At 72.5% G+C, this 55,709-nt stretch carries 52 protein-coding genes and 1 riboswitch (1 of these 53 only partly in view); of the genes, 16 read left to right on the top strand and 36 right to left on the bottom strand.

From position 1 onward, the window contains the following. From ACIBG6_RS34100 to ACIBG6_RS34090, 3 genes are all read right to left on the bottom strand, one after another. Positions 1-1,016, bottom strand: partial view of a glycosyltransferase family 4 protein gene (locus ACIBG6_RS34100; RefSeq protein WP_399226571.1) — the 5' portion only. 106 nt of this gene lie to the left of the window's left edge; the window shows 1,016 of its 1,122 coding nt (coding positions 1-1,016); it begins with the start codon at positions 1,014-1,016; its stop codon lies off the left edge, out of view. Between the two features lie 236 nt (positions 1,017-1,252). Continuing rightward, entirely contained in the window at positions 1,253-2,668 is a 1,416-nt protein-coding gene (locus ACIBG6_RS34095; protein ID WP_399226570.1) for a HEAT repeat domain-containing protein, read from the bottom strand. Positions 2,669-2,922: 254 nt separating this feature from the next. Continuing rightward, the gene (locus ACIBG6_RS34090; protein ID WP_399226569.1) at positions 2,923-3,315 is read right to left on the bottom strand and encodes an ankyrin repeat domain-containing protein; all 393 of its coding nucleotides are present in this window, start codon (positions 3,313-3,315) and stop codon (positions 2,923-2,925) included. Between the two features lie 307 nt (positions 3,316-3,622). On the opposite strand from ACIBG6_RS34090, the gene ACIBG6_RS34085 reads away from it, so the two are divergent. Together ACIBG6_RS34085 and ACIBG6_RS34080 are read left to right on the top strand one after the other, a co-directional pair. Then, complete coding sequence (locus tag ACIBG6_RS34085; RefSeq protein WP_015032212.1) at positions 3,623-3,817, top strand: hypothetical protein; 195 nt, start codon at positions 3,623-3,625, stop codon at positions 3,815-3,817. Between the two features lie 60 nt (positions 3,818-3,877). Then, positions 3,878-5,650: a hypothetical protein gene (locus ACIBG6_RS34080; protein WP_399226568.1), complete on the top strand. Its 1,773-nt coding sequence runs from the start codon at positions 3,878-3,880 to the stop codon at positions 5,648-5,650. Between the two features lie 82 nt (positions 5,651-5,732). Here the strand turns inward: ACIBG6_RS34080 and ACIBG6_RS34075 are convergent, their stop codons facing one another. Beyond that, positions 5,733-7,232 (bottom strand): PLP-dependent aminotransferase family protein, encoded by a 1,500-nt coding sequence (locus tag ACIBG6_RS34075; RefSeq protein WP_399226567.1) that lies wholly within the window; start codon positions 7,230-7,232, stop codon positions 5,733-5,735. A gap of 64 nt (positions 7,233-7,296) precedes the next feature. Between ACIBG6_RS34075 and ACIBG6_RS34070 the strand changes: the two genes are divergently transcribed. The 4 genes from ACIBG6_RS34070 to ACIBG6_RS34055 all read left to right on the top strand — a co-directional run bounded on the left by ACIBG6_RS34070 (position 7,297) and on the right by ACIBG6_RS34055 (position 10,886). Beyond that, complete coding sequence (locus tag ACIBG6_RS34070) at positions 7,297-8,061, top strand: YitT family protein (protein ID WP_399226566.1); 765 nt, start codon at positions 7,297-7,299, stop codon at positions 8,059-8,061. After that, on the top strand, positions 8,058-8,822 hold the full coding sequence (locus tag ACIBG6_RS34065; RefSeq protein ID WP_399226565.1) for a glycerophosphodiester phosphodiesterase: 765 nt from the start codon (positions 8,058-8,060) through the stop codon (positions 8,820-8,822). Before ACIBG6_RS34070 ends, ACIBG6_RS34065 begins: the two co-directional genes overlap by 4 nt. Before the next feature lie 56 nt (positions 8,823-8,878). Next, positions 8,879-10,243, top strand: a complete 1,365-nt coding sequence (locus ACIBG6_RS34060) for an MFS transporter (RefSeq protein ID WP_399226564.1) — start codon at positions 8,879-8,881, stop codon at positions 10,241-10,243. A gap of 268 nt (positions 10,244-10,511) precedes the next feature. Continuing rightward, positions 10,512-10,886 carry an RNA polymerase-binding protein RbpA gene (locus ACIBG6_RS34055; protein WP_015032218.1) on the top strand — a complete coding sequence of 125 codons (375 nt, stop codon included), beginning with the start codon at positions 10,512-10,514 and terminating at the stop codon, positions 10,884-10,886. 161 nt (positions 10,887-11,047) lie between these two features. Here the strand turns inward: ACIBG6_RS34055 and fxsA are convergent, their stop codons facing one another. The 4 genes from fxsA to ACIBG6_RS34035 all read right to left on the bottom strand — a co-directional run bounded on the left by fxsA (position 11,048) and on the right by ACIBG6_RS34035 (position 15,114). Next, positions 11,048-11,641, bottom strand: a complete 594-nt coding sequence (gene fxsA, locus ACIBG6_RS34050) for an FxsA family membrane protein (RefSeq protein ID WP_399226563.1) — start codon at positions 11,639-11,641, stop codon at positions 11,048-11,050. An 85-nt stretch (positions 11,642-11,726) separates the two neighbouring features. Continuing rightward, entirely contained in the window at positions 11,727-12,503 is a 777-nt protein-coding gene (locus tag ACIBG6_RS34045; protein ID WP_399226562.1) for a polyprenol monophosphomannose synthase, read from the bottom strand. A gap of 449 nt (positions 12,504-12,952) precedes the next feature. Next, on the bottom strand, positions 12,953-14,605 hold the full coding sequence (locus ACIBG6_RS34040; protein WP_399226561.1) for an amidohydrolase: 1,653 nt from the start codon (positions 14,603-14,605) through the stop codon (positions 12,953-12,955). Positions 14,606-14,673: 68 nt separating this feature from the next. Continuing rightward, positions 14,674-15,114, bottom strand: a complete 441-nt coding sequence (locus tag ACIBG6_RS34035; RefSeq protein ID WP_017242178.1) for an Lrp/AsnC family transcriptional regulator — start codon at positions 15,112-15,114, stop codon at positions 14,674-14,676. 226 nt (positions 15,115-15,340) lie between these two features. On the opposite strand from ACIBG6_RS34035, the gene ACIBG6_RS34030 reads away from it, so the two are divergent. Then, positions 15,341-15,709 (top strand): hypothetical protein, encoded by a 369-nt coding sequence (locus ACIBG6_RS34030; protein WP_317593735.1) that lies wholly within the window; start codon positions 15,341-15,343, stop codon positions 15,707-15,709. A gap of 35 nt (positions 15,710-15,744) precedes the next feature. On the opposite strand, the gene ACIBG6_RS34025 is transcribed toward ACIBG6_RS34030, so the two are convergent. Both ACIBG6_RS34025 and ACIBG6_RS34020 read right to left on the bottom strand, forming a co-directional pair. Further along, a complete protein-coding gene (locus ACIBG6_RS34025) occupies positions 15,745-16,836 on the bottom strand; it encodes a phosphotransferase family protein (RefSeq protein WP_399226560.1) in 1,092 nt (363 codons plus the stop codon). 10 nt (positions 16,837-16,846) lie between these two features. Next, positions 16,847-17,983, bottom strand: coding sequence for a hypothetical protein (locus ACIBG6_RS34020; protein ID WP_399226559.1), 1,137 nt, complete (start codon positions 17,981-17,983; stop codon positions 16,847-16,849). Positions 17,984-18,157: 174 nt separating this feature from the next. On the opposite strand from ACIBG6_RS34020, the gene ACIBG6_RS34015 reads away from it, so the two are divergent. Next, entirely contained in the window at positions 18,158-18,505 is a 348-nt protein-coding gene (locus ACIBG6_RS34015; protein WP_399226558.1) for a hypothetical protein, read from the top strand. Here ACIBG6_RS34015 and ACIBG6_RS34010 read toward each other — a convergent pair. The 3 genes from ACIBG6_RS34010 to ACIBG6_RS34000 form a co-directional block, all read right to left on the bottom strand. Beyond that, the gene (locus ACIBG6_RS34010) at positions 18,468-19,640 is read right to left on the bottom strand and encodes an acyl-CoA dehydrogenase family protein (RefSeq protein ID WP_399226556.1); all 1,173 of its coding nucleotides are present in this window, start codon (positions 19,638-19,640) and stop codon (positions 18,468-18,470) included. The two genes, ACIBG6_RS34015 and ACIBG6_RS34010, sit on opposite strands and share 38 nt — an antisense overlap. A 95-nt stretch (positions 19,641-19,735) precedes the next feature. Beyond that, a complete protein-coding gene (locus tag ACIBG6_RS34005) occupies positions 19,736-19,885 on the bottom strand; it encodes an SCO1431 family membrane protein (protein WP_399226555.1) in 150 nt (49 codons plus the stop codon). A 75-nt stretch (positions 19,886-19,960) separates the two neighbouring features. Next, positions 19,961-21,358: a peptidase C39 family protein gene (locus ACIBG6_RS34000; protein ID WP_399226554.1), complete on the bottom strand. Its 1,398-nt coding sequence runs from the start codon at positions 21,356-21,358 to the stop codon at positions 19,961-19,963. Positions 21,359-21,541: 183 nt separating this feature from the next. Here ACIBG6_RS34000 and ACIBG6_RS33995 point away from each other — a divergent pair, with 183 nt between their 5' ends. Continuing rightward, positions 21,542-22,171, top strand: coding sequence for a uridine kinase (locus tag ACIBG6_RS33995; protein ID WP_399226553.1), 630 nt, complete (start codon positions 21,542-21,544; stop codon positions 22,169-22,171). A 308-nt stretch (positions 22,172-22,479) separates the two neighbouring features. Beyond that, positions 22,480-24,399, top strand: a complete 1,920-nt coding sequence (locus ACIBG6_RS33990) for an AAA family ATPase (protein ID WP_399226552.1) — start codon at positions 22,480-22,482, stop codon at positions 24,397-24,399. Here the strand turns inward: ACIBG6_RS33990 and ACIBG6_RS33985 are convergent. The 10 genes from ACIBG6_RS33985 to ribD form a co-directional block, all read right to left on the bottom strand. Next, positions 24,396-25,454, bottom strand: a complete 1,059-nt coding sequence (locus tag ACIBG6_RS33985; RefSeq protein ID WP_399226551.1) for a hemolysin family protein — start codon at positions 25,452-25,454, stop codon at positions 24,396-24,398. The two genes, ACIBG6_RS33990 and ACIBG6_RS33985, sit on opposite strands and share 4 nt — an antisense overlap. After that, positions 25,451-26,914 carry a hemolysin family protein gene (locus ACIBG6_RS33980; RefSeq protein WP_399226550.1) on the bottom strand — a complete coding sequence of 488 codons (1,464 nt, stop codon included), beginning with the start codon at positions 26,912-26,914 and terminating at the stop codon, positions 25,451-25,453. Before ACIBG6_RS33980 ends, ACIBG6_RS33985 begins: the two co-directional genes overlap by 4 nt. A gap of 289 nt (positions 26,915-27,203) precedes the next feature. Beyond that, the gene (locus tag ACIBG6_RS33975) at positions 27,204-27,656 is read right to left on the bottom strand and encodes a PH domain-containing protein (protein WP_399226549.1); all 453 of its coding nucleotides are present in this window, start codon (positions 27,654-27,656) and stop codon (positions 27,204-27,206) included. Positions 27,657-27,701: 45 nt separating this feature from the next. Beyond that, positions 27,702-28,550, bottom strand: a complete 849-nt coding sequence (gene hisG, locus ACIBG6_RS33970) for an ATP phosphoribosyltransferase (RefSeq protein ID WP_189804354.1) — start codon at positions 28,548-28,550, stop codon at positions 27,702-27,704. Positions 28,551-28,640: 90 nt separating this feature from the next. Continuing rightward, on the bottom strand, positions 28,641-28,922 hold the full coding sequence (locus ACIBG6_RS33965; protein ID WP_055644610.1) for a phosphoribosyl-ATP diphosphatase: 282 nt from the start codon (positions 28,920-28,922) through the stop codon (positions 28,641-28,643). Between the two features lie 35 nt (positions 28,923-28,957). Next, positions 28,958-29,443 carry a 6,7-dimethyl-8-ribityllumazine synthase gene (ribH, locus tag ACIBG6_RS33960; RefSeq protein ID WP_024760819.1) on the bottom strand — a complete coding sequence of 162 codons (486 nt, stop codon included), beginning with the start codon at positions 29,441-29,443 and terminating at the stop codon, positions 28,958-28,960. 51 nt (positions 29,444-29,494) lie between these two features. Then, entirely contained in the window at positions 29,495-30,775 is a 1,281-nt protein-coding gene (locus ACIBG6_RS33955; protein WP_399226548.1) for a bifunctional 3,4-dihydroxy-2-butanone-4-phosphate synthase/GTP cyclohydrolase II, read from the bottom strand. Next, the gene (locus ACIBG6_RS33950; protein WP_329625764.1) at positions 30,772-31,365 is read right to left on the bottom strand and encodes a nicotinamide mononucleotide transporter family protein; all 594 of its coding nucleotides are present in this window, start codon (positions 31,363-31,365) and stop codon (positions 30,772-30,774) included. The genes ACIBG6_RS33955 and ACIBG6_RS33950 overlap by 4 nt, the downstream gene beginning before the upstream one ends. Positions 31,366-31,409: 44 nt before the next feature. Continuing rightward, positions 31,410-32,018: a riboflavin synthase gene (locus ACIBG6_RS33945; RefSeq protein ID WP_399226547.1), complete on the bottom strand. Its 609-nt coding sequence runs from the start codon at positions 32,016-32,018 to the stop codon at positions 31,410-31,412. A 2-nt stretch (positions 32,019-32,020) separates the two neighbouring features. Next, positions 32,021-33,103, bottom strand: a complete 1,083-nt coding sequence (ribD, locus tag ACIBG6_RS33940; protein WP_399226546.1) for a bifunctional diaminohydroxyphosphoribosylaminopyrimidine deaminase/5-amino-6-(5-phosphoribosylamino)uracil reductase RibD — start codon at positions 33,101-33,103, stop codon at positions 32,021-32,023. Between the two features lie 175 nt (positions 33,104-33,278). Further along, a riboswitch (FMN riboswitch) is annotated at positions 33,279-33,408 on the bottom strand. Between the two features lie 274 nt (positions 33,409-33,682). Between ribD and ACIBG6_RS33935 the strand changes: the two genes are divergently transcribed. Next, positions 33,683-36,064 carry a chitinase C-terminal domain-containing protein gene (locus ACIBG6_RS33935; protein ID WP_399226545.1) on the top strand — a complete coding sequence of 794 codons (2,382 nt, stop codon included), beginning with the start codon at positions 33,683-33,685 and terminating at the stop codon, positions 36,062-36,064. Positions 36,065-36,215: 151 nt separating this feature from the next. Here ACIBG6_RS33935 and ACIBG6_RS33930 read toward each other — a convergent pair whose 3' ends face one another. After that, positions 36,216-37,340 (bottom strand): ROK family transcriptional regulator, encoded by a 1,125-nt coding sequence (locus ACIBG6_RS33930; RefSeq protein ID WP_399226544.1) that lies wholly within the window; start codon positions 37,338-37,340, stop codon positions 36,216-36,218. Positions 37,341-37,446: 106 nt separating this feature from the next. Here ACIBG6_RS33930 and ACIBG6_RS33925 point away from each other — a divergent pair, with 106 nt between their 5' ends. The 3 genes from ACIBG6_RS33925 (at position 37,447) to ACIBG6_RS33915 (ending at position 41,006) form a co-directional block, all read left to right on the top strand. After that, positions 37,447-38,670 (top strand): MFS transporter, encoded by a 1,224-nt coding sequence (locus tag ACIBG6_RS33925; RefSeq protein ID WP_399226543.1) that lies wholly within the window; start codon positions 37,447-37,449, stop codon positions 38,668-38,670. Positions 38,671-38,813: 143 nt separating this feature from the next. Next, positions 38,814-40,214, top strand: coding sequence for a uracil-xanthine permease family protein (locus tag ACIBG6_RS33920; RefSeq protein ID WP_399226542.1), 1,401 nt, complete (start codon positions 38,814-38,816; stop codon positions 40,212-40,214). Positions 40,215-40,286: 72 nt separating this feature from the next. Continuing rightward, on the top strand, positions 40,287-41,006 hold the full coding sequence (locus tag ACIBG6_RS33915; protein ID WP_399226541.1) for a DUF5995 family protein: 720 nt from the start codon (positions 40,287-40,289) through the stop codon (positions 41,004-41,006). A gap of 31 nt (positions 41,007-41,037) precedes the next feature. On the opposite strand, the gene ACIBG6_RS33910 is transcribed toward ACIBG6_RS33915, so the two are convergent. Both ACIBG6_RS33910 and ACIBG6_RS33905 read right to left on the bottom strand, forming a co-directional pair. Continuing rightward, positions 41,038-42,735 (bottom strand): flavin monoamine oxidase family protein, encoded by a 1,698-nt coding sequence (locus ACIBG6_RS33910; protein WP_399226539.1) that lies wholly within the window; start codon positions 42,733-42,735, stop codon positions 41,038-41,040. Positions 42,736-42,794: 59 nt separating this feature from the next. Continuing rightward, positions 42,795-43,601 (bottom strand): carbon-nitrogen hydrolase family protein, encoded by an 807-nt coding sequence (locus tag ACIBG6_RS33905; RefSeq protein WP_399226538.1) that lies wholly within the window; start codon positions 43,599-43,601, stop codon positions 42,795-42,797. Positions 43,602-43,894: 293 nt separating this feature from the next. On the opposite strand from ACIBG6_RS33905, the gene ACIBG6_RS33900 reads away from it, so the two are divergent. Then, positions 43,895-44,455 (top strand): Repetin, encoded by a 561-nt coding sequence (locus tag ACIBG6_RS33900; protein WP_399226536.1) that lies wholly within the window; start codon positions 43,895-43,897, stop codon positions 44,453-44,455. Positions 44,456-44,546: 91 nt separating this feature from the next. Here the strand turns inward: ACIBG6_RS33900 and ACIBG6_RS33895 are convergent, their stop codons facing one another. Continuing rightward, complete coding sequence (locus tag ACIBG6_RS33895) at positions 44,547-45,002, bottom strand: Lrp/AsnC family transcriptional regulator (protein ID WP_030204433.1); 456 nt, start codon at positions 45,000-45,002, stop codon at positions 44,547-44,549. Positions 45,003-45,012: 10 nt separating this feature from the next. After that, a complete protein-coding gene (locus ACIBG6_RS33890) occupies positions 45,013-46,503 on the bottom strand; it encodes an amino acid permease (protein WP_399226535.1) in 1,491 nt (496 codons plus the stop codon). A gap of 387 nt (positions 46,504-46,890) precedes the next feature. On the opposite strand from ACIBG6_RS33890, the gene ACIBG6_RS33885 reads away from it, so the two are divergent. Beyond that, entirely contained in the window at positions 46,891-47,904 is a 1,014-nt protein-coding gene (locus tag ACIBG6_RS33885) for a GDSL-type esterase/lipase family protein (protein WP_399226534.1), read from the top strand. Here the strand turns inward: ACIBG6_RS33885 and ACIBG6_RS33880 are convergent. The 8 genes from ACIBG6_RS33880 to fmt all read right to left on the bottom strand — a co-directional run bounded on the left by ACIBG6_RS33880 (position 47,876) and on the right by fmt (position 55,279). Then, positions 47,876-48,385, bottom strand: a complete 510-nt coding sequence (locus ACIBG6_RS33880; RefSeq protein WP_399226533.1) for a GNAT family N-acetyltransferase — start codon at positions 48,383-48,385, stop codon at positions 47,876-47,878. The genes ACIBG6_RS33885 and ACIBG6_RS33880 overlap by 29 nt on opposite strands. A gap of 76 nt (positions 48,386-48,461) precedes the next feature. Continuing rightward, positions 48,462-49,904, bottom strand: a complete 1,443-nt coding sequence (locus tag ACIBG6_RS33875) for a GuaB1 family IMP dehydrogenase-related protein (RefSeq protein ID WP_399226532.1) — start codon at positions 49,902-49,904, stop codon at positions 48,462-48,464. Between the two features lie 105 nt (positions 49,905-50,009). Continuing rightward, a complete protein-coding gene (locus tag ACIBG6_RS33870; RefSeq protein ID WP_399226531.1) occupies positions 50,010-50,342 on the bottom strand; it encodes a barstar family protein in 333 nt (110 codons plus the stop codon). Continuing rightward, a complete protein-coding gene (locus ACIBG6_RS33865; protein WP_399226530.1) occupies positions 50,339-50,746 on the bottom strand; it encodes a ribonuclease domain-containing protein in 408 nt (135 codons plus the stop codon). The genes ACIBG6_RS33870 and ACIBG6_RS33865 overlap by 4 nt, the downstream gene beginning before the upstream one ends. A 56-nt stretch (positions 50,747-50,802) precedes the next feature. Then, on the bottom strand, positions 50,803-51,852 hold the full coding sequence (locus ACIBG6_RS33860; RefSeq protein WP_399226614.1) for a sugar-binding transcriptional regulator: 1,050 nt from the start codon (positions 51,850-51,852) through the stop codon (positions 50,803-50,805). 135 nt (positions 51,853-51,987) lie between these two features. Continuing rightward, positions 51,988-52,671, bottom strand: a complete 684-nt coding sequence (gene rpe / locus ACIBG6_RS33855) for a ribulose-phosphate 3-epimerase (RefSeq protein ID WP_399226529.1) — start codon at positions 52,669-52,671, stop codon at positions 51,988-51,990. Positions 52,672-52,831: 160 nt separating this feature from the next. Beyond that, positions 52,832-54,244, bottom strand: coding sequence for an RsmB/NOP family class I SAM-dependent RNA methyltransferase (locus tag ACIBG6_RS33850; RefSeq protein WP_399226528.1), 1,413 nt, complete (start codon positions 54,242-54,244; stop codon positions 52,832-52,834). A 102-nt stretch (positions 54,245-54,346) separates the two neighbouring features. Then, positions 54,347-55,279, bottom strand: a complete 933-nt coding sequence (fmt, locus tag ACIBG6_RS33845) for a methionyl-tRNA formyltransferase (RefSeq protein WP_399226527.1) — start codon at positions 55,277-55,279, stop codon at positions 54,347-54,349. Positions 55,280-55,709 lie beyond the last annotated feature (430 nt).

The following is a 55,709-nucleotide window of genomic DNA, read 5'->3' as shown; positions in this document are numbered from 1 at the left end:
AGGCCGTAGGCGGCGCGCACGTCCGGGGCGGCGGCGAGCGAGGTGACGGCCTCCCGCAGCGCGTCCGGGTCGCCGGGCGGTACGAGGAGCCCGGTGTGCCCGTGGTCGACCAGGTCCAGGGGCCCGCCGGCGGCCGGGGCGATCACCGGAACCCCGCTCGCCATGGCCTCCTGGACGGTCTGGCAGAACGTCTCGTACGGGCCGGTGTGGGCGAAGACGTCCAGCGAGGCGAAGATCCGGGCGAGGTCGTCGCCGGTGCGGCGGCCCAGGAACCGGGCGTCCGGCAGGGCGGCACGCAGCCCGGGCCCGCTGGGCCCGTCGCCGACGACCACGGTCCGGACGTCCGGTATGCCGCGGATCCCGGCGAGCAGGTCCACGCGCTTCTCGGGCGCGAGGCGGCCTACGTAGCCGACGAGGAGTTCGCCGCGGGGGGCGAGTTCGCGGCGCAGGCCGGCGTCGCGCAGACCGGGCCGGAAGCGGTCGGTGTCCACGCCGCGCCCCCACAGCCGGATGCGGCGGATGCCGTGGGACTCCAGGTCGCGTACGGCGGCGGACGACGGGGCGAGGGTGCGGTCGGCGGCGCCGTGGACGGCGCGCAGCCGGCGCCAGGCGGCGCCCTCGCCGGCGCCCACGTACGTACGGGCGTAGCCGGCGAGGTCGGTCTGGTAGACGGCGACGGCGGGGATGCCGAGCCGGGCGGCGGCCGTCATTCCGCGCACCCCGAGGACGAAGGGTCCCGCGAGGTGGACGAGGTCGGCGCGGTGCGCGGCGATGGCGGCGGCGACCCGGCGGCTGGGCAGGGCGACCCGGACCTGGGGATAGCCGGGCAGGGGCAGCGACGGCACCCGGACGACGGCGCAGGGTGCGTCGGCGTCCGCCGCCGGATCGGCGACGGCGGGGGCGATGACGAGCGGGACGTGGCCCCGTCGGACGAGGTGGCGCGCGGTCTGAAGGGCGCAGTGCGCCACACCGTTGACATCGGGAGGGAAGGATTCTGTGACGATGACGACACGCATACGGGTGTTGTCGTCCCGCTTGGCGTGTACCCGCCGACGTCGATCTGGACGGCGGGGGAACGTCCCATGAGCGTTTCGCCGCGGGGTCCGACGCGCTCGCCGGGCGTCCGGTCACCGGACGCCCGGGGCGGGGCCACGATCGGCGGGATCTCCGCCGCAGGCCGCGCCGCCCCGGGGTCCGGGAATCGGTCGGAACGGGCCTTCAGACCTGGGGAGGGGTCAGATCTGGGGCCGGGTCAGACCTGGAGATCCGGTCCTATCCGGTTGCGCACCGCGGTCTGGACCTCGGCTTCCTCGGCCGGGTCCGCGGCGAGGCGGCGGAGCCGGTCGGCGACCCGTACGTCGCCGGTCTCGGCGTGCTGGGCGGCCACCTCGCGGGTGGTCTCCTCGCAGTCCCAGAGGCACTCGACGGCGAAGCCGGTCGCGAAGGTGGGGTCGGTGGCGGCGAGGGATCGGGCCACTCGTCCGCGCAACTGGGAGGAGGACGTCTCGCGGTAGACGTGCCGGAGCACGGGTGCGGCGCAGGCGATGTCGAGCCGGCCCGCCCCGTCGACGAGGACGGCGAGTTCGGGTGCGTCGGGTCCGGCAGCACGGATGGTCCCGCGCAGCGCCCCGAGGACGAGGCCGGCGTCCTGCGCCGTGCCTCGGCAGGCGAGGACCTCGGCGGCTGCGGTGCCGAGCTCGTCGGTGCGCCGGACCCACGCGCGGGCACGGGCGACCGCGTCCTCCCCGCACATGCGCCGGTAGGCGGCGACGGCCGCGTCGGCGACCGGGCGGGATCCGCCGTCGACGGCGGCCTCCACGAGGTCGAGGACGGCGGGGTCCCGCGATGCGGCGAGGTGGTGGAGCGCGGCTCCGCGCGCCCCCGTCGAGCCGTCGCGGGCGGCGGCGAGGAGTTCGGCGCGGTCCTCGGGGCCGGCGACGGCGGCGAGGCAGCGGGCGGCGGGGCCGTACAGCTCGGCGCCTCGCTCGTAGCCCTCCTGCGCCCAGTCGAGGACGGCGCGCACGCTCCAGCCGGGGCGGGGGCCCGCGGGGCGCATCTGGCGCTGCCAGCGGTCGAAGGAGCCCTGTTCCTGCGCGGCCCTGACCCGGGCGCCGACGGCGTCCCGCTGGTCCTCGGCCCACAGCCGCCAGGGCCGGGGCTCGAAGGCGTCGCGCACGACGGTCGCCAGCTCGGCGTCGCCCGCCGGGTCGGCCGGGAAGCGGGCGAGCACGGGAAGGGCGAGCCCGCGGAGCCCGGCGTCGTCGTCGCGCAGGGCCAGCTCGTCCAGGGCCCAGGCCCAGTTCGAGCCGGTCGCCGCGTAGCTCCGGAGCAGGAGCAGGGCGTCCTGGCGTCCGTAGGAGGCGAGGTGCCCCAGGACGGCGAGCGCGAGCCCGGTCCTGGACTCCTCGGGGTCGAGGTGGTCCTCGGCACCGAAGAGGTGCGCCTCGATCTCGTCGAGACCGCCGTGGAGGTCCAGGTAGAGACGGGCGTAGTAGAGGGAGCGGTTCTCGACCTGCCAGTCGTGGCGGGGGTCGGAGAGAACGCAGTGGTTGAGGGCCGCGAGGGCCTCGGCCCGTGGCGCGGCGAGCGCGTGCAGGGTGCCGTCGCCGCGGCCCCTCTGCAGCAGGCCGAGCAGGGTGCCGCTCGGCGCTATGACTGGATCGAACATGGAAGACGCCTCACATCAAGCTGTCGACACGACCGGGGGAGACCGGGATGACCCGGGTCAGGCGATACATCTCTGTACGCCTAGGCCGTGCGGCAACATGTCGGGCCGCTCGTCGTCCATCGCTTGCCAGTGACCATCTTCCTCTGCCTCTCGTCGGTGGCCCGGTCTGCCGGGCCCGACGTCATGATGACCCACCCATTTCGCCACCGCGACCACATTTACGACGCTGCTCTCACCTGGGGTTCAGTACCCGTTCACCGGGCTCCGAAGAGCTCCAGGAGATCGGCCTTGCCGAACATGCGGGCGGTGTCGACGGCGGACGGAGTCCCGGACTCCGGATTTGCGCCGCCGGCGAGCAGGGCGCGGATGACGGCGTCCTCGCCCTTGAAGACGGCGCCCGCGAGCGGGGTCTGGCCGCGGTCGTTGGCGCGGTCCGCGTCGGCGCCGCGCTCCAGGAGGGCCGAGACCGCGGCGGCGTGGCCGTGGTAGGCGGCGAGCATGACGAGGGAGTCACCCTTGTCGTTGGTGAGGTTCGCCGGGACGCCCGCGTCGACGTAGGCGGCCAGGGCGGCGGTGTCTCCCGTGCGCGCGAGGTCGAAGACCTTGGACGCCAGCTCGATGACCTCGGGGTCCGGAGTCTCGCTCATCGGGTGGAACCGCCTCTCTCCTGCAGTGTCGACCTGGGCACGGCAAGCGCGGCCGTACGAGTGAATCGACAGGGTACTGCCCGTCGGGCGACATGACCGCGCTCCACTGAGGCAAAGATCACCGCGATCCGGCCTCGACGCGCCTCTAACTCACCGCAGGGTTTTCGCCACCCGGCGAGGCATCCCGTGTGAGCCGGTCAAGTGAAATCAGGCGGATTTCACTCTAATGCACCTTTAGTCACATAGATACTTGCTGTGAACCTGGAAGGACTCATGGTGACTGTCCCCTCAACCAGGAGAACACCAAATGATCCTGTCCATCTCAGGCGTGGTCCTGCTCGGCATCATCTGCTTCCTGTTCTTCAAGAAGGACGGGATGAAGGCCTCCCACGCCCTCGTCAGCGCGCTGTTCGGCTTCTACCTCGCGGGCACCGCCATCGCCCCCAGCATCACGGCGGGCGGGCAGAGCCTCGCCGGTCTCCTGGGCGGAATCAAGTTCTGACGCCCCGAGGGGGCTTCCCGCCCCTTCACCCAGCCCCTTCCACGAAACCAGGAGTACGACGTGGCCCGGCGACCACTCCCCCGCATTCTGAACAGCGGCAGCGCGCAGATCGCTCGTAGCCGAGAGATCGCGCGCACGGCCGCCGACAGCGCCACCGACGTGCTCCAGCCGCTGATCACGGTCTCCCGTGGTCTGCGGAAGCTGGCCGCGACCGCGCGCGCCAAGTGGGCCGCGACCCCCAAGGAGCGGCGCGGTCCCACGCTGCTCCTGGTCGCGGCCTGCGTCCTGGTCGTCGCCCTCGTGCCGTACGGGCCGCTGCTCGCGCTCGTCACGCTCATGGGCGCCGCCGCGTGGAAGGGGCGCGAACGCCCGGTCGTCAAGACCGGACCCGACGACGCGGAGATCGCCCGGCTCAAGGGCATGTACGAGGCCCTCGTGCCGTACTTCTCCGTTCCCGACGACCCCTCCCCGCTCTTCGCCCACGGCGGCGACTGGAGCGGCGCCTTCGCGGAGTACGCCTTCGACGAGGACGGGCGGCCGACCCGGCTGCGGATCGCTTACCCCCCGTACTTCACCGACGGCGAACCGGCCGCGCGCGCCCGCGTCGAGCAGCTGCTGCACGCCAAGTCGGGCCGCGGCCGCGAGTACCACTTCGACTGGGACCAGGAGGGCAACCGGCTCGTCATGAGCGTGCTGCCCGCCCTGCCCACCACCATCGCCGCCCAGCGTTTCGTCACGGTGCCGGGCGAGACCGTGCTCGGCTTCACCGACGAGGACGCCGTGCAGCGGACCGTGCCCGTGGTCACGGCGGACGACACGGAGGACGCCCCGGCCGTCGTCTGGCGCACCGGCCCCCGCTCCACCGAGCCGCACCTGCTCGCCGTGGGCCAGCCGGGCAGCGGCACCACCTCCCTGCTGCGCTCGATCGCGCTCCAGGCCCTCCCGCACGGGGACGTGCTGATCGTCGAGGGCGGCGGCACCGGCGAGTACGCCTGCCTGACCGGCCGCGACGGCGTCCTCGCCGTCGAGTGCGGACTCTCCGGCGCCCTGGCCAGCCTGGAGTGGGCGGCCCACGAGACGGAGCGGCGGCTGATCGCCGCCAACCGCGCCCGGCAGGCGGGGCATCCCGCGCCGGAGGACACCCGGCGGCCGCTGTGGATCCTCCTCGACCGGCCGGGCGTCCTCGGCCACCTGGCCGCCGCCGACGGCCGCCCCGACCCGCAGGAGCTGCTCCAGGTGCCGCTGCGGCACGGGCGCGCGGCGCAGGTCACGGTGGTGGTGGCCGAGCAGTTCGACAGCACGGACACGCTGAGCGAGACGGTACGGAGCCACACCCGGGCGCGGATCGTGCTCGGTCCCGCCTCCCCCGAGCAGATCGAGTCCGTCCTCGGCGTCGCACCGCACACCACGCCGACGCCCCAGGTGCCGCCGGGCCGTGGCTACGCCCGGCTCGGTACGGGCCCGGTCCTGCGGCTCCAGGTGCCGGCGACGCCCGACCCGTACGACGACGCCACGAGCGAGGCGCACCGCCAGGCGGTCCTCGCGCTCCTCCCGGAACGCCGCACGGCGGCGGACACGGTGGCCGTCGAGACCGTGGGAGGCGGCACCGTGACGATCGGGACGGTGGCACTCGAGACGGTGCCGGTCGCGGCGGTGTCGGCAGTCGAGACGATCCCGGCCTCGGCCCCCGACCCGGTTCCCGCCCGGCCGCTCCACCAGCCCGACGCCGCCCCGGTCGCCCCCGTCGCCCGCTACGAGGACGAACCCGCCCCGCGCCTCGCGGCGGACCCGGGCCCGGCGCCCCGCCACGCCCCGGTCGCGGCCGAGGGCTGAGCACGCCGCGGACATGCCGAAGGCCGGTACGGACCCCCATCCGTACCGGCCTCTCGGCATACGCCGTTACGCCGTTACGCCTCTACGCCACGAACGAGCGAGGCGGTTCCACTCCCCCGCCCGCGCCCGACTCCACCAGGCGCGCAGCGGCGGCCAGCCGGGCGGCCGCCTCGTCGGCGACCGGGCCGCCCACCGTGAAGGGCAGCCGGATGAAGCCCTCGAAGGCGCCGTCCACGCCGAACCGCGGGCCCGAGGGGACCCGGACGCCGACGCGTTCGCCCGCCTCGGCGAGCCGTGAGCCGGAGAGCCCGCCGGTGCGGACCCAGAGCGTCAGCCCGCCGCGCGGCACCGAGAACTCCCACTCCGGCAGCTCCCTGCGGACCGCGGTGACGATCGCGTCCCGGTTCTCGCGCGCCTGTGCGCGCCGGAGGCTCACGGCCTTCTCCCAGCCGCCGGTCCCCATCAGCCAGTTCACGCCGAGCTGTTCCAGTACGGGGGTGCCGAGGTCCGCGTACGCGCGCGCGGCCACGAGGGAGCGGATGACGTCGGGGGCGGCCCGGACCCAGCCGATCCGCATGCCCGCCCAGAAGGCCTTGCTGGCCGAGCCGACCGTCAGGACCGTCGAGCCGGCCGGGTCGAAGGCGCAGACCGGCCGGGGCATCTCCAGGTCGTCGTCGAGGTGCAGCTCGGTCATGGTCTCGTCGACGACGAGGACCGTGCCGGCCGAGCGGGCCGCGTCCACGAGCTGCCGTCGCTGGTCCTCGTCGGCCAGCGCGCCGGTCGGGTTGTGGAAGTCGGCGACGACGTACGCGAGGCGGGGCGCCGCGTCCCGCAGCACCTGGCGCCAGCGGCCCATGTCCCAGCTGCCGAGCCCCTCGGACATGGCGACGGGGACGAGCCGGGCTCCGGCCTCCCGCATGAGCTGGAGGATGTTGGCGTACGAGGGCGACTCGACGGCGATGCGCTCGCCGCGCCCCGCGAAGAGGTGGCAGATGGCGTCGATGGCGCCCATGGCCCCGGTCGTCACCATGATCTGCTCGGGCATGGTCGGAATGCCGCGCGCCGTGTAGCGGTCGGCGAGCGTCTGGCGCAGCGCGGGCAGCCCGGCCGGGTAGTCGCCGTGTGTGTGGGCGTAGGGCGGCAGCTCCTCCAGGGCGCCCTGGACGCCCCGGGTGAGCCAGGGCTCGGGCGCGGGCAGGGCCGCGCAGCCGAGGTCGATCAAGGAGCCGAGGGCCTCCGGGGGCAGCGGTTCGAGGCCGCGCGCGGGCAGCGGGTTCCCGGCCGGCACGGCCGTCCAGCTGCCGGCCCCGCGGCGGGACTCCAGGAAGCCCTCGGAGCGCAGCGCCTCGTAGGCGGCGGCCACCGTCGTCCGGCTGACGGTCAGGGCGACGGCGAGTTCCCGTTCGGCGGGCAGGCGGGCGGCGACGGGGACACGGCCTTCCAGGACGAGGAGGCGGATGCCGTCGGCGAGGGCCCGGTAGGCGGGCGGCTTGCGGGCGCCGGGTCCCAAGGGCCGGGCCTGCTGCGCCTGGAGCTGCCGGGCGAGCTGTGCGGGCCCCACTGCCGAAGTCCACTGAGCCATCGAAATCAGTCCACCTTCATCGAATTGGCCATGGTTGGCACCCGATACCCCGCCACAGAGTGTCATGAGCCAGTCCACTACCACCACCCTGGGGGGAAGTCCCTTGTCCATCGCCTCCGGCCTCCACGGCCGGCACCTCACCCGTCGGCTCGTCCAGCTGTACGTCGGTCTGACGCTGTACGGGGTGAGCTCGGCGCTCCTGGTGCGCAGCGGGCTCGGCCTGGAGCCCTGGGGCGTCCTCCACCAGGGTCTCGCCGAGAAGACCGGGCTGACCATCGGGGTGGTGTCGATCATCGTCGGGGCGGCCGTGCTGCTCCTGTGGATCCCGATCCGGCAGAAGCCGGGTCTGGGCACCGTCTCCAACGTCTTCGCGATCGGCATCGCGATGGACGGCACGCTGGCGCTCGTCCCCGACGTCCACGGCCCGGCCGGGCAGGTGCCGCTCCTCGCGCTCGGCATCGTCCTGAACGGGGTGGCCACCGGCCTGTACATCGCGGCGCGGTTCGGCCCCGGCCCGCGCGACGGGCTGATGACCGGGCTGCACCGGCTCACCGGCCGGTCGATCCGGCTGGTGCGGACGGCGATCGAGGTGGCCGTCGTCGCGACCGGCTTCGCGCTCGGCGGTTCGGTCGGCGTCGGGACGGTCCTGTACGCGCTGGCGATCGGCCCGCTCGCCCAGTACTTCCTGCGCTGGTTCGCCGTACCCGAGGGCGTGACCCAGGCCGCGCCCGAGCCGGGGTCCGGCGGCCCGGAAGCCTCGCCGGAAGAGGCGTCCGTCCTCCCGGCGGTCGCCCCCGGGACACCGGGACAGGCCATACTGCGCCCGTGACTCGCGTACGCCACCCCTATCTCGACCACCCCTCCCCCCTCGCGTTCGCCCACCGCGGCGGCACGGCGAACGGCCTGGAGAACACCGCGGCCGCCTTCCGCCGGGCCTCCGCGGCGGGCTACCGCTACTTCGAGACCGATGTGCACACGACGGCGGACGGCGCGCTCGTCGCCTTCCACGACGCGACCCTCGACCGCGTCACGGACGCCTCGGGCCGGATCCGCGACCTGCCGTGGGCGGCGGTCAGCGAGGCCCGCGTGGCGGGCAGGGAACCGCTGCCGCTCTTCGCCGACCTCCTGGAGGAGTTCCCGGAGGCCCGCTGGAACGTGGACCTCAAGGCCGAGTCCGCGCTGTACCCGCTGGTGAACCTCATCCGCAAGAAGCGCGCCTGGGACCGGGTCTGCGTGGGCTCCTTCACCGAGGCTCGGGTGGCGCGGGCCCAGCAGATGGCCGGGCCCAGGCTGGCCACCTCGTACGGCGTGCGCGGGGTGATCGGGCTGCGGCTGCGCTCCTTCGGCATCCCGGCGGCGGTACGGGCGGGGGCGATCGCCGCACAGGTCCCGGAGCGCCAGGCGGGCGTCCCCGTGGTCGACCGCCGTTTCGTGCGGGAGGCGCACGCGCGCGGGCTCCAGGTCCACGTCTGGACGGTGAACGATCCGGACCGGATGAACTCTCTCCTCGACCTGGGCGTGGATGGCATCATGACCGATCATCTGGAGACGCTGCGCTCGGTGCTGACCGAGCGGGGGGTGTGGGTCTGAGAGCGCGTCGAGCCGGCGCGGGCACGGATCACGGGGACGAGCGAGGGGGCGCGGCCTTGACCGCAGACACCACCGAACCGGAGGAGTACGCCACCGGTCCCGCCGAACGGCGGCGCGAGCAGCACGGCTGGTACTTCTACGACTTCGCGTGCTCGGTGTACTCGACGAGCGTGCTGACCGTGTTCCTCGGCCCGTACCTGACCTCAGTGGCGCGGGCGGCGTCCGACGCCGAGGGCTTCGTGCACCCGCTCGGGATACCCGTGCGGGCCGGCTCGCTCTTCGCGTACGCCGTGTCCGCCTCGATCGTGGTCGCCGTCCTGGTGATGCCGCTGGTGGGCGCGGTGGCGGACCGTACGGGCCGGAAGAAGCCGCTGCTCGCGGCGGCGGCGTACCTGGGGGCCACGGCCACGGCGGGGATGTTCTTCCTCGCGGGCGAGCGCTACCTCCTGGGCGCGTTCCTGCTGATCGTGGCGAACGCCTCGCTCGCGGTGTCGATGGTGCTCTACAACGCCTATCTGCCGCAGATCGCGGAGCCGGACGAGCGGGACAAGGTCTCCTCGCGCGGCTGGGCCTTCGGCTACACGTCCGGCGCGCTGGTCCTCGTGGTGAACCTGGTCCTGTACTCGGGTCACGACTCGTTCGGCCTCACCGAGGGCGAGGCGATCCGGATCTGTCTCGCCTCGGCCGGTGTGTGGTGGGGCGCCTTCACCCTCGTACCGCTGCGGCGGCTGCGCGACCGGCACGTCCGCGCGGACGGGGACGAGCGGGCCGGCGCGGTCGGCAGCGGCTGGCGGCAGCTGCGGGCGACCCTCAAGGACATGCGCCGGTATCCGCTGACGCTCTCCTTCCTGCTGGCCTATCTGGTCTACAACGACGGCGTGCAGACGGTGATCTCGCAGGCATCCGTGTACGGCTCGGAGGAGCTGGGCCTCGACCAGACGACCCTGATCACGGCGGTGCTGCTGGTCCAGGTGCTCGCGGTGGCGGGCGCCCTGGGGATGGGGCGACTCGCCCGGTCGCACGGTGCCAAGCGGACGATTCTCGGCTCGCTCGCGGTCTGGACCCTGATCCTGGCGGCGGCCTACTTCCTGCCGGCCGACGCGCCCGTGTTCTTCTACTCTCTGGCGGCCGCGATCGGCCTGGTCCTGGGCGGCAGCCAGGCCCTGTCGCGCTCGCTGTTCTCTCATCTGGTGCCGCGCGGCAAGGAGGCGGAGTACTTCTCGGCGTACGAGATGAGCGATCGGGGACTGAGCTGGCTGGGTCCACTCGTGTTCGGTCTCGCGTATCAGCTGACCGGAAGCTATCGGGATGCCATCATCTCTCTCGTGATCTTCTTCGCCGTCGGATTCGCCCTGCTCGCCAGGGTCCCGGTGCGGCGCGCGGTGGAGGAGGCGGGCAACCCGCTGCCGGAGCGAATTTAGAGAGCGAATTTAGACGCGGAAGTGAAAGGCCGGTAGTGTACGCCTTTGGCCTGCCAGGCGGACCGTTACTGCGTGCTGCTTTGGTGAAGACAGTGAGTCACATCTGATGTCAGATGTGACAAAACGGGCACTGGTGGGTACAACAAGGGGCGGCACGACGGGCGACGCATGACCCGGCACGGGAATCTTTACCGCCGACCGGACGTTGACCGGATAACGACGACAGCGACACCTGTCCTGTGGGCGACAAGCCCGGGAGGCACGATTCATGAGTGAGCGAGCTCTTCGCGGCACGCGCCTCGTGGTGACGAGCTACGAGACCGACCGCGGCATCGATCTGGCCCCGCGCCAGGCCGTGGAGTACGCATGCGAGAAGGGCCATCGTTTCGAGATGCCCTTCTCGGTGGAAGCGGAAATTCCGCCGGAGTGGGAGTGCAAGGTCTGCGGAATCCAGGCACTCCTGGTGGACGGGGACGGACCTGAGGAGAAGAAGGGCAAGCCTGCGCGTACGCACTGGGACATGCTCATGGAGCGCCGCACCCGCGAGGAGCTGGAGGAGGTCCTTGCCGAAAGGCTGGCCGTCCTGCGCTCCGGCGCCATGAACATCGCCGTGCATCCGCGCGACAGCCGTAAGTCCGCGTAGCGGACCGCCGGACGAACAACGCCGAGGGGCCCGGTACACGAAGTGTGTACCGGGCCCCTCGGCGTTTCCGCGTGCCCGGGAGCTGGACAAAACCCGGCACAGCGGAACTCCGCGCACCCCGGAGGGATACGCGGAGCGGAGTGAGTATGACGTCGGTCGCGTCAGGGCATCAGGGGCGAGCGGGGCTCGTCGGGCCGACGGGGGCCCTGGCTCGCGTCCTCGCGGACGACCTCACCCTGGACGACCTTTCCGTCCGGGCGACGCATGCGCGCCTGCTGGAAGGCGTCCTGGAGGCTGCCGGGAGGCGCGGCGGTCATACGGCGCTCCACGGCCTTCTCCGCGTACCGCCCGAGGAACGAGCGGACCTGCGGGATCAGCAGCAGGAGTCCGGCCGCGTCCGAGACGAGGCCGGGGATCATCAGGAGCAGGCCGCCGAGCATCAGGAAGCCGTTGCGGTCCTCCGCGCCGGTCTTCCCGGCCGCCGAGGGCACCTCGCCCGTCTGGGCGGCCGCCTGCGCCTGCTGGAAGGTCGTGGTGAGGTTCTGGAAGGCGCGTCGGCCCGCCCGCTTCATGACGGTGGCGCCGAGTACGGCGCCGCCGACGAGCAGGGCGAGCACGGTCAGCGCGCCGGTCGCGTTCGCCACCACCGTGAGCAGCCAGATCTCCAGGACCAGCCAGACGGCGATGCCGAGCGGAAGGAACGTGCGCGCGCGGGAGCGCTTCGGGGCGAGAGGAGGCGTTGCGCCGGTCGTCATGGTCCCCAGTGTGCCTGGCACCCCGCCGGAACGTCGTAAAGGAAGGATCAGTACGCGCGACGGCGGAAGGCCTGCCTCGGAGGCGTCAGGAGGACTTGCGGCCGAGCATGCGGCCGACCTTCTCCGCACGTGCCGTCACACCCCAGCCGGTGACCCGCCACAGCGCCTCGACGACGATGTTCCGGCTCATCTTGGAGTCGCCGATCTCACGCTCCACGAAGGTGATCGGGACCTCGACGACATGGAAGCCGGCGGCGACCGCGCGACGGGCCAGGTCGACCTGGAAGCAGTAGCCCGCGGAGGCCACGTCCTCCAGACCCAGGCCCTCCAGGGTCTCCTTGCGGAAGGCCCGGTAGCCGCCCGTCACGTCGCGGATCGGCACGTCGAGCATCACGCGGGAGTAGAGGCTGCCGCCGCGGGAGATGAACTCGCGGGACTTCGGCCAGTTCACGATCCGGCCGCCGGGCACCCAGCGGGAGCCGAGGACCAGGTCCGCGCCCTTGAGCGCGGTGAGCAGCCGGGGCAGCTCCTCGGGCTGGTGCGAGCCGTCCGCGTCCATCTCGACGAGGACGCCGTACCCCTGCTCGATGCCCCAGCGGAAGCCGGCGAGGTAGGCGGCGCCGAGCCCCTCCTTGCCCTTCCGGTGCAGCACGTGGACGTGATCGTCCTCGGAGGAGATCTCGTCCGCGAACTTGCCCGTGCCGTCGGGGCTGTTGTCGTCGGCGACGAGAACGTGCGCCTCGGGTACGGCCTCCCGCACCCGCGCGACGATCGGCTTGATGTTCTCCGCCTCGTTGTAGGTCGGAATGATCACCAAGGCCTTGCCGAGCGGGCCGTAACGCCTCTGGCCACCGTCGTTCACTACTGCCCCTTCGGATACAAACGCAGGACCCCACCATAGCGAGGTCCTCGGAGTGCTCCGGCGCGGCGGTCGCGCGGTGAAGGGACATATGGGGGCGGTTGCCGTGCGGTGCGGGGCCCGTCGTCCTTCGGTCCGACCTGGGATCCGCTGGCTGCGGGTCGACCGAGAGCCGTTGTCTACTGAACGTCCGGGCCCCACCCGGGTCGCACCTTCCGCCGGAGAAACCTTCCCTCGCGGCCGAGGCGCGGGCGGCGGTCGGCGACTGCGGGGCGGTTTCAAACGGTCGGACGTCCTGTGGTGGACGCGGAGAACCTACCCGCCCCCGACCGTCGACTGTCAACACCCGCTTGACCTGCGCAGACTCCCTGAAAGCCCAGGCCGGAGGCGAAGATCCGCAGGTCGGGGACAAGCGTGCGGAGCGGCGCTCCAGGGTCGGAAATATCCCTACATCACTCGTTCGGCCGTACGAACACCGTCTGTCCGTACACCACCGTGCGCAGGCAGACGGGGAGCTCCGCGCCGGGCGAAAGATCGGGCAGACCCGGCGTGCCGGAGCGGGGGTCGGTGGACCAGCGGGCGACCCGGTCGTCGGGCGCCTGGACGAGAAGTTCGCCCGTGCGCCAGACCGCGTAGTCGGCGGGGGCGCCGGGGACGAGCGTCCCTGCGTCGTCCCGGCCCACGGCCCGCCAGCCGCCCCGGGTGTGGGCGGTGAAGGCCGCCCGGACGGAGATCCGGTGCTCGGGGGTGCGGTGGAAGGCGGCGGCCCGGACGGCGCCCCAGGGGTCGAGCGGGGTGACCGGGCTGTCGGAGCCGAAGGCCAGCGGCACACCGGCGCGGAGCAGCGCTGCGTACGGGTTGAGGGTCCTGGCCCGCTCGACGCCGAGCCGGTCGGCGTACATGCCGTCCTCGCCGCCCCAGAGCGCGTCGAAGGCGGGCTGGACCGAGGCGGTGAGGCCCAGCTCGGCGAAGGCGGCGACGGTCTCGGGGGTGAGCATCTCGGCGTGCTCGACGCGGTGCCGGGCGGCCCGGATCCGGGCGAGGCCGAGCTTCTCGGCGGCGGCGCGGACGCCCTCGACCACGGCGGTGACGGCGGCGTCCCCGATGGCGTGGAAGCCGGCCTGGAGCCCGGCCTCGGTGCAGGCCACGACATGGAGGGCGACGGCCGCCGCGTCCAGGTGGGCGGCGCCCGTGTGCCCGGCGTCGGCGTGGTCCGCGTACGGCTCGTGGAGGCAGGCGGTGTGCGAGCCGAGGGAGCCGTCGGCGAACAGGTCGCCGGCCGCGCCGAGGGCGCCCAGCGCCCGTGCCCGCTCGATGTCGAGGTCCGCCCAGTAGCCGACGACCCGGGGCCCGGCCTCGGCGCGGGCCAGGTCCAGGAGGCCGGTGAAGTCCTCCTCGGAGGAGATCTGCGGGCCGCCGCACTCGTGCAGGGTGCCGATGCCGAGGGAGGCGGCGTGGCTCAGGGCGGCGCGCTGCGCCTCCGTGCGCTGCGCCGGGGAGACGGCGGCGAAGGCGGCGGCACGTACGGCGTGATGTGCGTCACCGGTGAGCGGCCGCTGCCCGTCGTGGAAGCCGTCCAGGTCGCGGACGCCGGGGACGAGGTCGAGGAGGGCGGTCGTGACGACGGCCGAGTGGACGTCGATCCGGGTCAGGTAGAGCGGGCGGCCGCCGGTGAGCCCGTCGAGCTCGGCGCGGGTGAGCGGGCGGCGTTCGGGCCAGCGGGCGGCGTCCCAGCCGTGGCCGATGAGGATGCGGTCCCCGGGGCGGGCGTCGGCGTGGGCCCGGATCAGCTCCGCCGCCTCGGCGAGCGAGGCGGCGGAGGACAGGTCGAGGCCGGTGAGGGCGAAGCCGGTGGCCGTGGTGTGCACGTGCGCGTCGACGAACGCCGGGGTGACGAGCGCGCCCTCCAGGTCGACGACCTCGTCCACGCCGGAGGCGAAGGCGTCGGCCGCGCCCTCCGAGCCCACCCAGGCGACGTGCCCGCGCTCCACCACCATGGCGGTGGCGAAGGGATCGGCGGGGCTGTGGACTTCGCCGCCGCGCAGCAGCACGGTGCGGTGCTCGGCGGCGGAGGCGGCGGACGCCGCGGACATGGGCTCACTCATGCGCCCAGGCTATGACCTGCCGGGACCCGGTTTGTCCGGCAGGTCCCCCATCGCGACCGGAGGCGCGGTCAGATGCGCGGCGGCCGGGCCTCGTACGGGGTGGACAGGACGACGGTCGTCCGGCTGGAGACCCCGGCCTGCGAGCGGATGCGGCTGAGCAGGTGTTCCAGCTCCAGCGGCGTGGCGACCCGGACCTTGAGGATGTAGTTCTCGTCGCCCGCGACGCTGTGGCAGGCCTCGATCTCCGGGATGTCGGCGAGCCGGTCGGGGGTGTCGTCGGGGGCGCTCGGGTCGAAGGGTTTGACCGAGATGAAGGCGGTGAGCGGCAGACCCACGGCCTCCGGGTCGACGACGGCGGCATAGCCGCGGATGACTCCGCGCTGCTCGAGACGGCGGACGCGCTGATGCACTGCCGAGGTGGACAGGCCGGTGGCCTTGCCCAGGTCGGTGTAGCTCATGCGCCCGTCCTTGACGAGCAACTCGACGATCTGACGATCCAGCTCCTCCATGCGGTGACCCTAGTGCGCCGCGAGCGCCCCAGGACAACCGGGGCCGACCCGTATAGGGCGCTATGGGCGGTCACGGGGCACCTGCGACAGGCATGTGACGAACGCCACAGGTTTGCACCCGGCCCGGGATCCCGGCTCACGGTTATGCGGAGTTCCGTATGGGAAGTGCTTGCTGTGGTCGAGGCCGTCACAGACCCGGCCGACGCACCCGAGGGGGAGATTCTCCATGCAGGATCCTGTTGAATCCGTCGACACGTTCGACGAGCTCGACGCGTACGACACCTTTGAGATGTTCCGGGTCGTCTGCCCGGAGTGCGTGCAGCCGATCGCGCTGCTCGCCGACGAGGACGTGCTGCCCGAGCACGCCCTCTGCCCCACGCCGTGGAACCCCTTCGTCCTGACGGTGTGCCCGGGGACGGGCCTCGCGGCCTCCGCGGCCCGCCCGGCGGACGACACCCTGGAGGTCCAGGAGCAGGACACCGCGCTGCTCCTGACGCTCCCCCAGAGCCTCGACTGGCGGACGCAGCCCTTCTCGCACGTCGGCGGTCCGGGCTCACGTCCGCTCCGGGTGCCCCAGATGCGGCGCGCCGCCTAGGGCCTGTCCTGCGGTGCCCGCTCAGGGCACCCGTCTCACCAGTAGCTTCCCCGTACCATCGCCGCGAGCGTGGCGTGGTGCAGGATGAGGGCGTCCGGGTCGCCGGGCACCTCGACCTCTCCGAAGTACGCCTGCCGGTACGCGATCCTGAGCATCACGATCGCGTGCCGCAGGGCCGCGTAGAGGGTGTGGAACTCCATGTCGCGCGGGGTGTGCCCGGTCAGTTCCGCGTACCGCCGCTCGATCGCGTCGCGGCGCAGGAAGTCGGGCAGGCCGGGCTGGCCGAAGGAGACCGTCAGGTCCTGGAAGAAGCGGTGGAGGTAGACCGTCCAGCCGAGGTCGACCTCGCGCGGGACGCAGGACGCCATCTCCCAGTCGAGGACGGCGGCGGGTGTGAACCCGTCGTAGACGATGTTCCCGATCCGGGCGTCACCCCAGCCGAGCACGGCCGGCCCCTCGTCGGCGGGCCAGTGCGCCTCCAGCCAGTCGAAGGCGGACTCGATGAGCGGTGAAGGGGCCAGACCCTCCACCACCCAGGCGTAGTAGGCGCGTTGGGCGTCGACGTGACGGCGCAGGGGCGAGCCGGCGCCGTCCGGCAACAGGAACTCGGCTTCCTTCGCGGGGAACTGGTCGTGCAGCCGGGCCAGGACGGACACGGACTCGTCCTCCAGAAGGGCGCGTTCGGCGTCGGTGGCGGCGTGCAGCCAGTTCCCCTCGTACGTATAGGGCATGACGTCCGGCGGCACCCGGCCCTCGGCGCGGGCCATCACGAAGAAGGGGGCGCCGAGCGGCCCCGGGTCCTCCTCCAGCCAGAGCACGCGCGGTACGGGTACGTCGGTGTGCTCGCCGACCAGGCGCATCACGCGGTGCTGGCGCGCCATGTCGTAGACGGGGAACACGCTGTACGCGGCGGGGTCGGCGGCCAGCCGGAGGGCGCAGCCGCGCACGGGGGCGTCGGGGTGGTCCAGGTCGAAGAGCAGGGTCTCGCTGGACATGCCGTTGGTGCCGGGCACGGCGAGGCCGGTGACACGGGCTCCGGGCAGGTGCCGGTCCAGCCAGGCGGTGAGCCGCCGGCCGAGCTCCTCGGGGTCGCGGGTGGTGGTGCGGGGACGGGGTGCGGTCGCCATGCGAGCCTCCTCAGCCGGCCGTCGACGTGTGGTCGGCGAAGCCGCTGGGGTCGTGGCGGCCGAAGGAGCCGTGTTCGAAGATGCCGTAGCCGGTGTGTCCGTCGAGGGTGAAGCGGGCGGCGTGGTCGGTGACGCCGTAGGCGGCCATGGGGTGCGCGGACGGGTCGGAGAGGTCGTAGACGCGTCGGTCGGTCCAGCCGCGGCCCTGCCAGGTGCCGTGCTGCCAGTCGTTGGCGGGCGGGTATCCGGCGCCGACGGCCAGAGGCGAGGAGGCGAGGATCTCGACGCCGATCTCCAGGGGTTTCCCGGCCGGGTCGGCGAGGTGGACGACGGCCCGCTCGGGGTGGCGGGTGCCCGGGCGGTAGGTGATGTCGGTGCGGGGCCAGCCGAGTTGGGTGTCGCGGTGCCCGTTCCGTACGAGCAGGGCTTCGTTGAGGGTGCGATAGCCGTCGGCGTCCTCCTGGGCGATGACCATGAGGAAGCGGTCCTCGAAGCGCATCGGGATCCAGAGCCAGTGGAAGCCCTCGGGTCGGAACTCGGCGGCGCGGCCGGGCTCTTCGCCGGGTATCGGGCGGACGCCCCAGCTGCGGTCGCGGGTGCCGGTCCACTCCCCCGCGGTGACCGTGAACTCCTCGCCGCCCGCCCTGATCGTGCCCGTGCAGTGCCCGGCCTGGACGAAGCGGCGGCCTTCGAGGGTGAGGCGGCCACCGTGGCGCTGGGTGTGGTGGGGCTCCCAGACGGTGGGGAAGTCGCCGGTCCAGGTGAGGTCGAAGGAGAGCCCTTCGGGGTCGTCCGGATCGGCCTCGCAGCGCAGGGAGAGCCGCTTGAGGGGTTCGTCGACCGTGATGACGAGGGGGCCGACGGACAGGTTCGTACGGTCGTCGCCGAGGGCGTCGGAAGCGCGCACGGCGTGCAGCCGGTCGCCCGTGCGGAGGGTCGCGTAGGCGTCGATGACACCGGTGTTCGGGTAGACGCCGAGGCCGGCGATGAGCAGGGCCCGGCCCTGGTGGTCGAAGACGTGGAAGATGCAGCGGTCATAGGCGTTGCGGTCGCTGCTCACGTGGTGCTTCATCGAGAGCGGGGCCTGGTGCACGGGGTATTCGTCGAGCGCGACGGGCCGGTCGTCGACGTGCCGCTTCACCGACATGGCTGACCTCCTGATCGGCGGGTGGTTCCGCGTCGGCGGGTGCTTCCGCGATGAAAGCTGACGGTACGTCAGATAAATGCCGGGGGGCCAGAGTCGCGCACCGGGTACCGGGCGAACTGCCGCTCGAATCCGTTCAGGGGTGACCCCGGCAGCCGGAGGCGCGTTGGTCCGGGCATGACCACGCTGTACACGACTCCCAGCAGTTACGGTCGGCACCGGCAGGCCGAACCGCATGGCGAAGAATCGGTTCCTCATAAGGCGCCGGTGCTGCCGCAGGCACCCGCTCCGGCGCCCCTCCCCGCCCCCAACCCCCTCCCCACGCCCGTCCCGGTCCCCGTTCCGGTCCAGGTCGCCCCGGACCCGCCCATCTACCAGGACGTCCTCAGCCTCTGGGCCAGCCAGGGCCGCACCCTCCCGGGCCACCGCGACCAGGAGTGGAGCCGGCTCGCCGCCGGCCCCGTCTGGGCGGACCGCACCGTACGCGTCAGCGGGACTCTGGTCCGACGAGGTGACGCGCGATGACCACCCGCTGGATCTGATTGGTCCCCTCGACGATCTGCAGCATCTTCGCCTCGCGGAGATACCGCTCCACCGGGAAGTCCGCGGTGTAGCCGTACCCACCGAGCACCTGCACCGCGTCCGTCGTGACCCGCATGGCGGCGTCCGTGCAGAAGAGCTTCGCCATCGCCGCCGACCGCCCGAACTCCCGCCCCTCGTCCCGGAGCCGTGCCGCCTCCAGGTAGAGCGCCCGGCCCGCCTCCACCAGGGTCGCCATGTCGGCGAGCAGGAAGCGGAGCCCCTGGAAGTCGGCGATCGGCCGCCCGAACTGCCGGCGCTCGCGCGCGTACGCCACGGCCTCGTCCAGCGCCGCTCGGCCGAGCCCGACCGCGCAGGCCGCGATGCCGAGCCGGCCCGAGTCCAGGGCGGCGAGGGCGATCGCGAAGCCCTGCCCCTCGGCGCCGAGGCGCCGTGCGTCGGGGACCCGTACGCCGTCGAAGTGCAGCTGGGCGGTGGGCGAGCCTTTCATGCCCATCTTCCGCTCGGGCGGGGCCGCGCTCAGCCCCTGGGCGTCCCCCGGCACCAGGAAGGCGGTGATGCCGCGCGCCCCCGGACCGCCGGTGCGGGCCATGACCGTGCAGAAGTCCGCGATCCCGCCGTGGGTGATCCAGGCCTTGGTGCCGTCGACGACCCACTCGTCGCCGTCCCGGACCGCCCGGGTCCGCAGCGCCGCCGCGTCCGAGCCGGCGGAGGGTTCGGAGAGGCAGTACGCGCCGAGGAGGCCGCCGCCCAGCATCGCGGGCAGGTGCTCGGCCCGCTGCTCCTCGGTACCGAAGCCGGCGAGGGCGTGACAGGAGAGCGTGTGGACGCTGACGCCGAGGCCCACGGTGAGCCGGGCCGCGGCGAGCTCCTCCAGGACCTGGAGGTAGACCTCGTACGGCTGCCCTCCCCCGCCGTACGCCGGGTCGTAGGGGAGCCCGAGCAGTCCCGACCGGGAGAGCAGCGCGAACAGCTCACGGGGGAACACCCCGGCCGCCTCCTCCTCCGCGGCGCGCGGGGCGATCTCCCGCCGGGCGATGTCGCCGACCAGGGCGAGCAGCTCCCGGGCCTCATCGGTGGGCAGCCGGCGTTCCACGCCGTCCGCGGGGCTTTCGGACATGGCCGGGTGCTCCTCCCTGCGGGGCGGCGCGAGTGGGCGCGCACGCGGTCGCGGGGAGTATGCCCGTTCCGTCCGGGGGGATCACACGGCCGTGGTCACATGAGGCCCGCCCGGGTGACGAACACGGCGAGCACGACGACCAGGGTCCAGCCGAGCACGTGCTCCAGGATCTTGGGTCCGTCGCCGTCCCGGGGACCGCCCGTGCGGGCGCGGGAGAGGAGACGGGTGTGGGTGGTTGCGGTCATGGCCACCACAGTGCGGCACGGGGGCGGCCCCGGGGTAGAGACGTCGGTCACGTCCCCTGGAGCCGCCCGGCCCGGTCAGCCGATGCCGAGGGCCGCGAGGGCCTTGCGCTGCGCGGGCGAAGGACGGTCGGGGAAGTAGAGGTAGCAGACCCCGCCTGTGCCGGAGAGCACTTTCCCGCTCGCGTTGTACCGCTTGGTGCGGAGCCAGATGTTCTCCCACTCGCGCCGCCGGTAGATCCGGCGGACGGCCTCGTTGCTGGGCGAGGCGGGGTCGTTGGCGATGACGTCGCCGTCCGCGGTGAAGCCGATGACGGTCATGAGGTGGCCTGAGGTGCCGTACCCGGCCCCGGTCAGCTCCTCCTTGCGGAAGGACTGGGACGTTATGGCCGGGATGCCCGCCCGGACCAGGGATTCGAGCTCGGTGAGCGAGCGGAGCCGGGTCACCACCGCGTTCATGTCGGGGTACGTGGCCGCGTAGGCGGCGTTGAAGGGCCAGTTGCCGCAGCCCTCGTACTGGTGGTCGTAGGTGAAGCGGGCCGCGTGGCAGACCTGGGGGTCGGCGAAGTCCGGGTTCACCCAGGCCAGCTCCTCGGCCGAGGGGCGGCGCCCCCAGTACTCGACGATCATCTGGGAGGAGGTCGGGCTGCACCAGGCCTCGCCGCCGTTGTCGTACTCGGGGTACTGCCCCACGTGGGTGTTCTGGGAGTAGCGCGGCACGGTCAGCTCGTGGGCGGGGCCGGGCTCCGAGGCCGGGACGGTGAAGCGGTCCGGGACGTCCGAGGCCATCGCGCCGAGCCGCCAGACCGTCGGGGTGAGGCCGCTCCCCGGGGTGCGGTAGAGGGTGAGACGGAGCCGGTACGAGCGCAGCCGGAGGCCGCTCGCCGCGTCGTCGATCGCGAAGGTGTCGGTCCAGACGGAGCTCTTGCCGTCGGTCTGGTCGTCGACCGAGGTGCGCCGGATGTCGGCGTCGCCGGAGGCCCAGCGCCCCAGCACGTACCAGGGGGTGTCGGTGGCGTCGGAGTACGTGCCGGAGAGCTCGACCTGGAGCCAGGTGCCGGGCGGCGTGTGGGCGTTCCAGGAGGCGATGACCTCGGTGGCGGGCACGGTCGGGGTGTGCACGGGCGAGGTCCAGCTCGCGTACTCCCAGGCCGAGGTCCGGCCCGTGTGCGGGTCGGCGTACTCGGTACGGCCCGCGGGGATGGCGAGGACCAGGCCGGGGCGGTGGCCGGCGACCGCCTTCGTCCCGGCCGCGCTGCCGCACCTCCAGTCGGTGTACGAGGACCAGAAGCGGTTGTCGACGACACCGCGCGCCGGTGCGTGTCCCCGGGCGGCGGCGCAGTCGTCCGACGCGTCCGGGACGCAGTCGGGGGAGGCAGGGGCAGCGGTGGCCGGGGCGGTGGTGGCCGCGGCCGTTCCCGCGGCGGCCGCGAGAGCCGCGGCGAGGACGGTTCTGCGCGGGGTGGAGTTGGTCATGGGCGGTGACCCCCAGTCGAGAACGGCGGGCGTACGGACAGGGCTGCGCTGGCCCACTATCCCGGCTCGCGCGGGGCCTCCGCCAGCACTTCGCCCCGCGTCGCCGCACCAATATTGGTCTCGACCACTGGCGATGGCACCTCCCTGACCTGCGACGGTCCCCCACTCCCCTACCCTGGGCCCATGAACGACCTCGACCGTGCGGCACACGCCCTGCTCCGGCTCCCGCCCTCCTGCGGACCGGTCCGGCTGGTCGCGGTCGACGGCCACGCGGGCTCCGGGAAGTCCACCCTCGCTGCCCGCCTCTCCACCGCCCTCGGCGGCGCCCCCGTCCTGCACCTCGACGACCTCGCCACCCACGAGGAGCTCTTCGCGTGGACCGAGCGGCTTCGGCGGCAGGTCCTGGAGCCGCTCTCCCGGGGCGAGACCGCGCTCTACCGGCCGTACGACTGGCACCGCCGGAGCTTCGGCGAGGCCCGCGCGCTGCCGCCGGCCCCGGTCGTCCTCGTCGAGGGTGTCGGCGCGGGCCGGGCGGTGGTGCGGCCGTTCCTGGCGTGGCTGCTGTGGATGGAGCGGGAGCCCGAGGAGTCCTGGGTCCGAGGGCGGCACCGGGACGGCCCGGAGCAGGCCGAGTTCTGGGACGCGTGGACGCTGGCGGAGACTCGCCACTTCGCCGAGGATCCTTCCCGGCCCTTCGCCGACACGCTGGTACGGGAGGGTCGAGAGGGGTACGACTGGCTTCCCGGGCCCTCCGTGACAGCGGGCCCGGACCAGATCATCACGTACCGTGACGGCTCTCTGTCCGTGAATTGAGGGTCCGAAAGTCCGCTTCCGCAAGTGCCTGAACACCGCTTGACCCAAGGGGCGTACAGGTCTTACGTTCTCAATGTGCGGCTTTTCGGAGCCGCCGCAGACACGAAGCCCCCGGTTGTTCCCCCGTGATCGGGGGCTTCGTTCTGCCCCATCACCCCCTCGGGGGCCCTTGCGCGACCTCTGATGCTCACCCAGGGTCACTGCTTCCGGATCATGCGCTTCTCCTTAATCGCGCAGCCCCTGCGCAGGTACGATGCCCGCAGGTGCGGTCAAATCCCGTCCATGCGAAGACGGTTGTGGGGGACCCGATGGACATCGGCACGCAGGGCTCGCTGGCCCCCGCCGAGCTCGCCTGGCTGCGCGGAGTCGACGCCTACACGATGGGCGCCTATCCGCAGGCGGAGGACGAGTTCCGGACGGCGGTACGGATCGACCCCGGGATGGCGGACGCCTGGCTCGGGCTGCACGCGCTCCGGGTCGACACGACGACCGCGTTACTGCGCATGTACCGCCATCGAGAACGCTTCGGCGAGCAGCGCACCCGGCACCGCCGCACGCTGAACTCCTGGTACTGGCTGGGCTGGTGGGTCCAGCCCGTCCTGGAGAGCCCGCGCGACCTCCTGCTCGCGCACGCCTCCCACTGGCTCGACGGACGCCACGTACCGGAGCTGGACCGGGCCCTCGCCGGGCTCCCCCCGGTCGACACCGACCCGCAGGTCCGCTTCCTGCACGCCTGCCGCGCCTATCTCGTCAAGGACTGGGACCAGCTCGTCCGCCATACGGAGACCCTCGTCGACGACCCGCTGCTCGGCATCGAGGCGGGGCTCTTCGGCGGCATGGCCCGGGTCCGCCTGGAGATGTACGGCCAGGCCGAGCCGCTGCTCTCGGCCTCACTGATGCGCTGCCGCAGCGAGCAGCCGCAGCGCAAGGAGCTCCGCTACTGGCTGGCCCGCGCCCACGAGGGCACCGGGCGCAGCGCCGCGGCCCTGCCCCTCTACCGGGCCGTGCACCGGATCGACCCGGCGTTCATGGACACGGCCGCCCGGCTCGCGGCCATCGCCGAGTACGACGGCTTCGAGGGGTACGACGGCGTGGACGACCCGTCCGGGCTCGCCACGGTCGCGCTCGGCACCGTCGGCGGCGGCCTCGGCCAGGAGACGGTGGACACCGCCCCGGCCGCCGACCCCGACGCCGGGACGCTGGGCGACGGGCTGCGGCTCGCGCCCGAACCCGTACCGCCGCTCGCTCCCGTCACCCCGCCCGAGACCGTACGGCAGAAGACGCCGGTGCCCTCGCAGCCGGGGCCGCCGCGCTTCCCCGCCGGGCCCACCGATCCCGTCCTGCTCGCGGAGGCGCTCGCCGAGCTGGAGGGCATGGTCGGGCTCGACCCGGTGAAGCGCCAGGTCAAGGCGCTCTCCGCGCAGCTGGAGATGGCGCGGCTGCGCGCCGGCCAGGGGCTCCCGGTCCAGCCGCCCAAGCGCCACTTCGTCTTCTCCGGCCCCTCCGGCACCGGGAAGACCACGGTCGCCCGGATCCTGGGCCGGGTCTTCTACGCCCTCGGGCTGCTCGGCGGCGACCACCTCGTGGAGGCCCAGCGGGCCGACCTCGTCGGCGAGTTCCTCGGCCAGACGGCGGTCAAGGCCAATGAGCTCATCGACTCGGCGCTCGGCGGGGTGCTCTTCGTCGACGAGGCGTACGCGCTCTCCAACACGGGCTACAGCAAGGGCGACGCGTACGGCGACGAGGCCCTCCAGGTCCTCCTGAAGCGGGCCGAGGACAACCGCGATCACCTGGTGGTCATCCTCGCGGGCTACCCCGAGGGCATGGACCGGCTGCTCAACACCAACCCCGGCCTGTCCTCGCGCTTCACCACACGGGTCGACTTCCCCTCGTACCGGCCGCTCGAACTGACCGCGATCGGCGAGGTCCTGGCGGCGGCGAACGGCGACGGCTGGGACGACGAGGCCCGGGAGGAGCTCCGCTCGATCAGCGGGCACGTGGTCGAGCAGGGCTGGATCGACGAGCTGGGCAACGGCCGCTTCCTGCGCACCCTGTACGAGAAATCCTGCGCCTACCGGGACCTGCGGCTCTCCGGCTACTCCGGCGCGCTGACCCGGGACGACCTCGCCACGCTCCGGCTCGCCGACCTGATGCAGGCGTACGGCGAGGTCCTGTCGGGCCGCGGTCCGATCGACCGCGGCCCCCAGCAGGATCCCCCCGCGTACTAGGCGGGGGCGCGCGCCGGCGCGGGGGCCGGTTTCATGCGGTGGGCGGGGTCCCGGACCTCGCCCACGAGCATCTCCAGGACGTCTTCCAGCGCGACCAGGCCGAGGACCCGGCCCGAGCCGTCCGCGACCTGCGCCAGATGGGTGGCGGCGCGGCGCATCACGGTGAGGGCGTCGTCGAGCGGCAGCTCGGCGCGGAGCGTCGCCATCGGCCGCCACAGCTGGTGCGGCACGGCCCGCTCCCGCTCCTCCAGGTCGAGGACGTCCTTCACGTGCACGAAGCCCATGAAGGTGCCGCGCGCCTCGGCGCGGACCGGGAAGCGCGAGTAGCCGGTCCGTACGGTCAGCTCCTCGATCTCGCGTGGGGTGACGGACGGCGGGACCGTCACCAGGGAGCCGGGGCCGATGAGGACGTCCGTCACCGGGCGGCTGCCCAGTTCGAGGGCGTCCTCCAGACGTTCCTGCTCGGCCGGGTCGAGCAGCCCGGCCTGGCCGGCGTCCTCGACGAGCCGGCCGAGCTGCGTCCGGGTGAAGACCGCCTCCACCTCGTCCTTCGGCTCGACCTTGAACGCCCGCAGGACGAGCCGGGCGCAGGCGCCCAGCGCGGCCGTCACCGGCCGGCAGAGCCGGGCGAAGCCGACCAGTGCCGGGGCGAGCCAGAGCGCGGTCCGCTCGGGCGCGGCCATCGCCAGGTTCTTCGGGACCATCTCGCCGATGACGAGGTGGAGGAAGACGACCGCGGCGAGGGCGATGACGTAGCCGAGCGGGTGGATCAGGCCCTCCGGGACCCCGACCGTGTGGAAGACCGGTTCGAGGAGACGGGCCACGGTCGGTTCGGCGACGGCGCCGAGGGTCAGCGAGCAGACGGTGATGCCGAACTGCGCGGCCGCCATCATCTGCGGCAGGTTCTCCAGACCGTGGAGGACCTTCTGGGCGCGGACGCCGCCGAGCGGTTCGATCTGGCTGCGGCGGACGGAGACGAGCGCGAACTCGGCCCCGACGAAGAAGCCGTTGGCCAGGACCAGGACGACGGCGAACAGCAGCTGGAGCGTGCTCATCGGACGCCCTCCGCGACGAGCGGGGCGGCGGCGTCCGCCGCGACCGGGTCGGCGTACGGCTCCGAGCCCAGGCGGCCGGGGTCCAGGCCCGCTTCCAGGCCCGCTTCGAGGCCCGGTCCCGATGCGCGGCCCGAGCCCGGGTCCGGGACCGGTCCGGTCCGCACGAGCCGGACGCGCCCGGCCCGGTAGCGGTCGACCTGGCGCACCGAGAGCCGCCAGCCGGGGAGCTCGGCGTGGTCGCCGGGCGCGGGGATGCGCCCGAGGAGGTCGGCGACGAGCCCGGCCACGGTCTCGTACGGCCCGTCGGGCACGTCGAGGCCTATCCGGCGCAGGGTGTGGACCCGGCAGGAGCCGTCGGCCTCCCAGGCGGGCCGGCCGTCCTCGGCGGGGGCGGCGGCCAGCTCGGGGCGTCCGTCGGCGAGGGTGTCGTGCTCGTCGCGCACCTCGCCGACGAGCTCCTCGACGATGTCCTCCAGGGTGACGACGCCGGCCGTACCGCCGTACTCGTCCACGACCACCGCGATCGGCTGCTCCCTGCGCAGCCGCTCCAGGAGGGCCTGGGCGGGCAGCGTCTCGGGGACGAGGAGCGGCGGGACCGCGATCCGGCCGACGAGGGTGCGCAGCCGGGCGTGCGGGGCGACGGCGAGCGCGTCCTTGAGGTGGACCATGCCGACGATCTCGTCGATGCGGTCGCGGTAGACGGGGAAGCGCGAGAGGCCGGTGGCCCGGGTGAGGTTGAGGACGTCGGCCGCGGTGGCGTCCCACTGGAGGGCGCTCACCTTCACCCGCGGGGTCATGACCTGCCCGGCGGTGAGGCCGCCGAGGGAGAGAGTCCGGACGAAGAGGTCGGCCGTGTCCTGTTCGAGCGCGCCGGCCAGGGCGGAGTGCCGGGCGAGCGAGACGAGCTCGCCGGGGGTGCGGACGGAGTCCAGCTCCTCGGTGGGCTCGACGCCCAGGAGCCGGACCAGCCGGTTGGCGACCCGGTTGAGCAGGGCGATCACCGGCCGGAAGAGCGCGGAGAAGCGGCGCTGCGGGGTGGCGACGAAACGGGCCACCTGGAGCGGCCGGGAGACCGCCCAGTTCTTGGGCACGAGCTCGCCGACCACCATCTGGACGGCGGAGGCGAGCAGCATCCCGATCACCACCGCGACCCCGGAGACGGCCCCTTCGGGCAGTCCCGTCGCGGTGAGCGGCCCGTTCAGCAGCCCGGCGAGCGCGGGCTGCGCGAGCATGCCGACGACGAGCGAGGTGATCGTGATGCCGAGCTGGGTGCCGGAGAGCTGGAAGGACAGCTCGCGCAGCGCGGTGACGACGGTACGGGCACGCCGGTCGCCGGCGGCCGCGGCCCGCTCGGCCTCGGCGCGCTCGACGGTCACGAGACCGAACTCGGCGGCCACGAAGAAGCCGTTGGCGAGGATCAGGAGAAAGGCCGCGGCGAGCAGCAGGAGGGAGACGATCATGCCGCCGCCTCCTGGGAGGGGGCGGCGCAGGTACTACCGGACGATCCGTCCATTGCTGGAGGGAGTCACTCCTCGGGTCGAAGGGTGGCCCCGCGGGCCGCGGCTGCGGCCCTGCACACGCGAGGCGGTGGTGCCGCTCGGCACCACCGCCTCCAGAGTAGTCACGCGAACGCCCCGCGGGGCAGGGGGTCGGCCCCGGATGGGGGACGGATCCGGGTTCTCCCGCCCGGGATCCGTTCGGCGTCCGTTCGGCCGTACGATCGACCGTCCGTTCGCCGGGGGTCGGGTCTCAGACCCGCTCCGCGACCGTCCCGTGGTTCTCGGCCAGGGCCCGCAGGGCGCGGGCGTCCCGGATCGCCGCCTCCTTGGCGATGCCGGGCTGGATGCCGAGCACGGGCATGCTGGTGCCGTCGCTCAGGTCCAGGAAGACCCACGGGTCGCCGGGGCGGAGGTTGACCTTGAGGATCTCCGCCCAGGCGAGCCGCCGGGTCCGGGTGATGTTGACGACCGTGACGCCCTCGTCGTCGGCGACGACCTTCGGGCGGCTCAGCATGATGAGGACCCCGAAGAGCAGCGCGGCCGTGAAGACGAAGCTGACGCGCTCCCCCGGTCCCAGCCGCTCCAGCATCAGGGCGACGGCCGTGATGACCACGAACATCACGGTTCCCACGGTCAGCAGGACGGCCCGGGTGCGTCCCGGCCGGAAGGTGACCGGGAGGGCGGGCAGCGGTGACTCGGACATCGGGGTCTCCTCCGTGCCTCGGGGGACGTACGGGCCGGGCCGCCGTCAGAGGCGGCAGGCGTGGATGGCGGTGGTGAGGATGGCGCGCGCGCCGATCTCGTACAGGTCGTCCATGATCCGCTGCGCCTCCTTGGCGGGGACCATCGCGCGGACGGCGACCCAGCCCTCGTTGTGCAGCGGGGAGACGGTCGGCGACTCGAGGCCCGGGGTGAGGGCGACGGCCTGCTCCAGGTGCTCGGCGCGGCAGTCGTAGTCCATCATCACGTACGAGCGCGCGACCAGGACGCCCTGGAGGCGGCGCAGGAACTGCTGCACCTGCGGGTGGTCGTCCGTGGCGCCGTGGCGGCGGACGACGACGGCCTCGGAGGTGAGGATCGGCTCGCCGATGACCTCGAGTCCGGCGTTGCGCAGGCTGGTGCCGGTCTCCACGACGTCCGCGATGACCTGGGCGACGCCCAGCTGGATCGCGGTCTCGACCGCGCCGTCCAGGTGGACGACGGAGGCGTCGATCCCCTGGTCGGCGAGGTGCTTGGCGACGATGCCCTCGTAGGAGGTCGCGATGGTCATGCCACCGAAGTCCTCCGGGCCGTTCGCGGTGCCGGGCCGGGTGGCGTAGCGGAAGGTGGAGCGGCCGAAGTTCAGCGCGAGGATCTCCTCGGCGCTGGCTCCGGAGTCCAGGAGCAGGTCACGGCCGGTGATGCCGATGTCCAGCTTCCCGGAGGCGACGTAGATCGCGATGTCCTTCGGCCGCAGGTAGAAGAACTCGACCTCGTTGTCGGGGTCGATGACGACGAGCTCCTTGGACTCCTTGCGCTGCCGGTAGCCGGCCTCATGGAGCATTGCCGACGCAGGTCCGGAGAGGGAACCCTTGTTGGGAACGGCGATGCGCAGCATGGGGTGAGCTTCCTTTGCCTGGGAGTGGTGGGGAGACCGAACCGACCGAACTAGTTAGTCGTGCTCAGGGATCGTGCTCAGGGATCGTGCTCAGAGGTGGGCGTAGACGTCGTCCAGCGAGATCCCGCGGGCGACCATCATCACCTGGACGTGGTACAGCAGCTGCGAGATCTCCTCGGCGGCCGCTTCCTTGCCCTCGTACTCGGCGGCCATCCAGACCTCGGCGGCCTCCTCGACGACCTTCTTGCCGATGGCATGGACGCCCTTGTCCACCAGTTCCGCGGTGCGGGAGGTGGCCGGGTCGCCGGTCTCGGCCTTGAGCTTGAGCTCGGCGAAGAGCTCTTCGAAGCTTTTACGGGTTCCGTTCGCCATGATGGTCCTAAGGGTACGGGGTAAGGGTCGCGTACTTAGCGCCAGGGTTCGCTGACCGTGCGCAGCGTGGTGGCGGTGGCGACGGCGGCGGTGACCGCTTCGTGGCCCTTGTCCTCGGAGGAGCCTTCGAGGCCGGCCCGGTCGAGGGCCTGCTCTTCGTTGTCGACGGTGAGGACGCCGAATCCGACGGGTACGCCGGTGTCGATCGAGACCTGGGTGAGGCCGTGGGTCACGCCCTGGCACACGTACTCGAAGTGCGGGGTTCCGCCGCGGATGACGACTCCGAGCGCGACGATGGCATCGTAGCCGCGCCCGGCGAGGACCTTCGCCACGACCGGGAGCTCGAAGCTGCCGGGGACGCGCAGCAGCGTCGGCTCGTCGATGCCGAGCTCGCTGAGGGCGCGCAGGGCACCGTCGACGAGGCCGTCCATGATCTTCTCGTGCCACTGCGCCGCGATGACCGCGACCCGCAGGTCGCCGCAGTTCTTCACGCTGAGGACGGGTGCGCCCTTGCCGCTCATGTCTCTCCTTGAACCTTGAACCGTGAACCGTGAACGTACGAAAGGTGGGGATTACTGGTTGCCGCAGGTGGAGGCCGGGGAGCCGTCCAGCCAGGGCAGGTCGTGGCCCATCCGGTCCCGCTTGGTGCGCAGGTAGCGGAGGTTGTGCTCGCCGGCCTGGACCGGCATCGGCTCGCGGCCCTCGACCCTGAGGCCGTACCGGGTGAGGGCCTCGATCTTGTCGGGGTTGTTGGTCATCAGGCGCAGGCCGCGGACGCCGAGGTCGACGAGGATCTGGGCGCCGGCGGCGTAGTCGCGGGCGTCGGCGGGCAGCCCGAGCTCCAGGTTGGCGTCGAGGGTGTCGCGGCCCTGCTCCTGGAGCTCGTACGCGCGGAGCTTGGAGAGCAGGCCGATCCCGCGGCCCTCGTGGCCCCGCAGATAGACGACGACGCCGCGGCCGGCCTCCTGGATGCGGTCCATGGAGGCCTGGAGCTGGGGGCCGCAGTCGCAGCGCAGCGAGTGGAAGATGTCGCCGGTCAGGCACTCGGAGTGGACCCGCACGAGCAGGTCCTCGCCGTCGCCGATCTCGCCGTGGACGAGGGCGACGTGCTCGACGCCGTCGACGGTGGAGCGGTAGCCGTACGCGGTGAAGTCCCCGTGCGCGGTGGGCAGCTGGACCTCGGCCTCGCGGCGGACGGTCGGCTCGGCGGAGCGCCGGTAGGCGATCAGGTCCTCGATGGAGATGATCGTGAGGCCGTGCTTGCGGGCGAAGGGGACCAGCTCGGGCAGGCGCAGCATGACGCCGTCCTCGCCGGCGATCTCGACGATCGCGCCGGCCGGGCGGAGGCCCGCGAGGCGGGCGAGGTCGACGGCGGCCTCGGTGTGGCCGTTGCGGGCGAGGACGCCGCCGGCCTTGGCGCGGAGGGGGAAGACGTGTCCGGGGCGGACGAAGTCGGACGGCTCGTGGCTGCCGCTCGCCAGCATCCGCAGGGTGGTGGCGCGGTCGGCGGCGGAGATGCCGGTGGTGACGCCGTGCGCGGGGGACGCGTCGACGGAGACGGTGAAGGCCGTCCGCATCGACTCGGTGTTGTGCTCGACCATCTGCGGGAGCTGGAGGCGCTCCAGCTCCTCGTCCTCCATGGGCGCGCAGATCAGGCCGCGGCACTCGCTCATCATGAAGGCGACGATCTCGGGGGTCGCCTTCTCGGCGGCGATGACGAGGTCGCCCTCGTTCTCGCGGTCCTCGTCGTCGACGACGACGACGGGGCGCCCGGCGGCGATGTCACGGATGGCCTGCTCGACGGGGTCGAGGGCGAGGTCGGTGGCGTCGAAGAGGGGAAGGGCGGCGCTCATGCGTGGGCTCCTTCCAGAGCGGCGGAGGTCGTGCGCGTCCGGAGCCACCAGTCGCGCATGCCCCAGATGACGAGGGCGAAGTAGATGACGTAGACCAGGCCGGAGAAGGCGAGGCCGCTGTTGAAGGCGAGGGGGACGCCGACGAGGTCGACGAGGAGCCAGGCGAACCAGAACTCGACGAGGCCGCGGGCCTGGGCGATCATCGCGACGAGCGTGCCGACGAAGATGTACGCGTCGGCCCACGGGCTCCAGGAGAGCGACGGGTAGAGGGTGAAGAGCCCGCCGACGGCGAGGGTGCCGGCGACCGCGCCCGCGAGGAGCAGACCGCGCTCCTTCCAGGTGGCGAAGCGGACGGCGATGGAGCCGTCCTGGGCCTGCTGCCTGCCGCGGTTCCACTGCCACCAGCCCCAGGCGGCGACGCCGATGACCAGGAGCTGCTTGCCGACGCCGCCGGAGAGGTGGGCGGAGGCGTAGGCGCCGACGAGGATCAGGCCGGAGAGCAGCTGGGCGGGCCAGGTGAGGATGGAGCGGCGCCAGCCGAGCGCGAGGGCTATGAGTCCGATCGTGTTGCCGATCATGTCGGACCACATGATGTGCTGGTCGAGGACGGTGAACGCCTCGGAGTTGAGCCAGTTCACTTGCCGTTCTCCAGGGTGTTCGGGCCGAGCAGTCGCTCGACGTACTTGGCGATGACGTCCACTTCCAGGTTGACCGGGTCGCCGCTCTTCTTGATGCCGAGCGTGGTCAGGGCGAGGGTGGTGGGGATGAGGCTGATGGTGAACCAGTCGTCGGCGACCTCGACGACGGTGAGGCTGACGCCGTCGACCGTGATCGAGCCCTTCTCGACGACGTAGCGCGAGAGGTGGGCGGGCAGGCCGACCTTGACCAGTTCCCAGTGCTCGGACGGGGTCCGGCCGAGGATCGTGCCGGTGCCGTCGACGTGTCCCTGGACGATGTGGCCGCCGAGGCGGTCGCCCACGGCCATGGGCCGCTCCAGGTTGACCCGGGAGCCGGCTTCGAGGGCGCCGAGGCTGGACCGCTTGAGGGTCTCGGCCATGACGTCGGCGGTGAACTCGCCGTCGCCGAACTCGACGACCGTGAGACAGACACCGTTGACGGCGATGGAGTCGCCGTGCTGGGCGCCTTCCGTGACCAGGGGGCCGCGCAGTCGGAAGCGGGAGGCGTCCTCCAGCTGCTCGACGGCGACGACCTCGCCCAGTTCTTCGACGATTCCGGTGAACACGGTCAGCGCTCCTTGGGGGTGGCGGTGATACGGAGGTCGGGGCCGATGCGCACGGTCTCGGTGACGTCGAGCCGCAACGCTTCGGTGATGGTGCCGATTCCCGCGTCGGCGAGGGCGTGCGGGCCCGCGCCGAGGAGGACCGGGGCGAGGTAGCCGACGACCTGGTCGACGGCGCCCGCGGCGACGAAGGCGCCCGCGAGGGTGGGGCCGCCTTCGAGGAGGACGGAGCGGACGCCGCGCTCGTGCAGGGCGTCCAGGAGGGCGGGTACGGACAGGCCGCGCCCGGCCCTGGGAAGGCGTACGACGTCGGGCAGGCCGGTCGCAGCGTTCTCTGCGTTCTCGGCGATCGCGATCAGGGTGGGGGCCGCGTCGTCGAGGACCCGGGCGCCCGGCTTCACGGCGGTCGCCTCGGTGTCGACGACGACCCGCAGCGGCTGTACGACGTCTTCGATCCCGCGTACGGCCAGATGGGGGTCGTCGGCGCGGGCGGTGCCGGAGCCGACGACGACGGCGTCGGACTCGGCGCGCAGCCGGTGGACGTCGGCACGGGACTCGGCGGAGGTGATCCAGCGGGAGGTTCCGTCGGCGGCGGCGATCCGGCCGTCGAGGGTGGCGGCGTACTTCCACCGGACGAAGGGCCGGTGGCGGCGTACGGAGGTGAGCCAGGCGATGTTGCCCGTCTCGGCCTCGTCCTCCAGGAGGCCGCCCGTGACCTCGACGCCCGCGGCGCGCAGGGTGTCGGCGCCGCCTGTGGCCTGCGGGTTCGGGTCGCCGACCGCGTACACGACCCGGCTGACCCCGGCCTCGATCAGGGCCTGGGCGCAGGGGCCGGTGCGTCCGGTGTGGTTGCAGGGTTCGAGCGTGACGTACGCGGTGCCGCCGCGGGCCAGGACGCCGGCCTCGCGCAGGGCGTGCACCTCGGCGTGCGGGCCGCCGGCGCGCTGGTGCCAGCCCTCGCCGACCTGGTGTCCGGAGGCGTCGGTGACGACGCAGCCGACGACGGGATTGGGGCTGGTGGCGCCGAGTCCGCGTGCGGCGAGCTCGACGGCGCGTCGCATGGCGGTGATGTCGGCCTGCTGGGCCACCGGGTCCTCCTGCCTCTTCGGGCACGGACTCCGGGGCCTGTCGATGACGACAGAGAGCGGGAAAGACGCCTCGCGCAGGGTGCGCCGAGGCCGAGTCCTCCGGGTACGCCGAATCGGTTGCGACACGGCGACCAGCGGACGTACGGCTGACACACCCCTGGAAAGGGGTCGCCCGCCGCGCACTGCCTCCCATCCGGACTTTCACCGTCGGTCCAGGAGTTTCACCTGGTCAACCGGCCGCTGGCTGCGGACGGGTCGCGGACTATACCGCCGGTTCGGAATTACACCGACCCCGGAGTGCGCTGCTGCTGATACAGGGCCAGTGTGCCACGGCCCGTGACCGGCCATACCGGCGAGGGCGTGTGGCCTGGCTCACACGGACCCATTCCTGCCTTCTATGGTCCAGACCTATTGACGCACTGGTCTAGTCCTCTTAATCTCCGTGTCACCTCCGAGGTAACGGTCCGACGGTGTGCGCACTCCCCGGGCCCAACACGACCCACCCCCTTGTTCGTTGTGTTTTTCCACTCCCCCTACGCCCGAAGGCGTGGGGGGACCCCCACCCCAGGAGGACCGATCGTGTTGTCCCCCACCACGAAGAGAGCGTCGCTGCTCGCTTCCGGCGCGGCCGTCGCCGGTCTGCTGCTCAGCTCGCTTGCCGGCGGCGTCTCGTACGCGGCCGACAACGAGTCGTGTCGGCCCGACGGGCTGTACAAGACCCCGGGCGTCGACGTCCCGTACTGCTCGGTCTACGACGCCGAGGGCCGCGAGAAGATGGGCGCGGACCACCAGCGCCGGGTCATCGGCTACTTCACCGGCTGGCGCACCGGCAAGAACGGCGAGCCCGCGTACCTCGCCAAGGACATCCCGTGGGAGAAGATCACCCACATCAACTACGCCTTCGGCCACATCGGGAGCGACAACAAGCTCTCCGTGGGTACGGACGGCCCGAACAACGCGGCCACCGGGATGACCTGGCCCGGTGTCGCGGGCGCCGAGATGGACCCGGCGTACGCGTACAAGGGGCACTTCAACCTGCTCAACAAGTTCAAGAAGCAGCACCCGAACGTCAAGACGCTGATCTCCGTCGGCGGCTGGGCGGAGACCGGCGGCTACTTCGCGGACAACGGCGACCGGGTGAACTCCGGCGGCTTCTACTCCATGGCCACCAACGCCGACGGTTCGGTCAACCAGGCCGGGATCGACACCTTCGCGGCCTCGTCCGTCGACTTCATCCGCAAGTACGGGTTCAACGGCGTCGACATCGACTACGAGTACCCGACCACGATGAAGGACGCCGGCAACCCGCTCGACTGGCAGCTCGCGAACGCGCGCCGCGCCGGGCTGGTGCAGGGCTACGCGGCCCTCATGAAGTCCCTGCGCGAGAAGCTGGACGCGGCCGGCGCCGCCGACGGCAAGCACTACCTGCTGACCGTCGCCGCCCCCTCCTCCGGCTACCTGCTGCGGGGCATGGAGACCTTCCAGATGCAGCAGTATCTGGACTACGTCAACATCATGTCCTACGACCTGCACGGCGCCTGGAACGAGTACGTCGGCCCCAACGCCTCGCTCTTCGACGACGGCAAGGACGGCGAGCTCGCCGCCGCCAACGTCTACGGCTCGGCGCAGTACGGCAACATCGGCTACCTCAACACCGACTGGGCGTACCACTACTTCCGCGGCTCGATGCCGGCCGGCCGCATCAACATCGGCCTGCCCTACTACACCCGCGGCCACAAGAACGTCCAGGGCGGCACCGACGGCCTGTGGGGCAAGGCCTCCGCGACCACCTGCCCGGCCGGCGCCGGTCTGACCAAGTGCGGTGACGGTGCCGTCGGCATCGACAACCTGTGGCACGACAAGGACACCGCGGGCAAGGAGTCGCCCGCCGGCTCCAACCCGATGTGGCACGCCAAGAACCTCGAGAAGGGGATCGTCGGCGACTACGTCACCCAGTACGGCTTCCCGGCGAACACCACCCTGACCGGCACCTACGCCCGCAAGTACGACTCGACCCTGGTCGCGCCGTGGCTGTGGAACGCCGAGAAGAAGGTCTTCCTCTCCACCGAGGACGAGCAGTCCGTGGCCGCCAAGGCCGACTACGTGGTCGACCGCGGCATCGGCGGCACCATGGTCTGGGAGATGGCCGGCGACTACGCCTGGAACGCCGCCAAGGGCCAGTACGAGATGGGCTCCACGCTCACCTCGCTGATGTACGACAAGTTCAAGGCGGCCACCCCGTACGGCGCGAAGAAGTCCAACAAGGCGCTGCCGACCCAGGCCGTGAAGATCGACACCCGGTTCACCGAGTTCAAGCTGGGCGACTCGAACTACCCGATCACCCCGAAGATCAAGATCACCAACAACACGGCGACGGCGCTGCCGGGCGGCACCGAGTTCCAGTTCGACTACGGCACCTCGGCGCCGAGCAACGCCTCGGACCAGTCGGGCTTCGGCACGAAGGTCATCAGCAGCGACCACACGGGCGGCAACGTGGGCGGCCTGAAGGGCGACTTCCACCGCGTCTCCCTGAAGCTCCCGGCCTGGCAGTCGCTGGCCCCCGGCGCCTCGGTCGACCTGTCGTTCAACTACTACCTGCCGCTGTCCACCCCCTCCAACTGGACGGTGAACATCAACGGCACGACGTACGCCCTCGCCGGTGACCTGGCGCGCGGCACGACGGTCGTGGAGCCCGGCTCCACCACGCCGCCGACCACCCCGCCGACCACGCCTCCCACCACCCCGCCGACGACCCCGCCGACCACTCCCCCGACCACGCCTCCGACGACGCAGCCCACGGGCTGCGGCACGGTCCCGGCGTACGTGGCCGGCACGGTCTACAACGCGGGCAACGAGGTCTCCCACAACGGCCGCAAGTACAAGGCCCAGTGGTGGACCCAGAACGAGACGCCGGGCACGACCGGCGACTGGGGCGTCTGGAAGGACCTCGGCGCCTGCTGAAGCGCCGGCCGACGCACCCCCTCCGAAAGACCCCCGGCGGCGGACTCTCACGGCCCTTGGCCGCCGCCGGGCTCCCACCGCGCCGCGCCCCCCTGTCCGGGGCGCGGCGCTCCGGCGTTCCCGGCCGGGGGTGCGTGCTGCGTTCCGCCTTCTACGGGAACAGCTCGTCCTGGGCCGCGTCCCTGGCGAGGAGGAGGGCGCCGCGGAGGACGGCCGTGTCCCCGAGGGCCGTGGGGCGGACCTCCGTACGGAGCGGGGAGAGCCGTGCGGCCTCGGCCTCCACGCGGGCCGCGAGCCCCGTGCCGCCCTGGTGGCCGGTCTCGCCGCCGAGGACCACACAGCCGGGGTCCAGGACGGAGGCCACCGCCGCCGTGCCGACGGCCAGGCGGTGGGCGAGGGCGTCGAGGAAGGGGCCGTGTCCCGAGCCGAGCGCGGTCTCCGGGTCGAGGCCGTGCTCGACGGCCAGGGCCTCGACCGCGGCGGTGCAGGCCAGCTCGTGGAAGCCGCCGTCGCAGCCGGTGGCCGAAGGGAGCCCGGAGGTTCCCGGCACGGGCAGGAAGCCGATCTCGCCGGCGCCGCCCGAGGCCCCGCGGCGCAGTCGTCCGTCCAGGACGACGGCGGCGCCGACGCCCTGGCCGAGCCAGAGCAGCACGAAGTCGTCGCGGTCGCGGGCGGCGCCCTCGCGGAGCTCGGCGAAGGCGGCGAGGTTGGTCTCGTTCTCGACGAGGACGCGGGCGGGCAGCCGTTCCTGGAGGACGGCGACCAGGCGGCGGTGCCAGGCGGGCAGTTTCGCGGAGTCGCGCAGCTCGCCGGTGGCCGGGTCGATGAGCCCGGGGGCGCCGACGGCCACGGTGTGCAGCCGGTCGACGCCGGCCTCCTTGGCGGTGCGCTCCAGGAGCGTGACCGCCTTCTCCACGGCGGGGCCCGTGCCGCCGTCGTCACCGACGGGCGCGGATGCCTCGGCCAGGGTCACGCCGAGGAGGTCGGAGACGGTCACGGAGACGGATCGGGTGCGCACGTCGAGCGCGGCGAGGTACGCGCGGTCGGCCACGATGCCGTACAGCTTGGCGTTGGGCCCGCGACGCTCGGCCCCGGACTCCCCGACGACATGGACGAGCCCGGACTCCCGGAGCCGCTCGACGAGGTCGGCGACGGTCGGGCGGGAGAGTCCGGTGAGCGTCTTGAGCTGAGTGGCCGTCAACGGGCCCTCGTCCTGGAGCAGTCGCAGGGCGAGCCGGTCGTTGATGGCCCGTGCGGTGCTCGGGGATGCGGCCATGCGGCGATCCTCTCAGACGCGAATCCGTACGGACTCCCTCCTGCGGTCTATTTATCAGGCAGGGTCCCTGATAGTTTACCGCCACATCACGACACAGGGAGGGCACATGGCGGCGGAGACCGTCTTCAGCACCGAGCGACTGCGGCGGGCACGCTTCGCCGTCGCCGCGGTCTTCTGCGTCCACGGCGCGGTGACCGGCAGCTTCGCGACCCGCATTCCGTGGATCCAGGAGCACGCGGGCGTCAGCGCCGGACAGCTCGGGCTCGCGCTCGCCTTCCCCGCGCTCGGCGCCTCCCTCGCGATGCCGCTGGCCGGTGCCATCAGCCACCGCTTCGGCGCCCGCACGGCCCTGCGCGGCCTGCTCGCCCTGTGGACGCTGTCCCTGACGCTGCCCTCGCTGGCGCCGAACGTCTGGGGGCTGTGCGGGGTGCTCTTCGTGTACGGCGCGACGGCGGGCATGTCCGACGTGGCGATGAACGCGCTGGGCGTCGAGACCGAGAACCGGCTCGGCAAGTCCATCATGTCGAGCCTGCACGGCATGTGGAGCGTGGGCGCGCTGATCGGCTCGGCCGCCGGCACGGTCGCCGCCCACCTCGGGGGCGACGCCCGGATCCACCATCTGATCGCGGCCCTGACCCTCACCGCGCTCGGCCTGTTCTTCTGCCAGGGCGTCCTGGACGTGGTCGGCACCCAGGACGAGGAGGCGCCGCCGCGGTTCTCGCTGCCGCCGAAGTCCGCGCTGGTCATCGGCGCGATCGGCTTCTGCGGGGTGTTCGCGGAGGGCGCCAGCCTCGACTGGTCGGCCGTCTACCTCCGGGACGAGCTCGGCAGCTCGGCCGGGCTCGCGGCCGCCTCGACGACCGCCTTCGCGCTGACGATGGCCGTGGCCCGGCTGGCCGGCGACCGCGTCGTGGACCGCTTCGGCGCGGTCCGTACGGTACGGGTCGGGGGCGCCGTCGCCACCCTCGGCGGGCTCATGGTCGTCCTCGCCCCGCACGCCGCCGTCGCGATGGCCGGTTTCGGTCTCATCGGCCTCGGCATCGCGGTCGTCGTCCCGCTCGCCTTCGCCGCCGCGGCCCGCAGCGGCCCGAACCCGAGCCAGGCCATCGCGGGCGTCGCCACCATCACGTACACCTCGGGTCTCATCGCCCCCTCGGCGATCGGCGGCATCGCCGACGCGACCTCGCTCGTCTTCTCCTTCGGTCTGGTCACCCTGCTGGCCCTGGGTCTGGTGCTCGGCGCGGGCGTGCTCAGGCCCGGTGCGCGGGCGGCGGCGGCGTCGGCCAAGGCGGACGGCGCCCCGGCGAAGAGCTCCGGCCCGGTCGCGTAACGGCGGGCCGTCAGGGGCGTCCGCTCCGGCCGGGCCGCGGTCGCACGGCGGGGAACGGTTCCGGCAGGTCGTGGCGCATACCATGTGGCTGATCTTTTGCGGTCACGACACGGCCGCCGGAACCTCTGAACGGGAGCGACCTCATGAACCTCGGCGTGCGCTGGACCCTGCACGGCGACGGGAGAACACCCGCTCCCGGGGCCGTCGTCCGGCCGGACGAGCGGCTCTCCTGGCCCCGCACCGTCGGCCTCGGCGCCCAGCACGTCGTCGCCATGTTCGGGGCGTCCTTCGTCGCCCCTGTCTTGATGGGTCTGGACCCGAACCTCGCGATCATGATGTCCGGTGTCGCGACCGCGATCTTCCTCCTCGCGACCCGCGGCACCGTCCCGTCCTACCTGGGCTGTTCGCTCTCCTTCGTGGGTGTCGCCGCCGCCATCCGGGCCTCGGGCGGCACCAGCGCCACCGTGACCGGCGCGGTCCTCGTCGTCGGCGCGGTGCTCTTCCTCGCGGGTCTCGCGGTACGGAAGTTCGGCGCGCGGATCATCCACGCGGCGATGCCCCCGATCGTGACCGGCGCCGTCGTCATGCTGATCGGCTTCAACCTGGCCCCGGTCACCGCGTCGACGTACTGGCCGCAGGACCAGTGGACGGCGCTGCTCGTGATGCTGTTCACCGGTCTGGCCGTGGTCTGCCTGCGCGGCTTCTGGTCCCGGATCGCGATCTTCCTCGGCCTGGTCTTCGGCTACGGCATCTCCTGGATCTTCGACCTCGTCTTCGGCAAGATCCACTCGATGTCCCCGAGCGGTCAGATCACCGACCACTGGCGGCTCGACCTCTCCGGCGTCTCGAAGGCCGACTGGATCGGCCTGCCCTCCTTCCACGGGCCGAGCTTCGAGTGGTCCGCGATCCTGGTCGCCCTGCCCGTGGTCATCGCGCTGATCGCCGAGAACGCCGGGCACGTCAAGGCCGTCGGCGAGATGACCGGCGACAACCTGGACGACCAGCTCGGCACGGCGATCGCCGCCGACGGCGCCGCCTCGATGCTGTCGACGGCGGTGGGCGGCCCGCCGAACACCACGTACTCCGAGAACATCGGCGTCATGGCCGCCACCCGGGTCTACTCGACCGCCGCCTACTGGGCCGCGGCCGGCTTCGCGCTCCTCTTCGGCCTCTGCCCCAAGTTCGGCGCGATCGTCGCCGCCATCCCCGGCGGGGTACTCGGCGGCATCACCGTGATCCTCTACGGCATGATCGGCCTGCTCGGCGCCCAGATCTGGATCAATGCCAAGGTCGACCTGCGCAACCCGCTCAACCTGGTCCCGGCCGCCGCCGGCATCATCATCGGCGTCGGCGGCGTGAAGCTCACCTTCACCGACACCTTCGAGCTGGGCGGCATCGCGCTCGGCACGATCGTCGTGATCACCGGCTACCACGTGCTGAGGGCCTTCGCCCCGGCCCACCTCAAGGAGCAGGAGCCCCTCCTGGACTCCGGCACCAGCTCGTACGAGAGCACCTCCGACGAGGTTCCGCTGGCGAAGAACTGAGTGATTCGCCCGTTCTGGGGAAGCCGGGCCCAGGGAGTTCCCTCCCGGCCCGGCGACTGGAAACCTGCACCCATGGCGCAGACCCAGCAGATCGGGCAACCCCTCGCTCACCACCTCGGGCCGTTCCTGGCGGTCGACCCCGTGGTGGACCGGATGCGGACACTCCGCTCCACCTGGCATCCGGCCGACGGGGTCGCCGTCTTCAACCGGGTGTACCTGACGGTCACCGAGGAGATCGGCCACGCCATCGAGGCGGGCACCTTCGCCGACCGCACGGCGGCCGCCACCCTCGACGTGCGCTTCGCCGAGCGCTACCTCACGGCGGTCGACACCGTCGCCGCCGGCGGCCCGGCGCCCGCCTGCTGGCGGCCCCTCTTCCGCTACCGGCGCCATCCCGGCGTACGCCCGCTGCAGTTCGCGCTCGCCGGGATCAACGCCCACGTGGGCCACGACCTGGCGCTCGCGGTGGTCGACACGTGCCGCGCCCTGGAGTGCGCGCCCGCCGACCTGGAGGACGAGTTCGACCGGGTCGGCGACATCCTCGTCCTCCTGGAGGAGCGCATCAGGGAGGAACTGCAGCCGGGCCCGGACCTCCTGGAGATCGCGGACCCGCTGACGCATCTGCTCGGCTGCTGGAGCCTGGACCGGGCCCGCGACGGGGCCTGGCTGGCGGCGCGCTCGCTCTGGCAGCTGCGCGGGCTGCCGGAGCTGGCCGGGGAGTTCACCGAACGGCTCGACCGGTCGGTGGGCCTGGTGGGGCGGATGCTGCTCACACCGCTCACCAGGCCCTGACCCGTACGGCCGGGTCCGGTCCGGCCGGGACTCAGTCCTCCGGCAGCTCGACCGGGGCGATCTCCTCGTAGACGTCGCCCGGACCCGGGTTGGTGGCGTCGGTGCCGCCGCCGAAGTGGTGCATCACGCCCCACACCGCGTTGAGCGCCGTCTGCACCGCGCCCTCGGCCCAGCCGGCCGTCCAGGAGATGTCGTCGCCCGCGAGGAAGATGCCCCGCTTGTCCTCGGGCAGCCGCTCCTGCATGAAGTGCGTGAACAGGCGGCGCTGGTAGCGGTAGTGGCCCGGCAGGTTCGCCTTGAAGGCGCCCATGAAGTAGGGCTCGTTCTCCCAGGAGACCGTCACCGGGTTGCCGATGATGTGCTTCCGGATGTCGACCTTCGGGTAGATCTCGCCGAGCGACTTCAGCATGACCTCCATCCGCTCGTTGGCGGAGAGCGGCAGCCACTTCAGGCTGTCGTCGCACCAGGTGTACGAGAGGCAGATCGTGGCCGGCTTGTCCGGGCCCTCGTCCAGGAGGTACGTGCCGCGGGTCATCCGGTCGGTCAGCGTCATCGACATGACGTCCCGGCCGGTCTGCTCGTCCTTGTCCAGCCAGAACGGCCGGTCCACGGGCACGAAGAGCTTCGAGGACTCCATGTAGTGGGTGCGCTCGATCGCCGTCCAGTGGTCGATCGGGAAGAGCGAGTCGTCGCAGGCGATCTTGGAGAGCAGCATCCAGGACTGGGCGGTGAAGATCGCCGCCGGGTACGTACGGATGTCGCCGGAGGCGTCGGTGACGGTGATCCGGTTGCCGGCGGTCCGGTTCAGCCGGGTCACGGCCGGCTTCGGGGTGCCCTCGTGCAGGGAGCTGAGCGAGGTGCCCGGCGCCCAGTGGACGATCTTCTCCGGCTCGCGCTCCCAGAGGCGCAGCGGCAGCTGCTGCGAGCCGCCCACGATGCCGCGGTGGTGGTCGTCCGCCTCGGTGTAGACGACACGGAGGATCTCCAGGATGGAGTTGGGGAAGTCGGTGTCCCAGCCGCCGGTGCCGAAGCCGACCTGGCCGAAGATCTCGCGGTGCCGGAAGGACTTGAAGGACTCCGACTCGCAGAGGAAGCCGTAGAAGGTCTGGTTGTCGAGCTTCTCGACGAGCTTCGACCAGATCTCGCGGATGCGCGGGACGTCGCGCTCGCGCATGGCCTGGTTCATGTCGGAGAAGTCGGCGCCCTCGTCCAGGCAGGCGTTCCACGCGTTCATCACGTCGCGGTAGACCTGCGGGAGGTCGTCGACGGTGGTGGCGTAGTGCGACTCGCCCTTGAGGTCGACGACGGTCGAGGGGGTCGACTCGGCGAGCGGGTTCGGGAAAGGCGTGGTCTCCAGGCCGACGAGGTCGATGTAGTGCTGGAGCGCGGTCGAGGAGGGCGGGAAGCGCATCGCGCCCATCTCCGCGGTGAGGCCCTCGGTGGCGGTGCCCTCGAAGCCGACGGTCCGCAGCCGGCCGCCGATCTGGTCGGCCTCGTAGACGACGGGCTTGAGGCCCATCTTCATGAGCTCGTACGCGGCGATGATGCCCGAGAGACCGCCGCCGATGACGGCGACCTCGGTGCCGTGCTCGGTGGCCGGTATCTGGCCGAGACCGGCCGGGTGGGCCAGGAAGTCGTCGTACGCGTACGGGAAGTCCGGACCGAACATGGTGATCGGCGGCTGGCCGTCGCTGTGGGGGACGGCGGTCGTGGGCACCGTGGACGTCATGGGGTACGGACTCCTTGCACGGAAAAGAAGGACGAGGCAGGTCGGGGGGTGGGGACGGCTCAGACGAGGGGGCCGTAGAGGCCCGGGCGCCGGTCGCGGAGGTAGGGGTTCTCCGCGCGGGAGGCCGCCAGGAAGTCGGTGTCGACGTCGCCGAAGACGAGGTCCTCGCCGCGCCCGGCGCGGGCGCGGGCGGTACCGTCGGGGCCGGCCAGGGCGGAGAGGCCGACGAACTCGAAGGCGCCCTCGGAGCCGGTCCGGTTGGCGTACGCGATGTAGAGCTGGTTCTCGAAGGCGCGGACCGGCACCACGGACAGGGGCACGATCTCGGCGGGGTGCATCAGCGCGGTCGGTACGAGGAGGAGGTCCGTACCCGCCAGCGCGTGCGCCCGTACGTTCTCGGGGAACTCGACGTCGTAGCAGATCATCACGCCGACGGTGAGGCCGTCGACCTCCGCCTGGACGACGGCCAGGTCACCGGGGGTGAACCACGTCAGCTCGAAGTCTCCGAAGAGGTGGGTCTTCCGGTACTGCGCGAGCGGGACGCCGTCGGCGCCGATGAGCTGCGCGGAGTTGTAGAGGACCCCGTGCCGCTCGGTGTCGCGCTCCGGGTAGCCGTAGCCGACGGCGAGGCCGTGGCGCACGGCGATCGCCGCGACGGCGCGGGCGGAGGGGCCGTCGGCCGGCTCGGCCAGGCGCGCGATGTCGGCGCCGATGGCGTAGCCGGTGAGGAACAGCTCGGGGGCGAGCAGCAGGCCCGCTCCGGCGGCAGCGGCGCGGGCGGCGGCCTCGTCGAGGATCTTGAGGTTGGCGGCCACGTCACCGAGCTCGCCGGAGCTCTGGAGCAGGGCGGTGCGCAGCGCGGGCATGAGCGATCCTCGGGGGGTCGGAGTACAAGGGGAAGACGTCAAAAACGGTACGGTTTCGCGCTCTGTTCGGACAAGGCGGGAGCGTTGCGGACCGACCGTCGAACCATTGCGCGATCCATGTCCCCTGTGGCGATTCGTTGCGTACGGCTCCGCCGGGGGTCGTACGGCTCCCCCGCCGCGCGGCGGAGACGGGAACCGTCCTGCGGCGCGACGCCCCGGCGCGGCCTGCGCGGAAGAGTGGTCCTCGTCCGGAAGACCTGCCGGACGACCTGCCGAAAGGACCGGGAAAGACCATGAACCGTCGTACGAGGACCGTCGCCGTCGCCGCCGCTGTTCTGCTCACCCTGGGAGCCGGGGGTATCGCCGCGGCGGACGACGCTCCCGCCCCGGCCGCGGCCTCGGCCACCGTCAAGGAGGCCGCCGCGCTGACCGGCACCGCGAAGCTGTACCGGCCGGCCGGTGACGACATCACCTTCACCTTCGACGCGCACCTCGCCGAGATGAACCGGCAGGATCCGACGAAGGCCACGGGCACGTTCCGCTTCAGCCACTACAAGGGCGACTGGGGCGGCTACGCGGAGGTGAAGGTCGACTGCCTCACCACGGGCGGCAAGGTGGCCGTCGTCTCCGGTGTCGTCACGAAGACCGATGTGAAGGAGTTCCGGAAGGCCCGCGTCGGGGTCACGGTGCACGACGACGCCAACGGCGACCGGCTGGGCTACACCTGGATGACCGCCGACCCGCAGAAGGACAAGGTGCCGCCGTGCATCAGCGGCGCGCCGTTCGAGAAGGTCAAGGAGGGGACGGGCGACTTCAAGGTCGTGCCCTGGGAGTTCGTCTACCCGACCGAGTAGACCGCCCCACGGGGGTGGGCGGGCGAAGGGCGGTGCGGGAACCACGGCCCGCACCGCCCCGACCGCCCGTGCCCCGCAGGTCCGAGCAGGGCTACGCGGGCGAGCCCGAGGAGAAGCGCCGCAGCAGCGGCGAGAGCACCAGGACGGACTTGGTGCGCTCCACGAAGGGCTCGCCCGCGATGCGCTCCAGGACGCGCTCGAAGTGGCGCATGTCCGAGGCGAAGACCTGGACGACGGCGTCCGCGTCGCCGGTGACGGTCGACGCGGACACCACCTCGGGGTACCGCTCCAGACCTCGCCGGATGTCGTTCGGCGAGGTGTTGTGGCGGCAGTAGATCTCGACGAAGCCCTCGGTCTCCCAGCCGAGCGCCGCCGGATCCACCCGTACGGTGAATCCGGTGATGGCGCCCTCGGCCCTGAGCCGGTCCACGCGCCGTTTCACGGCGGGCGCGGAGAGACCGACCAGCGAGCCGATGTCGGCGTAGCTGCGGCGGGCGTCTTCCGCGAGGGCGTGGACGATGCGTTCGTCGAGGTCGTTGAGTCGCACTACGGGTGGATCACTTCTCTGTCGATGCCGCTGATTCTGCGGGCGCCTCGATGGCCAGTCGGGAGCGGCGGATGCCGTACTGGAAGTAGAACACGAGGCCCGCCACCATCCAGCCACCGAAGACGATCCACGTGGCGATGTCCAGGCTGAACATCATGTAGCCGCAGGCGAGCAGGCCGAGGATCGGCGTGATCGGGAAGAGCGCGACCTTGAAGGTGCGCGGCAGGTCGGGGCGGGTCCTGCGCAGGATGACAACGGCGACGTTGACGAGGCCGAAGGCGAAGAGCGTGCCGATGCTGGTGGCGTCGGCGAGCTTGCCGAGCGGGATGAAGGCAGCGAGGGTGCCGCAGAAGAGGGAGACGATCACCACGTTTGCGCGGGGGGCGCCGGACTTGGCGTCGACCCTGGCGAAGACCCGGGGGACGAGTCCGTCGCGCGACATGGCGAAGAGGATGCGGGTCTGGCCGTAGAGGACGGCGAAGACGACGGAGGCGATGGCGACGACGGCGCCCGCGGCGAGGACGACGCCCCAGAAACTGTGCCCCGAGACGTCGGTCATGATCTGGGCGAGCGCGGCCTCGGTGTCCTCGAAGTCCTGCCACGGCATGGCGCCGACGGCGACGAAGGCGACGAGGACGTAGAGCACGGTGACGATCAGCAGCGAGAGCATGATCGCGCGGGGCAGGTCGCGCTTGGGGTTCTTGGCCTCTTCACCGGCGGTGGAGGCGGCGTCGAAGCCGATGTACGAGAAGAAGAGGGTGGCGGCTCCGGCGCTGATGCCCATGATGCCGAGCGGGGCGAGGGGGGTGTAGTTGCCACCCTTGATGCCCAGGAAGCCGATGCCGATGAAGAGAAGCAGGGTGACGATCTTCACCGCGACCATGATCGAGTTGATCCGGGCGCTCTCCTTGGCGCCGCGCATCAGGAACACCATGGCGAGCAGCACCACGACCAGCGCGGGCAGGTTGATGAAGCCGCCCTCGCCCATCGGGGAGGAGATCTGTTCGGGGATCGTGATCCCCAGGGTGCCGTCGAGGAGTTCGTTGAGGTACTCGCCCCAGCCGACGGCGACCGCCGCGACGGAGACGCCGTACTCCAGGACCAGGCACCAGCCGCAGACCCAGGCGACGAGTTCGCCCATCGTTGCGTACGCGTACGAATACGAAGACCCGGAGACGGGCACCGATCCGGCCAGCTCCGCGTAGGACAGAGCGGAGAAGAGGGCGGTCAGGCCGGCGATCACGAAGGAGATCGTCACGGCTGGGCCGGCCTTGGGGGCGGCGTCGCCGAGGACGACGAAGATGCCGGTGCCGAGCGTGGCACCGATGCTGATCATGGTCAGCTGCCACATGGAGAGCGAGCGGCGGAGGCTGCCGCCCTCACCCTGCCCACCCTCCATGACCAGGCGTTCCACCGGCTTGCGCCGGGTGAGGGCGCCGAGCGCGGAGGTCTTGGGGGTGGTCGTGTCGACGACCGGTGGGGCTGCGCCGTGGTCCAGCACTGCGGAGGCTCCTTATCGCTGCCTGTAGGCGGTGGGACGACCACGGCGGCTCGCGGGCATGCCGAAGCAAGCCCACGGGGGAGGGGAACCGCCGAGCAGGCGGTCGCCGCCACTCCTGGTACGGGGCACGAGCCTAAGGGGCTGAGGTTCGCAGTCGTAATGCAGGGTTGTTGCGCACTACCGGATGATCATTGCGCGCTCGCGGCGCAGACGGGGAAACATTGCGCGCCCCTGCATGAATCGGCATATTGGGGGCCTGAGGCTCACTCCGCGTGCGGGTGCACGGGGCCCTGCCGAGGCGCGGCACGCGCGCGTGCACGTGCCTTGACTCCTCGTGCCCCATGACCCACGCTGCGAGCCCCCGGAAACCCACGATCGGAGGCCTCGGTGGGCTGGCTCGCCCCGGCGCCCTTCCTGCGCGGCACGGCCTGGCTCGACGGGGACCGGCCCGTACGGGCGGATCCGGCCGACCTGGAGCGGATCCCGTGGGACATCGCCGAGCGGGCCGCGCTGCCCATCGGCGTACGGATCGAGTTCACGGCGGAGCCCGGGACGCGGGCGGTGGAGCTGCGCTACCGCGCGGCCGTCCCGGACCCCGAGGACCCGCTCGCCGCGCTGCGCCACAGCTTCGCGCTCTGGCAGGGCAGGCGGCTCGTCGGCGAGACCTGCGCCGTCCCGGCGCCGGAGGGCACGGTGAGCCTCCCCCTGCCCCCGCACGGCGGCGTCTTCACCGTCCACCTCCCCGAGGGCCAGTCCCCGGTCCCGCTCGCCCTGCGGGCCGTCGGCGGCCGCCTCTCCCCCGCCCCGGTCCTGCCCCGCTGGCTCGTCCACGGCGACTCGATCACCGAGGGCTGGTGGGCGACCCGTCCCGCGCACTCCTGGCCCGCCACGGCGGGGCGGCTGCTCGGGCTCGACGCGGTCAATCTGGGGTACGCGGGCGGGGCGCGCGGCGAGCTCCCCCTTGCCGAGCACCTCGCGCGGCTCCCGGGCGACGTGGTCACCCTCGCCTTCGGCACCAACTGCTGGTCCCGGGTGCCCGCGACGGCGGAGTGGCTCTACGCGACCGTCCGGGCGTTCGTGGGCCTGGTCCGCCGCGGCCATCCGGACACCCCGCTGCTCATCGTCTCACCCGTCCTGCGCCCGGAGGCCGAGCACACCCGCAACGTCCTCGGAGCCACCCTCACGGAGCTGCGCAGGGCCATGGAGCGCGCGGGCCGCGACCTGGCGGCCGAGGGCGACGGCCGGCTCCTGGTCCTCCCGGGGCGCTCCCTGCTCGGCCCCGAGCACCTGGCGGACGGACTCCACCCGAACGACGGGGGTCACGCCCGGATCGCGGCGGCGGTGGCGGAGGCCTTACGCCCCCACGTACCGGTCAGCCGCCCCGTACCGCCAGCGGCCTGACCAGGAAGGTGCACGCGTCCGCGCACGCGTGCGCGCGGCCCTCCGCGTCCGTCCAGCCGTAGCGGTCGGTGTAGGTGACCACGGGCTCGTAGCCGAGGCGCGCGTACAGCGCCGCCGCCCGCGGGTTGTCATGGCCCACGCCGAGCCCCATCGCCGTCCCGCCGCGCTCCCGCACCAGCTCCTCGGCCGCGCGGATCAGCGCCGTGCCGATGCCCTGTCCGCGGAGCCCCTCGGGCCACACGTCCAGCCCGTTGAGCTCGGGGCAGTCGCCGACCACGGCCCGTACCTCGGGCGCGGCGCAGCCGTCCCAGCGCACCTGCCCGTGGCCGACGGGAACGCCGTCGCGCCAGGCGAGGAGGTACGTCCCGGCCCCGGCCTCCTGACGCGCGAATCGGTCCGCGTGCCGGCTCGGCGCCCCGGGGTCGGGGATGTGACGGTCGAGCAGGGGCACGTCGGCGGCGCGGCAGGGCCTGATGTCCATGCGCCGACGGTACGGGAACGCCGTGGGCCCCCGGGAGGATTTTCCCGGGGGCCCACGGCGTCGGAGACGAGAGGTACTAGCTCCAGCTGGCGTGCAGCGGCTTGCCCTCGGCGTAACCGGCGGCGGACTGGATGCCGACCACGGACTTCTCCTCGAACTCGGCGAGCGAGCCGGCACCGGCGTAGGTGCAGGAGGAGCGGACGCCCGCGATGATCGAGTCGATCAGGTCCTCGACGCCCGGACGGGTCGGGTCGAGGAACATGCGGGAGGTGGAGATGCCCTCCTCGAACAGCGCCTTGCGGGCGCGGTCGTAGGCGGACTCCTCGCTCGTGCGGTTCTTGACGGCGCGCGCGGAGGCCATGCCGAAGGACTCCTTGTAGAGCCGCCCGTTGGCGTCCTGCTGGAGGTCGCCCGGGGACTCGTACGTCCCGGCGAACCAGGAGCCGATCATCACGTTCGACGCGCCGGCGGCGAGCGCCATGGCGACATCGCGCGGGTGCCGGACGCCACCGTCGGCCCAGACGTGCTTGCCGTACTTCTTGGCCTCGGCCGCGCACTCCAGGACGGCCGAGAACTGCGGCCGGCCGACGCCGGTCATCATGCGGGTGGTGCACATGGCACCGGGGCCGACGCCGACCTTGATGATGTCGGCGCCCGCCTCGATGAGGTCCTTGACGCCCTCGGCGGCGACGATGTTGCCCGCGACGATCGGGACCTGCGGGTCGAGCGCCCGGACGGCCTTGATCGCGGCGATCATCGACTCCTGGTGGCCGTGCGCCGTGTCGATGACGAGCGTGTCCACGCCCGCGTCGAGGAGCTGCTTGGCCTTGCCCACGAAGTCGCCGTTGATGCCGACGGCGGCGGCGATGCGCAGCTTGCCCTCGGCGTCGGTGGCCGGGGTGTACAGGGTCGCGCGGAGCGCGCCCTTGCGGGTCAGGATGCCGACCAGGCGCCCGTCCTTGTCGACGGCCGGGGCGTAGCGGCGGTTGGCGTGGTCCAGCGTGTTGAACGCCTCGCGCGGCTCGATGTCGGCGTCGATGAGGAGCAGGTCCTTCGACATGACCTCGGACAGCTGGGTGAAGCGGTCCACGCCGGACAGGTCGGCGTCGGTGACGACACCGATCGGGCGGCGGTTCTCGTCGACGACGACGCCGGCGCCGTGGGCCCGCTTCGGCAGCAGGGAGAGCGCGTCGGCGACGGTCTGGTGGGGCTCCAGGACGATCGGGGTGTCGAGCACGTGGTGGCGGCTCTTGACCCACGCGATGACGTCGGTGACGACCTCGATCGGGATGTCCTGGGGGATGACGACCAGGCCGCCGCGGCGGGCGACGGTCTCGGCCATGCGACGGCCGGCGATGGCGGTCATGTTGGCGACGACCAGCGGGATCGTCGTACCGGTTCCGTCCGGCGAGGAGAGGTCCACCGCCTGGCGGGAACCGACGGCCGAGCGGCTCGGCACCATGAACACATCGTCGTACGTCAGGTCGTAGGGCGGCTTGACGTCATTGAGGAAACGCACGTGCTGACATCCCAGTCGTTCGGATCGGCCCCTAGGCATTTCAGCCAGGGGAAAAAGCACGTAGTTCATTGTCCCACGCCTGTACGAATACCAGCCCCGGGCGAATCATCCGAGGCTTGCGGCAGGCGGTTCGTCGGATTCTACGAAGCCCTCCCCCAGGGAGAGGAGGACGGAGAGGTGGGCGGGACGCTCGTCGACGGCCGTGGCGAAGACCTCCTGGGCGGTCTGCCACTCGCGGGGACGCGTCCCGGCGTACCCCTGCCAGCCGGTGACGACGAGGACGACGGGCTCGGGAAGATCGGTCAGGCAGTCGGCCAGGGCGTCCCAGTTCCGGCCGAACCACGCGGGCAGCGCGAGGGTCACGGCGCACCGGTCCATGAGGGCGGCCTTGTCCGTGACGCCGGACAGGTCGAGGACGACGGCGTCGTCGAGTCTCATCCGAGCACCTCCCGGAAGGTCTCGTAGTGGTCGTCGGTCCAGTAGATCTCGCCGTCCCGCCCGGTGACGATCCGGCGCGCCCCGCGGTCGCGTTCGCCGGGGGTCCTCACGGTGTACTCGCGGTAGTGACCGCGTTCCTTCCGCGGCAGGATCCGCTCGAAGTTCGAGAAGACGGCGCCGTCCTTGGCGTACGGGTAGGGGCCGCCGCGCGCGATGAGTTCGAGTGTCCGCCGCGCCTCGGGCGGCAGGTCGGCGGCCCGTACGGTGGGCAGGCCCGAGGTCCCGGTGGCCGCGGGTGCCGACGTGCCCCTCGCCGTCGGGACCGAGTCGCTCGCGGTGGAGCATCCGGCCAGGAAGACGCAGAGGACGAGCGCGAGGAGTACGCGAAGGGGCCGGAGCGACATGTCCCGAACATACCGTTACGGGATGGCTCCAGCCCCTCGGACCTCGCGGTGACGGCTCAGCTGCCGTCGGGGTCCGTCCGGTCGAGCGCCGGGTGCGTGCCCGGGCTGGACTCGGTCAGCAGGTAGTCCGCCGCGGCGCGGTCCGTGACCAGGCTGGTGACGAGTCCGGAGCGGAGCACCGCCCCGATCGCCGCCGCCTTGCGCTGCCCGCCGGCGATCGCCACGACCTCGGGGATGCGCCGCAGCCGGTCCGCCTCGACGGTGATGCACCGCTCGCCCAGGTCGCGGCCGACGCGGCGGCCCTCGGAGTCGAAGAGGTGCGCGGACATCTCGGCGGCGACGCCCAGCGAGGCGTAGTGGGCGCGCTCCGCGTCGGAGAGCATGTCGTGGACGGTCGAGATGCCCGGCTCCCAGGAGCCGATGGACACGCAGGCGACCGTCACCTTGTCGAAGTACTCGAAGGCCCGCGCGATGCCGGTCTGGCTGCGCAGCGCCGCGGCGGTGGCCGGGTCCGGGAGCAGCATGGGCGCGTAGATCGGGTGCGCCTCGCCGCCGGAGACCTGGGCGGCACGCCGTACGGCCTCGACCGAGCCGCGCTCGGCGGTCCCGGCGTCGTACACGCCGGTGAGCTGCACGACCGTACAGGGCGGCAGCCGGTCGAGCGCCGCGGCCATGTGGATGGTGGAGCGGCCCCAGGCGAGGCCCAGGACGTCGCCCTCGGTGACCAGCTCGCCGAGCAGGTCGGCCGCTACCTCGCCGAGGTTCTCCGGGTCGGGCGACTCGTCCGCGGCCTCCGCCGGGGATTCGACGACGACGGCGTGGCGGAGTCCGTAGCGGGCGCGGAGCGCGTCGGAGCGCTCGGCGTCCAGCTCGGCCGGCACGCGGATCTCGATGCGTACGAGGTCGCGCTCCAGGGCGGTCTCCAGGACCCGCGCCACCTTGAAGCGGCTCACGCCGAACTCCTCGGCGATCTGGATCTTGGACTTGCCCTCGAGGTAGAAGCGGCGGGCCATGGCCGCCGCCTGCACCAGCTCCGCGGGGCCCATCCGCAGGGCTGATCGTCCCGCCGACATACCGGCCACCGCGATCTCCTCACTGCTGTTCACGTACCGCTGTTCGCATACGGCTGTTCGCATACGGCTGTCGTTCACACTCTGGACTCGCCGTCCATCCTGTCAGATCCGGCGGGCCTTGATCAGTCCTGTCGGCGGCCCGACGGGCCGCGTTCATCCGGCGGAGGCTCAGTGGCCACACGCCCACGCGGCGGCGGCCGTGGTGGCCTCGGCGCGGGCCCGCAGCGAGGCCACGGCGGCCGCCGGGTCCGCCGCGCCGTAGACCGCCGAACCCGCGACGAACACGTCGGCGCCGGCCTCGGCGCACCGCTCGATGGTGGACTCGGCGACCCCGCCGTCGACCTGGAGCCACAGCTCCAGACCGTGCTTGGAGATCAGCTCACGGGTGCGGCGGATCTTGGGCAGCATGATGTCGAGGAAGGCCTGGCCGCCGAAGCCGGGCTCGACCGTCATGATCAGCAGCATGTCGAGCTCGGGGAGCAGGTCCTCGTACGGCTCGATCGGCGTGGCCGGCTTGAGCGCCATCGAGGCACGCGCGCCCTTGGCCCGGATCTCCCGCGCGAGCCGCACGGGAGCGGCCGCGGCCTCCACGTGGAAGGTCACCGACCCGGCGCCCGCCTCCACGTACTGGGGCGCCCAGCGGTCGGGGTCCTCGATCATGAGGTGGCAGTCGAGCGGTGTCCCCGTCGCCCGGGCGAGCGACTCGACGATCGGCACCCCCAGCGTCAGGTTGGGCACGAAGTGGTTGTCCATCACGTCGACGTGCAGCCAGTCGGCGCCCTCGACGGCCTTCGCCTCCTCGGCGAGCCGGGCGAAGTCCGCGGACAGGATGCTGGGGTTGATCTGCGCCATGTGCCAAGCCTCCCACGTTCTTGGGTACTTCTTTGCCGCTGAGCGGTTTCGGATCCGGTCCAGACCAATTTCGGTACGAAGCGACGAGCCCTGGACCGGGACGGACCGGGAGAATGCGGTCAGATGATCGAAGGGGCGGGCGCCTCTGGGGGCTCGGGGGTCAGACCGTGCGGCGCAGCAGCGCCAGGTACATGGCGTCCGTGCCGTGCAGATGCGGCCAGAGCTGGATGTCCGGGCCGTCGCCGAGCGCCGGGACGCCGGGCAGCAACGGGCGGGCGTCGATGAGCTCGGCGCCGCCGACCTTCTTCAGGACGTCGTCGACGACCACGCGGGTCTCGGCCAGGTGCGGCGAGCAGGTCGCGTACCCGACGATCCCGCCGACGCGCACGGCCCGCAGGGCCTCCGTGAGCAGTCCGCGCTGGAGCGGCGCGAAGCCGTCCAGGTCCTCGGGGCGACGGCGCCAGCGGGCCTCGGGACGGCGGCGCAGGGCGCCGAGACCCGAGCAGGGGACGTCCATCAGGACGCGGTCGAAGGAGCCGGGGCGCCACGGCGGGCGGGTGCCGTCGGCGGCGATGACCTGGTACGGGCCGGGGTTGCCGGCGAGGGCGCGCTCGACGAGCCGGGCGCGGTGCGGCTGCTTCTCGGAGGCGAGGAGCGCGGCGCCGCGCTCGGAGGCGAGGGCGGCGAGGAGGGCGGCCTTGCCGCCGGGTCCCGCGCAGCCGTCGAGCCAGCGGGCGTCGGACCCTTCGAGCGGCGCGTTGGCGAGGGCGAGCGCGACGAGCTGGCTGCCCTCGTCCTGGACACCGGCACTGCCGTCCTTGACCGCCTCGATGGCGCCGGGCTCGCCGCCCTCGGCCATCCGGAGGGCGTACGGGGACCAGCGGCCCGGCAGCGTCTCGGTGGCCGCGGCGAGCTCCTCGGTGGTGGAGCGGCCGGGGCGGGCGACGAGGGTGACCTCGGGGCGCTCGTTGTCGGCCTCCAGGAGGTCCTCGATGCCGGCGCGGCCGCCGCCGAGGGCGTCCCAGAGCGCCGAGACCACCCAGCGGGGGTGCGAGTGGACGACGGCGAGGTGGTCCTCGGCGTCCTTGTCGTACGGCGGGGCGACCTGCGCCACCCAGGCGTCGAGGTCCTGCTGCGAGATCTTCCGCAGCACGGCGTTCACGAACTTGGCGCGCCCGTCGCCGAGCACCACCCGGGCGAGCTCGACGCTGGCGGAGACGGCCGCGTGCGTGGGGATCCGGGTGCCGAGCAGCTGGTGGGCGCCGAGCGCGAGCACGTCGAGCACGGGCGGGTCGACCTCGCGCAGCGGCCGGTCGATGCAGGCGGAGATGATCGCGTCGTACGTGCCCTGGCGCCGCAGCGTCCCGTAGACGAGTTCGGTCGCGAGGGCCGCGTCGCGGCCGTCGAAGTCGCACTTCTCCCGGGCCTTCTTGAGGAGCGGCGGCAGTACCAGGTTGGCGTAGGCGTCGCGCTCGTCCACCGCCCTCAGTGCCTCGAAGGCGAGCATCCGGACGGGGTCCTTCTGGGGCCTCCGGTAGGGCTTGTGGGGACGGCGACTTGCCTGCTCGCTCAAAGGTGCTCCGCGTGACGAAATGAAGAGGTCGAACCCTCCAAGACTACGTCCGCCGCGCCCCCACCCGCGCCCGGGGCGGCCGAGCCGCCCGCCGGGCAGGTCCTAGACGCCCAGTCGCTCGCCGGCGGCAATGCGGACGCCGCGCGCCCAGTCGGCGGCCTTCATCGGCTTCTTGCCCTGCGGCTGGACCCAGAGCAGCTCGACGGCGTACGAGCCGGTGCCCGCGTACACGTTGTTCTTGCCGACCGCGAGCTCGCCCGGGGCCAGGTCGATGCGGTCCGGGAGGGGGGTGACCTGGATCAGCTTGAGGCGCTCGCCGCGGAAGACGGTCCAGGCGCCGGGCGCCGGGGTGCAGCCGCGGACCACGCGGTCGACCCGCAGGGCGGGGGCCGCGAAGTCGACGTGCGCGTCCTCGACCTGGATCTTCGGGGCGAGGGTGATGCCCTCGACGGGCTGCGGTACGGCCTGGAGGTTGCCGTCCTCGATGCCGTCCATGGTCGCGGCGAGCAGTCCGGCGCCCGCGAAGGCGAGCCGGGTCAGCAGGTCGCCGCTGGTGTCGGTCGGGCGGACGTCCTCGGTGACGACGCCGTAGACCGGGCCCGAGTCGAGGCCCTCCTCGATCAGGAACGTGGACGCGCCCGTCACCTGGTCGCCCGCCATCAGGGAGTGCTGCACCGGCGCCGCACCGCGCCACGCGGGCAGCAGCGAGAAGTGCAGGTTGACCCAGCCCCGCGAGGGGATGTCGAGGGCGACCTTGGGAAGCAGCGCGCCGTAGGCGACGACCGGGCAGCAGTCCGGGGCGATCTCCCGGAGCCGGGCGAGGAAGTCCTCGTCACGGGGCTTGACCGGCTTGAGGACCTCGATCCCGGCTTCCTCGGCCCGCTGGGCCACCGGACTGGCGACGAGCCGCCGGCCGCGCCCCGCCGGGGCGTCCGGGCGGGTGACCACGGCGGCCACCTCGTGCCGGCCGGAGGCGAGCAGGGCGTCCAGGGCGGGTACGGCGACCTCGGGGGTGCCTGCGAAGACGAGCTTCATGGGTGGCGGCTGCCTGTCTGTCCGGGGGCGTTGCGAGCGACGCACCAGTCTAGGGGGTGCCTTGTCGATCAGGCCGGATCAGGGAGCGGGGCCTGGTGCGTGCGATCGCAAGGCGGAGGAGGGAGTCAACGCGGAGTGTTGGCGACCGACGACAACGCGGCGAGCGTGCGTGCCAGGCCCCGCGAGCCCGGCCTGATCGGCAAGGCATCCCCTAGGACGGCAGGCGCCAGGGGGTGGCGTGGGGACCGGCCGCGCGCCACCCCCAGGGGGTGGCGCGCCGATCAGGCCGGATCAGGGAGCGGCGTCTGGTGCCGTGGATCGCAAGGCGGAGGAGGGAGTCATGGCGGAGCCATGGCGAGTGACGACAACGCGGCGAGGCGCGGTGCCAGACGCCGCGAGCCCGGCCTGGTCGGCGCGCCACCCCCCAGGG

The organism is Streptomyces sp. NPDC050842 (assembly GCF_044456565.1).
GTDB lineage: Bacteria > Actinomycetota > Actinomycetes > Streptomycetales > Streptomycetaceae > Streptomyces.
This window is presented reverse-complemented; position numbering and strand designations above follow the sequence as displayed.

Bases quoted from the DNA above. Each gene is read 5' to 3' on its own strand.
- ACIBG6_RS34095 (WP_399226570.1), bottom strand. From the start codon at position 2,668: ATGTTCGATCCAGTCATAGCGCCGAGCGGCACCCTGCTCGGCCTGCTG.
- ACIBG6_RS34090 (WP_399226569.1), bottom strand. From the start codon at position 3,315: ATGAGCGAGACTCCGGACCCCGAGGTCATCGAGCTGGCGTCCAAGGTC.
- ACIBG6_RS34085 (WP_015032212.1), top strand. From the start codon at position 3,623: ATGATCCTGTCCATCTCAGGCGTGGTCCTGCTCGGCATCATCTGCTTC.
- ACIBG6_RS34075 (WP_399226567.1), bottom strand. From the start codon at position 7,232: ATGGCTCAGTGGACTTCGGCAGTGGGGCCCGCACAGCTCGCCCGGCAG.
- ACIBG6_RS34070 (WP_399226566.1), top strand. From the start codon at position 7,297: ATGAGCCAGTCCACTACCACCACCCTGGGGGGAAGTCCCTTGTCCATC.
- ACIBG6_RS34055 (WP_015032218.1), top strand. From the start codon at position 10,512: ATGAGTGAGCGAGCTCTTCGCGGCACGCGCCTCGTGGTGACGAGCTAC.
- fxsA (WP_399226563.1), bottom strand. From the start codon at position 11,641: ATGACGACCGGCGCAACGCCTCCTCTCGCCCCGAAGCGCTCCCGCGCG.
- ACIBG6_RS34040 (WP_399226561.1), bottom strand. From the start codon at position 14,605: ATGAGTGAGCCCATGTCCGCGGCGTCCGCCGCCTCCGCCGCCGAGCAC.
- ACIBG6_RS34035 (WP_017242178.1), bottom strand. From the start codon at position 15,114: ATGGAGGAGCTGGATCGTCAGATCGTCGAGTTGCTCGTCAAGGACGGG.
- ACIBG6_RS34030 (WP_317593735.1), top strand. From the start codon at position 15,341: ATGCAGGATCCTGTTGAATCCGTCGACACGTTCGACGAGCTCGACGCG.
- ACIBG6_RS34025 (WP_399226560.1), bottom strand. From the start codon at position 16,836: ATGGCGACCGCACCCCGTCCCCGCACCACCACCCGCGACCCCGAGGAG.
- ACIBG6_RS34020 (WP_399226559.1), bottom strand. From the start codon at position 17,983: ATGTCGGTGAAGCGGCACGTCGACGACCGGCCCGTCGCGCTCGACGAA.
- ACIBG6_RS34015 (WP_399226558.1), top strand. From the start codon at position 18,158: ATGACCACGCTGTACACGACTCCCAGCAGTTACGGTCGGCACCGGCAG.
- ACIBG6_RS34010 (WP_399226556.1), bottom strand. From the start codon at position 19,640: ATGTCCGAAAGCCCCGCGGACGGCGTGGAACGCCGGCTGCCCACCGAT.
- ACIBG6_RS34005 (WP_399226555.1), bottom strand. From the start codon at position 19,885: ATGACCGCAACCACCCACACCCGTCTCCTCTCCCGCGCCCGCACGGGC.
- ACIBG6_RS34000 (WP_399226554.1), bottom strand. From the start codon at position 21,358: ATGACCAACTCCACCCCGCGCAGAACCGTCCTCGCCGCGGCTCTCGCG.
- ACIBG6_RS33995 (WP_399226553.1), top strand. From the start codon at position 21,542: ATGAACGACCTCGACCGTGCGGCACACGCCCTGCTCCGGCTCCCGCCC.
- ACIBG6_RS33990 (WP_399226552.1), top strand. From the start codon at position 22,480: ATGGACATCGGCACGCAGGGCTCGCTGGCCCCCGCCGAGCTCGCCTGG.
- ACIBG6_RS33985 (WP_399226551.1), bottom strand. From the start codon at position 25,454: ATGAGCACGCTCCAGCTGCTGTTCGCCGTCGTCCTGGTCCTGGCCAAC.
- ACIBG6_RS33980 (WP_399226550.1), bottom strand. From the start codon at position 26,914: ATGATCGTCTCCCTCCTGCTGCTCGCCGCGGCCTTTCTCCTGATCCTC.
- ACIBG6_RS33975 (WP_399226549.1), bottom strand. From the start codon at position 27,656: ATGTCCGAGTCACCGCTGCCCGCCCTCCCGGTCACCTTCCGGCCGGGA.
- hisG (WP_189804354.1), bottom strand. From the start codon at position 28,550: ATGCTGCGCATCGCCGTTCCCAACAAGGGTTCCCTCTCCGGACCTGCG.
- ACIBG6_RS33965 (WP_055644610.1), bottom strand. From the start codon at position 28,922: ATGGCGAACGGAACCCGTAAAAGCTTCGAAGAGCTCTTCGCCGAGCTC.
- ribH (WP_024760819.1), bottom strand. From the start codon at position 29,443: ATGAGCGGCAAGGGCGCACCCGTCCTCAGCGTGAAGAACTGCGGCGAC.
- ACIBG6_RS33955 (WP_399226548.1), bottom strand. From the start codon at position 30,775: ATGAGCGCCGCCCTTCCCCTCTTCGACGCCACCGACCTCGCCCTCGAC.
- ACIBG6_RS33950 (WP_329625764.1), bottom strand. From the start codon at position 31,365: ATGTGGTCCGACATGATCGGCAACACGATCGGACTCATAGCCCTCGCG.
- ACIBG6_RS33930 (WP_399226544.1), bottom strand. From the start codon at position 37,340: ATGGCCGCATCCCCGAGCACCGCACGGGCCATCAACGACCGGCTCGCC.
- ACIBG6_RS33925 (WP_399226543.1), top strand. From the start codon at position 37,447: ATGGCGGCGGAGACCGTCTTCAGCACCGAGCGACTGCGGCGGGCACGC.
- ACIBG6_RS33920 (WP_399226542.1), top strand. From the start codon at position 38,814: ATGAACCTCGGCGTGCGCTGGACCCTGCACGGCGACGGGAGAACACCC.
- ACIBG6_RS33915 (WP_399226541.1), top strand. From the start codon at position 40,287: ATGGCGCAGACCCAGCAGATCGGGCAACCCCTCGCTCACCACCTCGGG.
- ACIBG6_RS33910 (WP_399226539.1), bottom strand. From the start codon at position 42,735: ATGACGTCCACGGTGCCCACGACCGCCGTCCCCCACAGCGACGGCCAG.
- ACIBG6_RS33905 (WP_399226538.1), bottom strand. From the start codon at position 43,601: ATGCCCGCGCTGCGCACCGCCCTGCTCCAGAGCTCCGGCGAGCTCGGT.
- ACIBG6_RS33900 (WP_399226536.1), top strand. From the start codon at position 43,895: ATGAACCGTCGTACGAGGACCGTCGCCGTCGCCGCCGCTGTTCTGCTC.
- ACIBG6_RS33880 (WP_399226533.1), bottom strand. From the start codon at position 48,385: ATGGACATCAGGCCCTGCCGCGCCGCCGACGTGCCCCTGCTCGACCGT.
- ACIBG6_RS33870 (WP_399226531.1), bottom strand. From the start codon at position 50,342: ATGAGACTCGACGACGCCGTCGTCCTCGACCTGTCCGGCGTCACGGAC.
- ACIBG6_RS33865 (WP_399226530.1), bottom strand. From the start codon at position 50,746: ATGTCGCTCCGGCCCCTTCGCGTACTCCTCGCGCTCGTCCTCTGCGTC.
- rpe (WP_399226529.1), bottom strand. From the start codon at position 52,671: ATGGCGCAGATCAACCCCAGCATCCTGTCCGCGGACTTCGCCCGGCTC.
- fmt (WP_399226527.1), bottom strand. From the start codon at position 55,279: ATGAAGCTCGTCTTCGCAGGCACCCCCGAGGTCGCCGTACCCGCCCTG.